This window comes from Agrobacterium sp. 33MFTa1.1 (assembly GCF_004328495.1).
Classification (GTDB): Bacteria; Pseudomonadota; Alphaproteobacteria; order Rhizobiales; family Rhizobiaceae; genus Agrobacterium; species Agrobacterium pusense.
This window is the reverse complement of record NZ_CP036358.1, coordinates 57,672-115,342: the sequence shown is the minus strand read 5'-3', so window position 1 is coordinate 115,342 and position 57,671 is coordinate 57,672. Positions and strand designations below refer to the sequence as shown.

The 57,671-nt window shown below is 59.0% G+C and carries 51 protein-coding genes, 3 tRNA genes and 1 riboswitch (2 of these 55 cut by a window edge); of the genes, 16 read left to right on the top strand and 38 right to left on the bottom strand.

Annotated elements, in window-relative coordinates; all coding sequences use genetic code 11:
• A protein-coding gene (locus EYD00_RS00560; protein ID WP_004439783.1) for a glycosyltransferase family 2 protein crosses the window boundary here: on the top strand, positions 1-219 show its 3' end. 1,719 nt of this gene lie to the left of the window's left edge; the window shows 219 of its 1,938 coding nt (coding positions 1,720-1,938); its start codon lies off the left edge, out of view; it ends in the stop codon at positions 217-219.
• A 182-nt stretch (positions 220-401) separates the two neighbouring features.
• Here EYD00_RS00560 and EYD00_RS00555 read toward each other — a convergent pair whose 3' ends face one another.
• The 4 genes from EYD00_RS00555 to EYD00_RS00540 form a co-directional block, all read right to left on the bottom strand.
• Positions 402-695, bottom strand: coding sequence for a hypothetical protein (locus EYD00_RS00555; RefSeq protein WP_004439782.1), 294 nt, complete (start codon positions 693-695; stop codon positions 402-404).
• A 52-nt stretch (positions 696-747) separates the two neighbouring features.
• Entirely contained in the window at positions 748-1,473 is a 726-nt protein-coding gene (gene aqpZ, locus EYD00_RS00550) for an aquaporin Z (RefSeq protein ID WP_004439781.1), read from the bottom strand.
• 138 nt (positions 1,474-1,611) lie between these two features.
• Positions 1,612-1,685 (bottom strand) — tRNA-Gly (locus EYD00_RS00545).
• A gap of 58 nt (positions 1,686-1,743) precedes the next feature.
• Complete coding sequence (locus EYD00_RS00540) at positions 1,744-2,841, bottom strand: 2'-deoxycytidine 5'-triphosphate deaminase (RefSeq protein WP_004439780.1); 1,098 nt, start codon at positions 2,839-2,841, stop codon at positions 1,744-1,746.
• Between the two features lie 73 nt (positions 2,842-2,914).
• A riboswitch (SAM riboswitch) is annotated at positions 2,915-2,993 on the top strand.
• Positions 2,994-3,036: 43 nt separating this feature from the next.
• Between EYD00_RS00540 and EYD00_RS00535 the strand changes: the two genes are divergently transcribed.
• On the top strand, positions 3,037-4,221 hold the full coding sequence (locus EYD00_RS00535; protein ID WP_004439779.1) for an O-succinylhomoserine sulfhydrylase: 1,185 nt from the start codon (positions 3,037-3,039) through the stop codon (positions 4,219-4,221).
• Between the two features lie 233 nt (positions 4,222-4,454).
• Positions 4,455-4,847 carry a Co2+/Mg2+ efflux facilitator ApaG/CorD gene (apaG, locus tag EYD00_RS00530; protein WP_004439778.1) on the top strand — a complete coding sequence of 131 codons (393 nt, stop codon included), beginning with the start codon at positions 4,455-4,457 and terminating at the stop codon, positions 4,845-4,847.
• Positions 4,848-4,892: 45 nt separating this feature from the next.
• On the opposite strand, the gene EYD00_RS00525 is transcribed toward apaG, so the two are convergent.
• The 3 genes from EYD00_RS00525 to EYD00_RS00515 form a co-directional block, all read right to left on the bottom strand.
• Positions 4,893-5,882, bottom strand: coding sequence for an Hsp33 family molecular chaperone (locus EYD00_RS00525; protein ID WP_034496084.1), 990 nt, complete (start codon positions 5,880-5,882; stop codon positions 4,893-4,895).
• Between the two features lie 237 nt (positions 5,883-6,119).
• A complete protein-coding gene (argF, locus tag EYD00_RS00520; RefSeq protein WP_004439776.1) occupies positions 6,120-7,037 on the bottom strand; it encodes an ornithine carbamoyltransferase in 918 nt (305 codons plus the stop codon).
• 57 nt (positions 7,038-7,094) lie between these two features.
• Positions 7,095-8,294 carry an aspartate aminotransferase family protein gene (locus EYD00_RS00515; protein WP_004439775.1) on the bottom strand — a complete coding sequence of 400 codons (1,200 nt, stop codon included), beginning with the start codon at positions 8,292-8,294 and terminating at the stop codon, positions 7,095-7,097.
• A gap of 430 nt (positions 8,295-8,724) precedes the next feature.
• On the opposite strand from EYD00_RS00515, the gene EYD00_RS00505 reads away from it, so the two are divergent.
• Positions 8,725-9,258 carry a GcrA family cell cycle regulator gene (locus EYD00_RS00505; RefSeq protein WP_004439774.1) on the top strand — a complete coding sequence of 178 codons (534 nt, stop codon included), beginning with the start codon at positions 8,725-8,727 and terminating at the stop codon, positions 9,256-9,258.
• A 289-nt stretch (positions 9,259-9,547) separates the two neighbouring features.
• On the opposite strand, the gene phoB is transcribed toward EYD00_RS00505, so the two are convergent.
• From phoB to phoR, 7 genes are all read right to left on the bottom strand, one after another.
• Positions 9,548-10,231, bottom strand: a complete 684-nt coding sequence (phoB, locus tag EYD00_RS00500) for a phosphate regulon transcriptional regulator PhoB (RefSeq protein WP_004439772.1) — start codon at positions 10,229-10,231, stop codon at positions 9,548-9,550.
• Positions 10,232-10,261: 30 nt separating this feature from the next.
• Entirely contained in the window at positions 10,262-10,987 is a 726-nt protein-coding gene (phoU, locus tag EYD00_RS00495; protein ID WP_004439770.1) for a phosphate signaling complex protein PhoU, read from the bottom strand.
• Positions 10,988-11,082: 95 nt separating this feature from the next.
• The gene (gene pstB, locus EYD00_RS00490) at positions 11,083-11,898 is read right to left on the bottom strand and encodes a phosphate ABC transporter ATP-binding protein PstB (protein WP_003519986.1); all 816 of its coding nucleotides are present in this window, start codon (positions 11,896-11,898) and stop codon (positions 11,083-11,085) included.
• 14 nt (positions 11,899-11,912) lie between these two features.
• Entirely contained in the window at positions 11,913-13,232 is a 1,320-nt protein-coding gene (pstA, locus tag EYD00_RS00485) for a phosphate ABC transporter permease PstA (RefSeq protein ID WP_004439767.1), read from the bottom strand.
• The gene (gene pstC / locus EYD00_RS00480) at positions 13,229-14,713 is read right to left on the bottom strand and encodes a phosphate ABC transporter permease subunit PstC (RefSeq protein WP_004439765.1); all 1,485 of its coding nucleotides are present in this window, start codon (positions 14,711-14,713) and stop codon (positions 13,229-13,231) included. The genes pstA and pstC overlap by 4 nt, the downstream gene beginning before the upstream one ends.
• Positions 14,714-14,985: 272 nt before the next feature.
• The gene (locus EYD00_RS00475) at positions 14,986-16,020 is read right to left on the bottom strand and encodes a substrate-binding domain-containing protein (RefSeq protein ID WP_004439763.1); all 1,035 of its coding nucleotides are present in this window, start codon (positions 16,018-16,020) and stop codon (positions 14,986-14,988) included.
• A gap of 194 nt (positions 16,021-16,214) precedes the next feature.
• Entirely contained in the window at positions 16,215-17,483 is a 1,269-nt protein-coding gene (phoR, locus tag EYD00_RS00470; protein WP_004439761.1) for a phosphate regulon sensor histidine kinase PhoR, read from the bottom strand.
• A gap of 230 nt (positions 17,484-17,713) precedes the next feature.
• On the opposite strand from phoR, the gene ppk2 reads away from it, so the two are divergent.
• A complete protein-coding gene (gene ppk2, locus EYD00_RS00465; protein WP_004439759.1) occupies positions 17,714-18,610 on the top strand; it encodes a polyphosphate kinase 2 in 897 nt (298 codons plus the stop codon).
• 33 nt (positions 18,611-18,643) lie between these two features.
• On the opposite strand, the gene EYD00_RS00460 is transcribed toward ppk2, so the two are convergent.
• Positions 18,644-19,789, bottom strand: a complete 1,146-nt coding sequence (locus EYD00_RS00460; RefSeq protein ID WP_004439757.1) for a hypothetical protein — start codon at positions 19,787-19,789, stop codon at positions 18,644-18,646.
• A 253-nt stretch (positions 19,790-20,042) separates the two neighbouring features.
• Between EYD00_RS00460 and EYD00_RS00455 the strand changes: the two genes are divergently transcribed.
• From EYD00_RS00455 to EYD00_RS00440, 4 genes are all read left to right on the top strand, one after another.
• A complete protein-coding gene (locus EYD00_RS00455) occupies positions 20,043-21,005 on the top strand; it encodes an NAD(P)H-dependent flavin oxidoreductase (protein ID WP_004439755.1) in 963 nt (320 codons plus the stop codon).
• A gap of 136 nt (positions 21,006-21,141) precedes the next feature.
• Positions 21,142-21,217, top strand: a tRNA-Thr gene (locus EYD00_RS00450).
• Between the two features lie 106 nt (positions 21,218-21,323).
• Positions 21,324-21,482, top strand: a complete 159-nt coding sequence (locus EYD00_RS00445) for a YqaE/Pmp3 family membrane protein (RefSeq protein WP_004439740.1) — start codon at positions 21,324-21,326, stop codon at positions 21,480-21,482.
• 317 nt (positions 21,483-21,799) lie between these two features.
• On the top strand, positions 21,800-22,042 hold the full coding sequence (locus EYD00_RS00440; protein WP_004439737.1) for a DUF982 domain-containing protein: 243 nt from the start codon (positions 21,800-21,802) through the stop codon (positions 22,040-22,042).
• 99 nt (positions 22,043-22,141) lie between these two features.
• Here the strand turns inward: EYD00_RS00440 and EYD00_RS00435 are convergent, their stop codons facing one another.
• The 6 genes from EYD00_RS00435 to EYD00_RS00410 form a co-directional block, all read right to left on the bottom strand.
• The gene (locus EYD00_RS00435; protein ID WP_004439734.1) at positions 22,142-22,534 is read right to left on the bottom strand and encodes a PRC-barrel domain-containing protein; all 393 of its coding nucleotides are present in this window, start codon (positions 22,532-22,534) and stop codon (positions 22,142-22,144) included.
• A 123-nt stretch (positions 22,535-22,657) separates the two neighbouring features.
• On the bottom strand, positions 22,658-23,539 hold the full coding sequence (locus tag EYD00_RS00430) for a helix-turn-helix domain-containing protein (RefSeq protein WP_034496088.1): 882 nt from the start codon (positions 23,537-23,539) through the stop codon (positions 22,658-22,660).
• A gap of 109 nt (positions 23,540-23,648) precedes the next feature.
• Positions 23,649-25,820, bottom strand: a complete 2,172-nt coding sequence (locus EYD00_RS00425; RefSeq protein ID WP_034496090.1) for a TonB-dependent siderophore receptor — start codon at positions 25,818-25,820, stop codon at positions 23,649-23,651.
• A 195-nt stretch (positions 25,821-26,015) separates the two neighbouring features.
• On the bottom strand, positions 26,016-27,692 hold the full coding sequence (locus tag EYD00_RS00420; protein WP_004439730.1) for an ABC transporter permease: 1,677 nt from the start codon (positions 27,690-27,692) through the stop codon (positions 26,016-26,018).
• 72 nt (positions 27,693-27,764) lie between these two features.
• Positions 27,765-28,781 carry a Fe(3+) ABC transporter substrate-binding protein gene (locus EYD00_RS00415; protein WP_004439728.1) on the bottom strand — a complete coding sequence of 339 codons (1,017 nt, stop codon included), beginning with the start codon at positions 28,779-28,781 and terminating at the stop codon, positions 27,765-27,767.
• Positions 28,782-28,934: 153 nt separating this feature from the next.
• Positions 28,935-29,981: an ABC transporter ATP-binding protein gene (locus EYD00_RS00410; RefSeq protein WP_004439724.1), complete on the bottom strand. Its 1,047-nt coding sequence runs from the start codon at positions 29,979-29,981 to the stop codon at positions 28,935-28,937.
• 354 nt (positions 29,982-30,335) lie between these two features.
• Between EYD00_RS00410 and EYD00_RS00405 the strand changes: the two genes are divergently transcribed.
• The 3 genes from EYD00_RS00405 (at position 30,336) to EYD00_RS00395 (ending at position 34,740) form a co-directional block, all read left to right on the top strand.
• A complete protein-coding gene (locus EYD00_RS00405) occupies positions 30,336-32,048 on the top strand; it encodes a long-chain fatty acid--CoA ligase (protein ID WP_004439720.1) in 1,713 nt (570 codons plus the stop codon).
• 110 nt (positions 32,049-32,158) lie between these two features.
• A complete protein-coding gene (pgi, locus tag EYD00_RS00400) occupies positions 32,159-33,784 on the top strand; it encodes a glucose-6-phosphate isomerase (protein ID WP_004439717.1) in 1,626 nt (541 codons plus the stop codon).
• An 86-nt stretch (positions 33,785-33,870) separates the two neighbouring features.
• Positions 33,871-34,740: an ornithine carbamoyltransferase gene (locus EYD00_RS00395; protein WP_004439716.1), complete on the top strand. Its 870-nt coding sequence runs from the start codon at positions 33,871-33,873 to the stop codon at positions 34,738-34,740.
• A 16-nt stretch (positions 34,741-34,756) separates the two neighbouring features.
• Here the strand turns inward: EYD00_RS00395 and EYD00_RS00390 are convergent, their stop codons facing one another.
• The 17 genes from EYD00_RS00390 to EYD00_RS00310 form a co-directional block, all read right to left on the bottom strand.
• Complete coding sequence (locus EYD00_RS00390) at positions 34,757-35,485, bottom strand: esterase family protein (protein ID WP_004439714.1); 729 nt, start codon at positions 35,483-35,485, stop codon at positions 34,757-34,759.
• Positions 35,482-36,447 carry an acetylxylan esterase gene (locus EYD00_RS00385; RefSeq protein ID WP_004439711.1) on the bottom strand — a complete coding sequence of 322 codons (966 nt, stop codon included), beginning with the start codon at positions 36,445-36,447 and terminating at the stop codon, positions 35,482-35,484. The genes EYD00_RS00390 and EYD00_RS00385 overlap by 4 nt, the downstream gene beginning before the upstream one ends.
• Positions 36,448-36,572: 125 nt before the next feature.
• A complete protein-coding gene (locus tag EYD00_RS00380; RefSeq protein WP_004439708.1) occupies positions 36,573-37,499 on the bottom strand; it encodes a carbohydrate kinase family protein in 927 nt (308 codons plus the stop codon).
• 98 nt (positions 37,500-37,597) lie between these two features.
• The gene (locus EYD00_RS00375; RefSeq protein ID WP_004439706.1) at positions 37,598-38,296 is read right to left on the bottom strand and encodes an orotate phosphoribosyltransferase; all 699 of its coding nucleotides are present in this window, start codon (positions 38,294-38,296) and stop codon (positions 37,598-37,600) included.
• 147 nt (positions 38,297-38,443) lie between these two features.
• Positions 38,444-39,481 (bottom strand): dihydroorotase, encoded by a 1,038-nt coding sequence (gene pyrC, locus EYD00_RS00370; RefSeq protein ID WP_004439702.1) that lies wholly within the window; start codon positions 39,479-39,481, stop codon positions 38,444-38,446.
• 112 nt (positions 39,482-39,593) lie between these two features.
• Positions 39,594-40,631, bottom strand: coding sequence for a 4-hydroxyproline epimerase (locus tag EYD00_RS00365; RefSeq protein ID WP_004439700.1), 1,038 nt, complete (start codon positions 40,629-40,631; stop codon positions 39,594-39,596).
• Positions 40,632-40,755: 124 nt separating this feature from the next.
• Entirely contained in the window at positions 40,756-42,078 is a 1,323-nt protein-coding gene (locus tag EYD00_RS00360; RefSeq protein ID WP_004439698.1) for an alpha/beta hydrolase, read from the bottom strand.
• A gap of 187 nt (positions 42,079-42,265) precedes the next feature.
• The gene (scpC, locus tag EYD00_RS00355) at positions 42,266-43,762 is read right to left on the bottom strand and encodes a succinyl-CoA:acetate CoA-transferase ScpC (protein ID WP_004439696.1); all 1,497 of its coding nucleotides are present in this window, start codon (positions 43,760-43,762) and stop codon (positions 42,266-42,268) included.
• A 293-nt stretch (positions 43,763-44,055) separates the two neighbouring features.
• Entirely contained in the window at positions 44,056-44,856 is an 801-nt protein-coding gene (locus tag EYD00_RS00350) for a phosphodiesterase (protein ID WP_004439694.1), read from the bottom strand.
• A gap of 63 nt (positions 44,857-44,919) precedes the next feature.
• Positions 44,920-46,212 (bottom strand): ABC transporter substrate-binding protein, encoded by a 1,293-nt coding sequence (locus tag EYD00_RS00345; protein ID WP_004439693.1) that lies wholly within the window; start codon positions 46,210-46,212, stop codon positions 44,920-44,922.
• Between the two features lie 42 nt (positions 46,213-46,254).
• Positions 46,255-47,076, bottom strand: coding sequence for a carbohydrate ABC transporter permease (locus tag EYD00_RS00340; protein WP_004439691.1), 822 nt, complete (start codon positions 47,074-47,076; stop codon positions 46,255-46,257).
• Positions 47,076-48,002 (bottom strand): carbohydrate ABC transporter permease, encoded by a 927-nt coding sequence (locus EYD00_RS00335; protein WP_004439689.1) that lies wholly within the window; start codon positions 48,000-48,002, stop codon positions 47,076-47,078. The genes EYD00_RS00340 and EYD00_RS00335 overlap by 1 nt, the downstream gene beginning before the upstream one ends.
• Complete coding sequence (locus EYD00_RS00330; protein WP_004439687.1) at positions 47,999-49,144, bottom strand: ABC transporter ATP-binding protein; 1,146 nt, start codon at positions 49,142-49,144, stop codon at positions 47,999-48,001. The genes EYD00_RS00335 and EYD00_RS00330 overlap by 4 nt, the downstream gene beginning before the upstream one ends.
• A 200-nt stretch (positions 49,145-49,344) precedes the next feature.
• Positions 49,345-50,157: a class I SAM-dependent methyltransferase gene (locus EYD00_RS00325; protein WP_034496094.1), complete on the bottom strand. Its 813-nt coding sequence runs from the start codon at positions 50,155-50,157 to the stop codon at positions 49,345-49,347.
• Between the two features lie 184 nt (positions 50,158-50,341).
• Positions 50,342-50,418: transfer RNA gene (locus tag EYD00_RS00320), tRNA-Arg, on the bottom strand.
• Positions 50,419-50,635: 217 nt separating this feature from the next.
• Positions 50,636-52,054: an ATP-binding protein gene (locus tag EYD00_RS00315; RefSeq protein WP_006698926.1), complete on the bottom strand. Its 1,419-nt coding sequence runs from the start codon at positions 52,052-52,054 to the stop codon at positions 50,636-50,638.
• A gap of 244 nt (positions 52,055-52,298) precedes the next feature.
• Complete coding sequence (locus EYD00_RS00310; protein ID WP_004439682.1) at positions 52,299-54,353, bottom strand: methyl-accepting chemotaxis protein; 2,055 nt, start codon at positions 54,351-54,353, stop codon at positions 52,299-52,301.
• Between the two features lie 351 nt (positions 54,354-54,704).
• Here EYD00_RS00310 and rpmH point away from each other — a divergent pair, with 351 nt between their 5' ends.
• The 4 genes in view from rpmH to yihA are tightly spaced (at most 35 nt apart) and all read left to right on the top strand, a layout consistent with a single transcriptional unit that may run on beyond the window.
• Positions 54,705-54,842 (top strand): 50S ribosomal protein L34, encoded by a 138-nt coding sequence (gene rpmH / locus EYD00_RS00305; protein WP_003493611.1) that lies wholly within the window; start codon positions 54,705-54,707, stop codon positions 54,840-54,842.
• A gap of 35 nt (positions 54,843-54,877) precedes the next feature.
• Positions 54,878-55,261: a ribonuclease P protein component gene (rnpA, locus tag EYD00_RS00300; RefSeq protein ID WP_004439680.1), complete on the top strand. Its 384-nt coding sequence runs from the start codon at positions 54,878-54,880 to the stop codon at positions 55,259-55,261.
• Positions 55,261-57,063 carry a membrane protein insertase YidC gene (yidC, locus tag EYD00_RS00295; RefSeq protein WP_004439678.1) on the top strand — a complete coding sequence of 601 codons (1,803 nt, stop codon included), beginning with the start codon at positions 55,261-55,263 and terminating at the stop codon, positions 57,061-57,063. The genes rnpA and yidC overlap by 1 nt, the downstream gene beginning before the upstream one ends.
• A protein-coding gene (gene yihA / locus EYD00_RS00290) for a ribosome biogenesis GTP-binding protein YihA/YsxC (protein ID WP_004439676.1) crosses the window boundary here: on the top strand, positions 57,060-57,671 show its 5' portion. Its footprint extends 42 nt past the window's final position; only the first 612 of its 654 coding nucleotides appear in the window; it begins with the start codon at positions 57,060-57,062; its stop codon lies off the right edge, out of view. The genes yidC and yihA overlap by 4 nt, the downstream gene beginning before the upstream one ends.

Below are 57,671 nucleotides of genomic sequence, written 5' to 3'. Positions count from 1 at the left end.
ACGCTGAACATCGCCGGCAGTTACGCCATATTCGTGCTGATGGGCAGGAACAGGATGATCGATTACGAGAGGAGGCAGGTGGGAAAACGCTGGCTGGCAATTCCGCTTTATTGGCTGATATTGTCTCTGGCGGCCTGGCGTGCCGTGCTTGAGTTAAAAACCAAGCCTTTCGTCTGGAACAAGACGCCTCACGTACCAAGCGTTAGCAACACTACCTGAAACGGTTGCCGCTTCGATCCTTTACCTGGTCGCAGAAGGCGGCTTCCATTTTCTGCCGGTATCGTCGCGATTTGCAAAACCGAAGCCGGCCTTACGCAACTCGCCCACCAATGCGCATATAATCGACGTCTGCCGGAGCGCTTCGTCCGGCAGACGTCCCGTTTCATTTCAAGCGTGGTCGATTATCGTGCAACAAGCTTGTTCTTGATCAGGCCGACGATGACCTGGACGATCAAACCGCCGACACCGCCGCCAACGAGCTGGCCAGCAAGGACGCCGATATCCACACCGCCAGCCGCCGCGTCTCCCGCCGCCCCAAGCAGCGATCCGAGCACGGTTCCACCGCCAATACCGCCAATGGCGCCGGCAATCAGGTTGCCGAGCGCGCCAAGGTCAGAGTCCTTCAGTATCTTTCCACCGGCTGTCCCACCAGCCGCACCGCCGATGATCTGGGCCAATATCGAAGCAAGATCCATGTCATCCTCCTCACTTGTTTTCCCGACCATTCGGAAAAACAAAGCCTCCTAATCACGTCTGTGCGGGCTGGATGGAGCCGGCATGGCCGACCTTCTCTTCCTCACCGAAAATTTTCCAGATTACAGCGCCAATCGCCCCACCGACGATCGGGGCAAGCCAGAACAGCCACAGCTGCTGCAGAGCCCATCCACCGACAAACAGGGCCTGCCCCGTGGAGCGGGCCGGGTTGACCGACGTGTTGGTGACCGGAATGGAGATCAGATGAATGAGAGTAAGCGCAAGACCGATGGCGATCGGCGCGAAACCGACCGGCACCCTGCCATGCGTCGACCCCAGAATGATGATCAGGAAAAACGCCGTCAGAATAACCTCGATCAGCAACGCCGACAGGAGCGAATGTCCCCCCGGCGAATGCTCCCCATAGCCATTGGCAGCAAAACCACCAATGTCAGCCCCCGCCTTGCCGGTGACGATCACGTAAAGAGCCGCCGCGGCAACGACCGCCCCCAAGACCTGCGCAACGATATAGGGCACTAGGTTTGCTGCCGGAAATTTACCGGCAACGGACAGGCCGACCGAAACAGCTGGATTGAAATGCCCGCCGGAAATACCGCCAACCGCGTAGGCCATGGTCAGAACCGTCAGACCGAAGGCGAACGCGACACCCAGGAAGCCAATGCCGAGTTCAGGAAAAGCAGCAGCAAAAACCGCGCTGCCACAGCCACCAAAGACCAGCCAGAAGGTTCCCAAAAATTCAGAGAGAAGTTTGCGACTCATAACATTTCCCCATCATGTTACGACTGGATCAACTATTACGTGCAATTTAATCGTAGTCAAGCAAAATCACATAGTCCCGCTGCCACCGACGTGGCAGCAGACAGGGGCCAATATTTTTGGCGAGGGGATCAAGGAGACTGGAGCGGGTGAAGGGAATCGAACCCTCGTATTCAGCTTGGGAAGCTGCTGCTCTACCATTGAGCTACACCCGCACCCACAAACAAGACATCGGATAGTTCGCGGCGGGTGTCAAGCGCCCGCCGCAGCTCATTATGCGGCGCGAAAGTGCTTGGAGAGCTTCAGCCCCTGCGCCTGATAGTTGGAGCCGAGACCGGTGCCATAAAGGCCTTCCGGTTTTTCCAGCATATGCTCGTAAACAAGCCGTCCGACGATCTGGCCGTGTTCCAGGATGAAGGGCACCTCGTGGCTGCGGACCTCAAGAACGGCGCGGCTGCCGGTGCCGCCGGCCTGCGCATGGCCGAAGCCGGGATCGAAGAACCCGGCGTAATGTACGCGGAACTCGCCCACCAGCGGGTCGAAGGGGGTCATTTCGGCCGCATAGAGCGGCGGCACGTGGACGGCTTCGCGCGAAACGAGAATATAGAACTCGTCCGGGTCGAGGATCAGTTCGGCGCGGCCGCGCGCATAGAGCGGTTCCCAGAAATCGAGAACATCGTGCTGGGCCTTCTTGTCGACATCCACCACCGCCGTATGGTGTTTGCCGCGATAACCGATCAGCCCGTTTTCGCCAAATCCCTTGAGGTCGATCGAGAGTGCGATACCACCGCCCGTCACGTTCGGGCTTTCGCTGGCGACCAGCGTTTCCGTCTCGTGCAGTTTCAGAAGCTCGCTTTCACTCAGGAGCGAATGGCCAATGCGGAAACGGATCTGCGACAGGCGCGAGCCACGGCGAACCACCACGGGGAAGGTGCGCGGGCTGATTTCCAGATAGAGCGGACCTGTGTATCCCGCCGGTATCTTGTCGAATTCCTGCGCATTGTCGGTCATGACGCGGGTGAAGATATCGAGGCGACCGGTCGAACTCTTAGGATTGGCCGAGGCCGACATGTCCGCCGGCAGCGCAAGGCTTTCCATCAGCGGAACGATATAGACACAGCCGGTTTCCAGCACCGCGCCCTGGCTGAGATCCACCTCGTGAAGGCTGAGACGATTGAGCTTGTCGATGACCTTGGTTCCGGGGCCGGGCATGAAACTTGCACGAACACGATAGGCCCTGGAGCCAAGCCTGAGGTCGAGGCTGGCGGGCTGCACCTGATCGACATCGAGATCGGCCTCGCTTTTCAGCTTGCCGCCTGCAAACAGCGCGCGGATTGCGCCATCCGCCAAAATGCCCGTGGTTCTCATCATGGTCGTCATTCCTTTTTACGGCGACAAAACCAAAAGGAAAGCATTGACGCAAGCCGGTAACGGCAGTATGGCAAGCTTATCCCGTGGTGATTTGGCCGGTCGGCTTGCAGCCACGTTAAACAAGTGGCTAAAAAGACCGGGTGCTAGGAACCGGTCTGCTTTTGCGGCCGGTTTTTTTGTTTTGAAGGTGATCACATGAGCAATAAATGGCGCCCGGCAACCCAGCTCGTTCACGGCGGTACGCTACGCTCCCCTTACGGTGAGACGTCGGAAGCGATTTATCTGACCCAAGGCTTCGTCTACGAAAACTCTGAAGCAGCCGAAGCGCGCTTCAAGGGTGAAACCGACGGCTTTATCTACGCCCGATACGCCAGCCCGACCAATGACATGTTCGAAAAGCGCATGTGCCTGCTGGAAGGCGCTGAAGACGCCCGCGCACTTGCTTCGGGCATGGCCGCCGTCACCGCCGCCATCATGTGTCAGCTGCGCGCCGGCGACCATATCGTTGCCGCCCGTGCGCTCTTCGGCTCCTGCCGCTGGGTGGTTGAAACGCTCGCGCCGAAATATGGCATCGAATGCACGCTGATCGACGGACGTGATCTCGGCAACTGGGAAAAGGCAATCCAGCCAAACACCAAGCTGTTTTTCCTCGAAAGCCCGACCAATCCGACACTCGAAGTGGTGGATATCGCCGGCGTGGCGAAGCTTGCCAACCAGATCGGTGCGAAAGTGGTCGTTGACAATGTCTTCGCCACACCGCTTTTCCAGAAGCCGCTCGAACTCGGCGCCCATATCGTCGTTTATTCGGCCACCAAACATATTGACGGCCAGGGTCGCTGCCTCGGCGGCGTGATCCTTTCCGACAAGAAATGGATTGAGGAAGAGCTGCAGGATTATTTCCGCCACACCGGCCCGGCCATGTCGCCGTTCAATGCCTGGACGCTTCTGAAGGGCATCGAGACGCTGCCGCTGCGCGTGAAGCAGCAGACGGCCAATGCCTCGAAGATCGCGGATTTCCTGGCCGACAGCGGCAAGGTCGCCAAGGTCATCTATCCCGGGCGCGCCGATCACCCGCAGGCCGACGTCATTGTACGGCAGATGTCCGGTGGTTCGACGCTGGTGGCTTTCGAATTGAAGGGCGGCAAGGAGGCGGCCTTCAAGCTGCAGAACGCGCTTGAGATCGTGAAGATTTCCAACAATCTGGGCGACGCCAAGAGCCTCATCACCCATCCCGGCACCACGACGCACAAGAACCTCACAGACGAGGCACGGGCGGAACTCGGTATCTCCGGCGGCACTTTGCGCCTTTCCTGCGGCATCGAGGATACCGACGATCTGCTGGAAGATCTGGCAAAGGGTCTGGCAGCCGTTTCGGCCTGACATTCATATTCAATAATCGACATGGCCCCGCGGGAACGCCGGGCCATGTCGCGTTTGATGGCCTCGAAAGCCAGTATCAGGCAACCATTATTTACCTTTTCCGTTATCCCTAACGGTAAAAAACAGCGCAAGGGGAGACAGCTCCTGCCCCTCAAGTCATTCATTTTCTTGACGATAGCCAGAGCCTATAGTGTAGGATAAGCGGGCAGGGAAAATATCGAGGTGTGGCGCGTATGTATCGTGCTCTGACAAGGGATATCGAGGTGACGGTTGATCCGTATTATCTCGAAGAACAATCCGACCCGGATGACGACCGCTACGTCTGGGGCTACAAGGTCGTGATCGCGAATAACTCGGATGTTCCCGTTACTCTCATCAATCGCTATTGGCATATCACTGACCAGAATGGACAGGTGGACGAAGTCTACGGACCGGGTGTCGTGGGAGAACAACCGCATCTCAAGCCCGGCGACACCTACGAATATTCCTCCGGCTGCCCGTTGGACACGCCGTCCGGCCTTATGTTCGGACATTACGAGATGGAAACGGAAAGCGGAGAAGTGTTCAACGTCACCATACCCGCTTTTTCGCTGGATTCTCCGGGGCTGATGCGGGTCTTAAACTGACCCGCAGGCCATGAAAAACCGCGCCTTTGCAGGCGCGACCCTTATTCAGGCGTTTTCAAATTCGCTAACATCGTAGCGATAAGTGGTCGAGCAGAACTCACAGGTCACGGCAATCGCGCCATCTTCCTCGCTTGCCTTGATCTCTTCGGCGGTAAAGCCCGAGAGCACGCCCTTGATCTTATCCCGCGAGCAGCTGCAGCGATCGAAAATGGACTGCGGATCATAGATGCGCACGCCGCTTTCATGGAACAGCCTGAAGAGGAGTCGTTCCACCGGCACCTGCGGATCCGTCAGTTCGTCCGTATCCACGGTGTTCAAAAGCGTCACGGCTTCCGTCCAGGCATCGTCCTCCTGCACATCGTGACCGCCTTCATCGCCGTCGCCGCCGTGCAGGTCACGCATACGCAGCCGCTCGGGCGCCTGCGGCAGGAACTGGGCGATAACGCCGCCCGCACGCCAGCCATGACGCGGCTTGCCTTCCCCGTCGCGATCGAAGAATTCGGCCACACCGAGGCGCACACGGGTTGGAAGCTGCTCCGACTGACGGAAATAAACCCCGGCAATGTCTTCCAGCGACGAGCCATCGAGTGGCACGATGCCCTGATAGGGTTGCATGCCCGCGCCCTGATCGATCGTGAAGGCCAGAATACCGTTGCCCAACAATTGTTCCGGCGAAGTCGCCCCTGCCGCAAGGGCCTCCGCCAGCCGCTCCTCATCAAAACGGGCATAAGCGCGCATGCTTTCCGGCGCGGTGAAATCCGCCACCAGCAGGTCCACCGGACCGTCGCCCTTGGTCTGTACCGTCAGCTTGCCGGAAAACTTGAGCGATGTGCCGATCAACGCCGTCAGAACGGTCGCTTCCGCCAGCAGGCGGGCGACCGCAGCCGGGTAATCGTGGCGCTCGAGAATGGCATTCAGCAGCGGACCCACCTGCACGCCGCGGCCGCGCACATCCAGACCTTCGACCTGAAAGGGCACGACCTTGTCGTCGCCAGCAAAATCGAGATCGTCCAGTTCAACCGTTACATCTGCCATGTCATACTCCCTGGCGCAGCCGTGGCGCCGCTACCGTCCAAAAGTCCGGCTTTCGAAATGTGCTTTTTCCGCTTGTCGCACAGAGACCCGGGAAGAGAAACCGCTTCCGGGGAAAAACGTGCAAATCGTGACGAGGGCCCGCCAGAAAACCGACGAGCCTCTTCGAAGTCCAACAGATGGTAATCGCTGCCGAGAAGTTCAAGCACCCGCCCGACGTTGATCAAACGGGTGATATTTTCAGATGACGCCCATGCACCAGGCGATGATGGATTTCTGCGCGTGGAGGCGGTTTTCCGCCTCGTCGAAGACCACCGATTGCGGGCCGTCGATCACCGCATCCGTCACCTCTTCGCCGCGGTGAGCCGGCAGGCAATGCATGAACAGCGCGTCTTTTTCCGCCTTGGCCATCAGGGCTTCATTGACCTGATAGGGCTGGAAGATGTTGTGGCCGCGCGCCTTGTGTTCCTGATTCATGGAGACCCAGGTATCGGTGACGACGCAATCAGCGCCCGCCACCGCCTTGTCGGCATCGTGGCACAACATGATCTCGCCGCCATTGTTGCGGGCCCAGTTCAGGAACTTGTCATGCGGTTCGGAGCCCATCGGCACTGCCATCGTCATGCGGTAGCCGAAACGGGCCGAGCCCTCCACGAAAGAATGCAGGACATTATTGCCGTCCCCTGTCCACGCAATCGTCTTGCCTTTGACCGGACCGCGATGTTCTTCGAAAGTCATGATGTCAGCCATGATCTGGCATGGATGCGTGTCATCCGTCAGGGCGTTGATGACAGGCACTGTCGCATGTTCGGCAAGCTCGAGCAGGCGCGAATGATCTGTCGTGCGGATCATGATGGCGTCAACGTAACGCGACAGCACCTTTGCCGTATCACCGATCGTTTCTGCGCGGCCGAGCTGCATTTCCGTACCAGAGAGGAATAGCGTCTCGCCGCCAAGCTGGCGCATCCCCACATCGAAGGAGACGCGGGTCCGCGTGGATGGCTTTTCGAAGATCATGGCCAGCATCTTGCCGGCAAGCGGTTTTTCTGCCGTTCCAGCCTTGGTGGCCGCCTTGCGTTCGCGGGCATCGTCGAGAATTACCCGCAGGTCCTGCGAGCTGACGGCCGACAGGTCGAGAAAATGTTTAGGTGAAGCCATTTCAAACTGTCCCATGCTTGCGAGCCCCAGGAAAGAGGCCCGCCCTTCAGTGTTTCCTCAGGCGATTTTTGCCTGTTTCGCTGTGAGAGAAGCGGCGGCCGCTTCCACGCGTGCCAGCCCCTCACGGGCTTCTTCCGCCGTGGTGACGAGCGGCGGCAGGAGACGAATGACATTATCGCCCGCTGGTACGCCCAGCAGATGCTCGGCGCGCATGGCCTGCAAGAGCTCGCCCGAGGGCACCTTGGCCTTGATGCCGAGAAGCAGGCCTTCGCCACGGATTTCCTCGATAACGTCAGGATAACGGTCCTTCAGCGAAGCAAGGCCCTGGCGGAAAACCAGCGCGACGTCACGAACCTTTTCCAGAAAGCCGTCAGAGAGGACGACATCAAGCACGGCATTACCGACTGCCATGGCCAGCGGATTGCCGCCATAGGTGGTGCCATGCACGCCCGCCGTCATACCGGAAGCGGCATCAGCCGTTGCAAGGCATGCGCCCAGCGGAAAACCACCGCCGATGCCCTTGGCAACCGCCATGATATCGGGGGCGACACCAGTGTGTTCATAGGCAAAGAGCTTACCCGTGCGGCCAACGCCCGTCTGCACCTCATCGAAAATCAGCAGCAGACCGTGTTCGTCGCAAAGCGACCGCAGTAACTGAAGGAATTCCTTGCTGGGTGCGCGAATACCGCCCTCACCCTGAATGGGCTCGATCAGAAGCGCTGCCGTCTCGGCCGTGATGGCGGCTTTCAGCGCATCGACATCACCGAAAGGTACCTGGTCAAAGCCTTCGACCTTGGGACCGAAACCTTCGAGATATTTCTGCTGGCCGCCGGCTGCGATCGTTGCAAGCGTACGACCATGGAAGGCGCCTTCGAAGGTGATAATCCGGAACTTTTCCGGGTGGCCCTTGGAATAATGATAACGACGCGCGGTCTTGATTGCACATTCCAGTGCTTCCGCGCCGGAGTTGGTGAAGAAGACCTTGTCTGCGAACGTTTCCTCCGTCAGGCGCTTGGCAAGCTTTTCCTGGCCCGGAACTTCATAGAGGTTCGAGACATGCCAGACCTTTTCGGCCTGCGTCTTGATCGCGTCGACAAGATGTGGGTGGGCATGGCCCAGCGAATTGACGGCAACGCCGGCCGCAAAATCGAGATATCGCTCGCCGCTTTCGGTGTACAGCCAGACGCCCTCGCCTCGCTCGAAGCGGAGGGGGGCTCTTGCAAATGTATCGAACAATGGCGCGGCGGCTTCGGCCATGGCTGTATCACTCCTTGCGCGGATGCGCTGTCAGACGGTTGTCAATAGGCTTCGAGGGTTATCCCTCGCCTGAAAATCAAAAATGCCGCCTCGCGGCGGCAGGGGCACTATTGTCACTTCGCTTGCCGATGTCAACAAAAGTCCGTATTTCCTAGGCTTCTCAAGCCCTAGTAGGTGGCAGGTCGCAAGGCCCAAGGTGTTGCCTTTCTGACTCAACTCGCCAGCAAGTTGGGGAAAACCGGAAAATCGATTCGAGATGATTCCCGCGACTCTTGCCACGGAGTCTGCGTGGCACTAGGTTAATCGCTAATTACTAGACTGCATTGCGGCGGAACTAGTCACCAAAAATCAGGCAGAAACCACGCTCGCGGCATGCCCGCGAGACGGAGAAGGATTCTGTCGAAATACACGCGAAAAGCGGAGAAGCGGCATGAACTGGACAGACGAGCGGGTCGAGAAACTCAAGAAATTGTGGGCCGAAGGACTGAGCGCCAGCCAGATAGCAGCTCAGCTGGGCGGCGTCAGCCGCAATGCCGTGATCGGCAAGGTCCATCGTCTTAATCTGCCCGGACGCGTCAAGGCTGGCGGCCCGGTGACGTCGGCGCGTTCTGCGCCCAAGCGGACTGCTGCACCTGCCCCGCGCACGGCGAATTTCGCTGGCCGCGTCAACGCTGCACCTGCTCGGATCCTGACCCGCTCCAACGCGGCGACCGCTCTTCAGGAAGAGGTCGGCATCGAAACCGCTGAAATTCTCGATTACGTTCCGTCCAGAAACGTCGTTACTCCGATCTCCCGCCGGCTGACGCTGACGGAACTGACGGAGCGCACCTGCAAGTGGCCGGTCGGCGACCCCCTGAAAGACGATTTCCATTTCTGCGGCTGTGAAGCGCTGGAATCGTCACCTTATTGCAAATTCCATGCGAAACTCGCCTACCAACCGGTCAGCGAGCGCCGCAAGGCTTGAGTGTTGCGGCACACATTTGACACTCAAAAACTACGGGCCTTCGGGCCCGTTTTTTGTGACAAAATACCGCGCTTCCCGGGCAGCGACAGCAGAACACCAAGGCTTACTCATCGTCGTCGGGTTTCGCCCCTCAATCCGAATTTCGGTGGACTCTCAACCGTTCGTCAAAGAAATGAAAATATCGTGCTTGCGGAAGGTTCAAAATGAAAAGGCCCGACACCATTCCGGTTTCGGGCCTTTCGATTCTGGCGGAACGTCATGCTGAGGGGAACCCTCAGTTCGGTTCCGATCAGGCTTCCATCGAATATCCGGCACCGCGCACGGTGCGGATGACATCCTGCATATGGGAAAAGTTGAGCGCCTTGCGGAGACGTCCGACATGCACGTCAACCGTCCGCTCATCCACATAGATATCGTGACCCCAGACGCCGTCCAGCAATTGCGAACGGGAGAACACGCGGCCCGGAGAGGTCATCAGGAATTCCAGCAGGCGGAACTCCGTCGGACCGAGACGCACCTCGCGGCTTTTGCGGTGAACGCGATGCGTCTCGCGATCCAGCTCGATATCGCCGCACTTCAGCACCGAAGACAGAACCTCCGGACGGGCCCGGCGCAGCATGGCCTTGACGCGGGCCATCAGTTCCGGCGTGGAAAACGGCTTGACCACATAATCGTCCGCGCCGGTGGCGAGTCCGCGAACCCGTTCGCTTTCCTCGCCGCGCGCCGTCAGCATGATGATGGGAAGGCGCTCGGTTTCCGGCCGCATCCTGAGCCTACGGCACAGCTCGATACCGGAAACGCCGGGAAGCATCCAATCCAGGATGAGCAGATCCGGAACACGTTCCTGCAGCCTGATCTCTGCCTCGTCTCCACGGGGTATGGTGTCGACGTCATATCCCTCAGCCTCGAGATTGTAACGAAGCAGGACGCTCAGCGCTTCCTCATCTTCCACAACTGCAATCTTGGGCACCATATGCTAACTCCGCAAGCCGCTGCTTGTCTGTTACTCGGTCACCGAACCGAGCGTGTTGGAACTGTCGTCCTTCGGACGCTCGCCCTCCGGCTGGCTGCCGGTGGTCATGTAATAGATCGTCTCGGCGATGTTGGTGGCATGGTCACCGATGCGCTCGATATTCTTGGCGCAGAACAGAAGATGCGTGCAGGTGGTGATGTTGCGCGGATCTTCCATCATGTAGGTCAGAAGCTCGCGGAAGAGCGAGGTATACATGGCGTCGATTTCCTCGTCGCGCTCGCGAATGGCATTGGCCTTTTCTGCGGAACGTGTCGAATAGACGTCAAGGACTTCCTTCAGCTGTACCAGCGCCAGCTCCGACAGGTGCTCTATGCCGCGGGCGAGTTTGCGCGGCACGCCCGTTCCGGCGACCGCGATGACGCGTTTTGCGGTGTTCTTGCCGAGGTCGCCAACGCGTTCGAGGTCGGCGGCGATCCGCAGGGTGCCGATGATTTCGCGAAGGTCTGCCGCCATCGGCTGGCGCTTGGCGATGGTGACGATGGCCTTGTCGCCGATCTCCCGCTCGGAATGATCGAGGATAGCGTCATCGGAAATGACCTTCTGGGCAAGCGCGGCGTCGGAATTGACGAGCGCACGCACGGCGTCAGCACACATCTGCTCGGCGAGACCGCCCATCTCGGCGATGCGTCGCGTCAGGAACTTCAGTTCGTCATCATAAGCAGACAGAATATGCGAATGGGTCGTTGTCTGGTTCACGGTCTATTCCTCCGGCTTGGCCTTGCATGCGACCGCCCGAAGCGGGGCCGCAGCGGCACCAGTCTTGTTGGGTTGCGATAAAGCGCCGGCCGCGATCAGCCGAAGCGGCCCATGATGTAATCCTGCGTGCGCTGGTCATCCGGATTGGTGAACATCTTGTCGGTTTCATTTTCCTCGACAAGGTGACCGAGATGGAACATGGCCGTACGCTGGGAAACACGTGCCGCCTGCTGCATGGAGTGCGTGACGATAACAATCGTGTAATTGGTGCGCAGTTCGTGGATCAGTTCCTCGACCTTGGCAGTGGCGATCGGATCCAGCGCCGAGCAGGGTTCGTCCATCAGGATCACTTCCGGGCTGACGGCAACGGCGCGTGCAATGCACAGGCGCTGCTGCTGACCGCCGGAAAGACCGGTGCCGGATTCGTGCAGACGATCCTTAACCTCGTTCCAGAGACCCGCCTTCTGAAGGCTCTGCTCAACGATCTGGTCCATATCCGCCTTGTTGCGGGCGAGACCGTGAATGCGTGGACCGTAGGAAATGTTTTCGTAGATCGACTTCGGAAAAGGGTTTGGCTTCTGGAACACCATGCCGACGCGGGCGCGCAACTCCACGACGTCAATCGCCTGATCATAGATATCGTCGGTGTCGAGCGTGATCTTGCCCGTTACCCGGCAACCGTCGATCGTGTCGTTCATACGGTTCAGGGTACGCAGGAAGGTGGATTTACCGCAGCCGGACGGGCCGATAAGCGCGGTTACCGTATTTTCGCGAACGTTGAGGTTCACGTCGTAAAGCGCGCGTTTTTCGCCGTAATAAACCGAAACGTCCTTGCCGATCATCTTGTATGAGACTTCATTCATTTTCTTGTCCAGCGCCTTTTCAACTGCTGCTTCCGACAACATGTTCATTGCTCAATCTCCCTTTACCAGCGCCGTTCGAAGCGGCGACGCAACAGGATTGCGCCAACATTCATGACGATGAGGAACAAAAGCAGGATGATGATAGCGCCTGAAGTCCTTTCGACAAAGGCGCGCTCCGCTTCATTCGCCCACATGTAAATCTGCACCGGCAGGGCCGTGGACGGGTCCATCGGCGTTGTCGGGTAATTTGCTACGAATGCCACCATGCCGATCAGCAGCAGCGGCGCAGTTTCGCCCAGCGCGTGTGCGAGGCCGATGATGGTGCCGGTGAGGATGCCGGGCATGGCGAGCGGCAGCACGTGGTGGAAGATCGTCTGCATCTTGGACGCGCCGAGGCCCAGGGCGGCGGCGCGGATTGACGGCGGCACGGCTTTCAGGGCAGCGCGGGTCGCAATGATGATCGTCGGCAGGGTCATCAGCGTCAGGACGAGGCCGCCGACCAGCGAGGCCGAGCGCGGAAAGCCCATGAAGTTGATGAAGACGGAGAGGCCGAGCAGACCATAAACGATCGAGGGAACAGCCGCGAGATTGTTGATGTTCACCTCGATGAGATCAGTCAGACGGTTCTTCGGAGCAAACTCCTCAAGGTAGATCGAAGCTGCAACACCGATCGGCAGCGACAGCACCAGCACGATCAGCATCATGTAGAAGGAGCCGATCAGCGCCACGCCGACACCCGCCGCTTCCGGACGGCTCGAGGCGCCGTTGATGAAGATGCCGGTATTGAAATGCTTGCCAAGCTGCCCGCTTTCGGCGAGTTGGTTCATCCAGCCGAGCTGCTGGTTCGAGATACGGCGATTGGCTTCATCCGCCGTCAGATCGACCTGGCCCTTGAAGGCGCTGTCGACGTCGCCCGAGGCCAGCAGCGTCACCGTGCGGGTGGTGCCGATAACGGCGGGGTCGGCAACGACGATATCGCGAAGCTGCGTACGTACGCTATCGGAGATCAGAAGGTTGACGGCGCGAAGACCGGTGCGGTCCGTTGGCGCGACGCCCAGAACCTTGGCAACCGCATCACGGGCAAGAACGGGATAATTGGCCGTCATAAGCTTGGTCGGATTGGTGGCACGCTCGTTCTTGGGATCGATGATCTGTTCGGAGAACTCCACCGGAACGGTGATCATCGTCTGCTGGAACGCGGTGTAACCCTTGGAGACAACCGAGAAAAGCAGAAGGAAGAGAAAGATGAGGCCGAAGGAAATCGCTGCCATGCCATAAGCACGGAAACGGCGTTCGGCGGCATAACGGCGCTTGATGCCGATATCACGACGCGTCGCCTTGACGGCGTTCGCACCAGCTGCGGGAGAGGCGATGTCGGTCATTCATATTGCTCCCGGTATTTGCGCACGATGTAAAGCGCGTAGATATTCAGGCAAAGCGTGATGGCGAAAAGCGTGATGCCAAGCGCAAAGGCAACCAGCGTCTGCGGCGAGGTGAATTCAAGGTCGCCCGTCAACTGGCTGACGATCTTGACCGTCACCGTGGTCATGGGCTCGAAGGGATTAAGCTGCAGTCGGGCAGCGACACCTGCCGCCAGAACCACGATCATGGTTTCGCCGATGGCGCGCGACGCCGTCATCAGCACGGCGCCGACGATGCCGGGAAGAGCAGCCGGAAGAATGACCCTCTTGATGGTTTCGGAGCGCGTGGCGCCAAGTCCGAGCGAACCATCGCGCAGCGAACGCGGCACGGCGGTGATGATGTCATCCGACAGCGACGACACATAGGGGATCAACATGATACCCATGACGAAGCCGGCGGTGATGACACTCTGCGCCTGGATGAAGTTGGCGTAGTTACCCGTCGCCAGCCCGTTGATCTGCGCAGAAATGTCTCTGAGGAAAGGACCGACCGTCGTCAGCGCGAAAAAGCCGTAGACGATGGTGGGGATGCCGGCGAGCACCTCGAGCAGCGGTTTTGCCACCGAGCGCAGGCGGGGTGAAGCATATTCCGACATATAGATCGCCGAAAACAGTCCGACGGGAACGGCAACCAGCATGGCGACGAAGCCGATATAAAGTGTGCCGGCAAGCAGCGGGATCAGGCCGAACTGTCCCGATGAATCGGTCGCACCGGCAGCCGCAAAACGCGGATCCCACACCGTGCCGAAGAAGAACTGGTGAGCCGGAACCATGTTGAAGAACTGGATCGCTTCCGTCAGCATCGACAGAACGATGCCGATCGTTGTCAGGATAGCGATGGAAGATGCGACAAGAAGAGCGCCGAGAATGACCTTTTCGACCTTGTTGCGTGCCCGGAAGCGCGGTGCAATCGCCCGCAGCGCATAGGTGGCGCCGCCAAGCGCGGCCAGCAGCACGACAGCGATCATCGCAAGACGGCTCGTGGCGGTCATGGTGTTCAGCGTTTGGGCGGCGTCAACCATGAACCGTTCCGGATCACCGGCAATCGCCACGCCCTTGGATGCAAGCAGAGGCCTCACCGCGCTTGTGTCCGCATCGACCTGCGCCGTTTCTTCCGGTGTCAGCCGCTGAAGGCCGCGGGCGATGGAGGTTACCATGCCGTAGGTCAGGCTCTGCTGCGCCTCGGATTGCGCCCGGATGTCTTCCGGGAAATCGCCGCGGACCGCTGACGTCACGATGAGCGGGCTGATAATCAGCCAGACGCTGAGAATGAACGCCGCGGGCAGTACCGCCCAGACGACCGCGTATGAACCGTGATAACCGGCTCGGGAATGCATGCTGGAAGGACGCCCACCAGACAGGGCAACGGCACGGCGGCTGCCGAGCAGATAACTGCCGATGCCGATCAGCGCCAGTATCAGCAAAAGGATCGATGTGTTCATTAGAGTTCCCTCGGCGTGCCGCAGGAGCACGGTGCGATATAGGGCAAATCAAAAAGTCATCAAAACGAGACCGCTGGACCATCCCGGAATGCCTGCCAAGTGACTGTATCAAAGTCCGGCAAGCGTCAAGGTTGATACATCCTATCCATCTGTAATCCATAGACAATCATGTGGACGACGATGAATAGGAACTGTCAACCGGAGACATTCGCCCAAGCGGAGAGGCACCGGATGGTATGAGGGGCGCGGCAGGCCGCACCCCTCCTTCTTCATTACATCGTGGAACCGGCCGAGAACTTGGCACGGATTTCTTCGCGCTCTGCGTCCGGAGCGGCAACCAGGCCGTAATTTGCGAGCGGGGAATCCGGGCCGATCATTTCGTCGGAAACGAAGAACTCGACATATTCCTTAAGGCCCGGGATAACGCCCAGGTGAGCCTTCTTCACGTAGAAGAACAGCGGGCGGGAAACCGGGTACTTGCCGCTGGCAACGGTTTCAGTGGACGGAACAACGCCCGAAACGGTTGCGACCTTCAGGCGGTCGGCGTTGTTTTCATAGAAAGCGAGGCCGAAGACGCCGAGGCCTGTCTTGTTGGCGTCGATGCGAGCGAGCGTCTCGGTGTAGTCGCCGTCGATGTCGACTGCAGCGCCGTCCTTACGGACTGCTACGCACTTGGCAGCAGCCTGCTTGGCGTCGGTGATCAGCGTCTTGATGACGTCGGTCGCTTTGGCTTCCTTGCAGCCGTCAGCCATGATCTTCTCTTCGAAGACTTCGCGGGTGCCGTGCTTGGAACCCGGGATGTAAGCGGCGATCGCTACATCCGGCAGTTCCTTGTTGATTTCCGACCACTTCTTATAGGGGTTGGCAACGAGCTTGCCGTCCTTGACGATTTCAGCGGCGAGAGCGAGGTAAAGGTCCTTCGGCTCAAGCTTGATGTCCTTGTTGGAAGAATCCATTGCGAAGACGATACCGTCGTAACCGATCTTCACTTCCTGAACGTCGGTAACGCCAGCAGCCTTACAGGCGGCCAGTTCGTCGCTCTTGATCTTGCGCGATGCGTTGGCGACGTCGATGGTGCCTTCGCCCACGCCCGAGCAGAACGCCTTCAGACCGCCACCCGTGCCGCCCGACTCGACGACCGGAGCCTTGAAGTTCGGGAAGGTTTCGGCAAAAGTCTCGGCAACGATCTTGGCATAAGGCAGAACCGTGGAGGAACCGGCAACCTGGATCTGGTCGCGAGCAGCGGCGGCGCCAGCGAAGGCGACAGAAGCCACCAGAGCTGCTGCGGAAAATTTAACGAAGTTCATTTGTCTCTCCCGTCGTGGGCTTGTTTGTGGACGCAGCCGATAGCGGCACTCGCTCTTAGCATGCGCTCGGCGACCTCTTCTTAACCACCGTAGCCCCATCCTTTTATGTCACTTCAATGAAAGATTTGTGACAAGCTAAATAATTGATTTAAAAGGCAAATTTACGTGATATTTTGTATGTACGGGTGTTTATGTCAGAATCTGACGGTAAAATCCGTGCCGCTGCCCAGTTCAGATTTAATGATGAGCCGAGCGCGGTGGCGGGTGAGAATGTGCTTGACGATGGCAAGACCAAGCCCCGTTCCCTTTTTGGAGCGGCTGTCGGCGACGCTGACTCGATAAAACCGTTCCGTCAGCCGCGGCACATGTTCGGCCGGTATGCCCGGCCCCCGGTCGACGACGCTCACCTCTACCGGCTTGCCGGGCTCAGCCCGCAGCCAGACATCAACAATCTTGCCTTCCTGGCCGTATTTGCATGCATTTTCCACGAGGTTCTGGAATACCTGCACCAGTTCGTCGCGATCTCCCTGCACCTCCGCAGGACCATCCGGCAGATGCAGGGTGATATCGACATCGAGTTCGTTGGCAAGCGGCAGAAGCGTATCGCGCACATGGCCTATGACGGGAACGAGATCGACCTTCTGATCCGGCGCGATATTGGCGCGCAGCTCCAGCCTCGAAAGGGACATGAGGTCATCCACGAGCCTGCTCATGCGGGTTGCCTGATCGAGCATGATGGCGAGGAAACGCTCCTGCGCCTTGGGATCGTTGCGTGCCGGCCCCTGCATGGTTTCGATGAAACCGCGCAGGGAAGCCAGCGGAGTGCGCAGTTCATGGCTGGCATTGGCGACGAAATCGCTGCGCATGCGGTCGATGCGGCGAAGTTCCGAGACATCGCGGAATGACAGGATGTAGAAAAGCGGGCCCGCCCCCTCGCCCATATCCGCACGGGCGATACGGACGATGAAGACCCGTTCTGAGGGGAAACGCTCGGAATGTTCGACCTGATTGGGCTCCCCGGTGGTGATGGTTTCGCGAATGACATCCAGCAGGCCCGGCGAGCGCAGCCTTGCGGAAATATGCGCCCCGGCGGGAAGCTGACCAAACGCCCGTTCGGCCGCGCCGTTCTGAAACAGCACGCTGGCATTCTTGTCGAGAATGAAAACGGGCGTATCCAGCACGGCAAGACCTGCCCTGACGCCGGAAATGACACTTTCAGCCGGAACATCAGGCTCATCCACCTGTCCGGCCGCATTTTTGGCCTTTTCGGAAAAGGCCGGTTTTTCGCGAACGGCCAGAATGGCGATGACCGCACAGAGCCAGAGGACGGCCGGCATATAGGGCGTGTGCAACTCGGAAACTGCCACGATGGCGAGCATGCTGACGACGAGCACGGGCAGCCAGTTCCGGCCAAGCTTCTTTGCCAAAAGCCTTAATCCACCATCGCCTTCCATGACTGCCATTTCAGCCTGCTTTCCACTCTCGCTCGACAGCGCATCGAAATCTCATAGGCCAGCTTCATGACAGAGATTCATCACCGCATATTTTCCACAGCGTATATGTGCAAATTCCACGCTGCAATCGTCACACCGCCACAGCTTTCTCAAGCAACCCTCTTTCGCTTGAATTCTGCCGGGCGATGTGAACTCATTGGCGGCGAGTTGCCTTTACACAACAACAGCCGGAGGAAACCATGGCCGATGAAACGAAGAAGCGGACAGTCGAGATTACCGTTGGCGGAAAGCTGCGCAGCTTTGACATCGACGATCCGGTTCTTCCCGACTGGGTGGAGGAAAACAAGCTCTCGGCCGGCAATTTTCCCTATGACAAAAAAATGAAGCGCGAGGAATACGATGCCGCGCTGGAGGCGCTGCAGATCGAGCTTGTGAAGGTCCAGTTTTGGCTCCAGGCCACAGGCAAGCGGGTCATGGCAGTTTTCGAGGGCCGCGATGCGGCCGGCAAGGGCGGCGCCATCTTCGCGATCCGCTCTTATCTCAACCCACGCTATGCCCGCGTCGTGGCGCTGACCAAGCCGACGGAAACCGAGCGTGGGCAATGGTATTTCCAGCGCTATATCTCGCATTTTCCCACGGCAGGCGAACTAGTTCTGTTCGATCGCTCCTGGTACAATCGGGCCGGAGTGGAACCGGTGATGGGTTTCTGCACCCCCGAGGAACATAAGCGCTTCCTCAAGGAAACGCCGCGCCTGGAAAAGATGCTCGCCCACGAGGACATCCACTTTTTCAAGTTCTGGCTCGATATCGGACGGGAAACGCAGATCGACCGTTTCCACGATCGCCGCCATAGCCCGCTGAAGTGCTGGAAACTTTCGGACATGGACATAGCCGCGCTGACGAAGTGGGACGACTACACGCAAAAGCGCGACGAGATGCTGGAAAAGACCCATACCGATGTCGCGCCCTGGACGGTGGTACGCGCCAATGACAAGCGCCGGGCCCGGGTCAATCTCATCCGCCACATTCTCAATTCGCTGGACTACGAAGGCAAGGACGAGAAGGCGATCGGCGAGATCGACAATAAGATATTGGGGGCGGGGCCGAATTTTCTCGGAAAAGCCGAAGAGAAATGAGGAGAGCCGCCTTTGGCGGCTGCTCGTACCCTTTTATTGACCCGGCAGGATGCGCACGGAATAAAGGTTGACCGGGCGGCCGCTGCCATCGATATCGCTGTTGATGAAAATCCTGCCCGGCGCGTTGGGGGCCAGCGAACGCTCGAATGTCGCGTTCAGCAGCATGTCGGCGCGCTCGGCCGTGGCCGTAAAGCGGTGGCGCGAACAATCGCCCAAGGTAGCGAAATCGCATGCGACGGACACCTGCGTCTGCCGGTCACTGGAAGATTGCAGGGTAATGGATATGGTCGAGGATTTACCGGCCATGTCCCGCATCACTTCGACTGGAACCTCGATGCTGACGGCGCCATCCTGCGCCACGCTTCTCGACGTCACCCGAATTGCCTTGCCGGCGGGCGTTGCGATATTTTCGACATTGGCGCGTGGGCCTGCCGAAACTCCGGAATTACCGCGCTCGGCGTTAAAAACCTCGACCCAGTCGTCGGAAAAACCACGCCCGGCCGATAGGCTCGGGGCGGGTTCGGCGCCATTAAAGTCCTCTGCCTGCACCTGCGCCGGCGGATTGGGCACGCTGGTATCCCGCTGTTCCGGAGAGAGCAGGACACCCGAGGAATAGGCCCACCAGGCGCCGAAACCGACGAAGGCCAGAAGCGTGACATAGATGAAAAGCCGGGCAAAAAGCCCGCGGCGCTTGCGGCGACCAACAGCACCTTCGGGGCGGAAGGCAAGCGATGCGTCAGCCGCGCTGGAACCTCTCCTCGATGGTTTTCCGCCGCGCCGGCCTGGTCGGGGGGATTCCGGGGCCGTGGCGGCACCGGGTCGCGCATCGCGCGTTTCACCGCGCAGTTCCGGCTCGACAGCCACTTCATCCCGATGGGGCGGCTGCGAAACGGGATAGACGGAATCATCATCCTGCGCCGCGCTTTCCTGCACGGGCGGTCGCAATTGCTGCTCCACCCTGTCCAGAAGCCGGTTGCGTTCCTCGTTCTCGATGAGGTGGATCAGGCTTTCAAGCCGCTGGCGCTGCTGGGCAACAATCTGCGGGTCGTCGATGCCCTGCTTGCGCAGGCCCGCTTCCAGCGCCTGACGGGACGATTGATAAATACGTGCACGAACTTCGGCGTTCGATCTGTCCGATTTTTCCAGAGCATTTCTGATTGCCGTTTCCAGTCCGCTCACGACCGATCCTTGTTCTAATGCGCTTTGCAAAATATGCGGCGCTGCGCCATGGGTTCACGATTCGGTAACGGCTATGCCGCCCCTCCGCAAGCATCGTTTGTGATAAAGACCGGATTGTCTTGGGGAAAATCGATCTATTGTGGCGCTACGAACGCAGGTTCGGCGACGCCTCGCGGTACTGTTTTCGCTTCCAATCCGACACCGAACACGATAATGACTTACGTGCGCGTAAACGTAATCTGGGGGAGGAGCCATGCTACCGTCCGTGCTGAAAGACAATCTGCGTCTTCCGGTCATAGCGTCACCATTATTCATCATTTCGCACCCGCAACTGACGCTGGCGCAATGCAAGGCGGGCGTCATCGGCGCTTTCCCGGCGCTGAATGCGCGGCCGGAAAGCCAACTCGATGAGTGGCTGGCGATGATCACCGAAGAGCTTGACGCGCACAACCGGGCCAACCCGGATCGTCCGGCGGCGCCTTTCGCGGTCAATCAGATCGTGCATATGTCCAACCGGCGACTGGAACATGATCTCGGCCTTTGCGTGAAATATAAGGTCCCGGTGGTTATTTCCTCGCTCGGTGCCGTGCCGGAAGTCAATGCGGCCGTGCATTCCTATGGCGGCATCGTCCTGCACGATGTCATCAACGATCGCCATGCAAGGTCGGCCATCCGCAAGGGCGCGGATGGGCTGATCGCCGTCGCGACGGGCGCCGGCGGCCATGCGGGCACACTTTCTCCCTTCGCCCTCGTGCAGGAAATCCGCGAGTGGTTCGATGGCCCGCTGCTGCTTGCCGGCGCCATCGCCAATGGCGGCTCCATCCTCGCGGCACAGGCGATGGGCGCGGACATGGCCTATATCGGCTCCCCTTTCATCGCCACGCAGGAGGCCCGCGCATCCGACGCCTACAAGCAGGCAATCGTCGATGCGCATGCCAAAGACATCGTCTATTCGAACTATTTCACCGGTGTTCACGGCAATTATCTGAAAAGTTCGATCGTCGCCTCCGGCCTCGACCCCGACAAGCTGCCGGAAGCGGATCCCTCAAAGATGGATTTCGAATCGGCTTCCGGCGGCGCAAAAGCCTGGAAGGACATATGGGGCGCGGGCCAGGGTATTGGCGCGGTCAAGGCGGTGGAGCCGGTAGCGGCTCTGGTTGATCGGCTGGTCCAGGAATACGAGGTTGCGAGGGGCCGCATCTGCGCCGGAGCCTGATACGCCCCTTAAACATTGGACAGGCAAAGCTTTTTGCGGAAATTTCAAAAGCCACGCATTCAAGGCTTGAAATCCGTCGGCATTGCCTGTATCAGCCCGCCATGAAGCTGATCCGTGACAGACGGATCACAACCGGGCCGCTTTAGCTCAGTCGGTAGAGCACATCATTCGTAATGATGGGGTCACGTGTTCGAGTCACGTAAGCGGCACCATTTTCAAACAAAAATCTCTCAAAAAGCACGTCCGTGCTTAAGTGAAACCAAACCGCCCCACACACGTTCTCCGGCTGGTCAACAGTCAACCGGAAGGCCTGTCATCGTGGACGTCATTCGTATTCTCATCGCCATCATCCTGCCGCCGGTTGGTGTATTTCTCCAGGTCGGACTGGGGCTACACTTCTGGCTCAACATTCTTCTGACGCTGTGCGGTTATGTGCCCGGCATCATCCACGCGATCTGGGTGATCGTGCGGAGGTGACGTTCCGCATCGCGTGACGATGGAATGTCCGCAATTTTTTAGCACGTGATTAAATTATCATGTGCTTCTGGAACCGCATCTTCTCCTTCACGTTATGGTGATGACATAGACAAGGAGAAAATCATGAACCAGATCATCTACATCGTCGGCCTCGTCGTTATCGTCCTGGCGATCCTTTCGTTTTTCGGCTTCCGCTGATCACCGTTGTCAATTCCATTGCTTGCGCTTATCCTAGGCGGCAGTGACACAGGACAGCGTTCATGGGTTGCTCCGCTGTCGGGTTTGTTTCGGGATCGCGTTGCTCTGGGAGGTGCACGATGAAGAACGAGAGATGGACAGAGCCTGTTGAGGTCAATCTGGATGCGAACGGCAAGAGTGTCGTCGCCGGCCCATTCGAAGCACTGAGATTGTTGACCGAAGGCTGGCCAAATCGGCGCGGATTGAGTTTCGTGAGAGCCAGAAGTGCCTGCCGCGCTGCACTAGACGGGCGAAAATCGCCGGAGGAAGCGCGTAAGTGCTTCACAGATGCGGTTTCCGACATGCAGAAGAACCCACATTAATACAGAAAAAACGGCTCCTTCAGGAGCCGTTTTCGTCAAGCGTTTCCGGCTGAAGATGAGCCGAAAACGCCACAATGCCCGTTGGCAAGATTATTCGCCTTACATCCAGTAAGGGGCGACGCCGTAATAGTCGTAGACCTTACGATCCCTTGCGTTCAGCAATTCGTCATCATCGAGATTGGCGAAATGCGGGGCATTTTCGATCTGTTCCTTTGTCAGGTCGATGCGGTAGCCGTCGAGCTCTTCGTCGTAATGCAGCTTTTCCCACGGCAGCGGATAATAATCGTCGCCGATGCCGAGAAAACCGCCGAAGCTCAACACCGCATAGGCAACGCGGCCGCCGCGCTTCTCAAGAATGATGCGCTGGATCGAGCCGATATGCTTGCCGTCGGCGCCGTAAACGCGGGTGCCTTCCACCTTGTCGCTGGCGATGAGGCTGGGCGTGTCCTTCACATAGGGGTCCTGGCCGGCGCGGGGTTCCTGATGCAACATGATAGTTTCCTCCTTGATTTCCTCAATGGGTCACGTCTGTAAACCCGTCGCCGGAGAAATCGTTCCGGGGCGTTTCAGATGCCGTCAGGGAATTTTTTGGAGAAAGAACGGAACAAAAGGCAGTTACTGGCGGCTCCTCTGCCAGACCGAGGGGGACACCCCGACCATCTTTCGAAAGACGCGGGAGAAGTGCGCCTGATCGGAAAATCCGGCTGCGATGGCAATGTCGGTAAGCGCCATCTCGGTTCGCATCATCAGATCCTTGACCCGATCAATACGCGCCTGCATCTGCCACTGGTGCGGCGGGACGCCGGTGGAGGCCTTGAAGGCATGGCTGAAATGGGATTGCGACAGGTTTGTAAGTTCCGCAAGTTCCTCAAGCCGGATCGACCGAAGGCAATGTTCGCGGATATAATCCGTCGCCGCCCTTAATTGCCAGGCGGCGAGCTTGCTGCGCTTTTTGACCGGCTCCCGCCTCACTTTCAGAAAATCCGTCAGCAGCGCCAGCACGAGGCTCTCGCCATAGAGATCGTGCAGCGGATCGGGATTGTCGCATTCGGCTGCGATCAACCGCGCCAGCGCCAGCAGGCGCCCATCCTCGAACATCAGATGCGGGTCGAGCAAACCGTGCGGATCGAAACCCTGCACCAACCGAGCCCCCAGCAGTCCAGCGTCGAAGTGCAGATCGAGGTGGCGGAGGAAGGAAACGTTGCTCAACTCCGCATGCACATCCAGATCGGCAGGAACGAAGGAAATACGGTTCACCTCGGAGGCGGTATACTTGTCGCGGCGGCAGCCGTTCATGACGAACCTGCCATCATCCTTTCCATCCATCTCCAGCAGAAAAACAAACCGCGGGTCCTTGCCGACATAACGTCCACCTGCTTTCGGTGCACAACGCACGTCCCAGAGGTCGGCAACGATGCCGTTCCAGACCCTTGAGCGCGGGCCGCCTATAACGGCAAAACCGTCGATCTCATTTTCCATCCGCACGCGGAAAGCCATGGCTTCTCGATCCCGCAGGGCGCGCCATGGCGCCACTATAACATGATAAACTTATTCATGTTTATAGTGGCAAACCAATTTTCCCGCAACTATGGCCTTTGACCAGGCCTTACCACTTCCTGGAAAGCTTGAAGGTGATGGTGCGGCTGTCGCCCCAGCCGCAGACGGAGATACCGGCGCAGCCCTTGACGTATTCCTTGTCGAAGACATTGGCGACGTTGATGGATGCGGTCCAGTCGTCCTTCTGGTAACGGACCGCGGCATCGAAAACAGCGGCGTCAGGAACGCGCAATGTATTCGCCGCATCCGCCCAGGACTTGCCCTGATAGCGCACACCGCCGCCGATGCTCAGTCCGTCAAGTGTATCCGTGGTGAAAGCATAGTCCAGCCACAGCGAAGCGGTATGGGCGGGCACGATCCATGGCGATTTGCCAATGAGATTTGGATTGGCATCGCGGGTAATGTCGATATCGGTGTAGGAATAGGAGGCAAGTGCCTTCCAGTTTTCATTGAGATTGGCTTTGGCCTCCAGCTCGAAGCCGGTGGATTCGACCTGTCCGAACTGGCCGCTGGTGGTCACCCCACCCGCCGTATAGGACACGATAGCATTATCCTTGACCAGCTTGAAGACCGAGGCGGTGATGCTGCCATCGAAGAACGTCGGCTCGTATTTGATGCCGGCTTCGAACTGGTGGCCTTCTTCCGGCACGGCGGGTGTGCCGTCTGCAAGCGTATCGATAAGCGGATTAAAGAAGGTGGCGGCGGAGACGTAGGGCGTCAGGCCATTGTCGAATTCGTAGGCAAGGCCGGCGCGGCCGCTCAGCGCGTCGTCACTGGAGCGGCGGGACAGGCCCGTCGGCAATCTGTTGTTCAGCTCCGTATCGACATAGTCGTAACGGCCATTCAGCGTCACAAGCCAGCCATCTCCGAACCGCAGCTGGTCCTGCGCATAAATGCCGATCTGCTGTTGTGTCACGATGTTATCGGCATAAACGAAATTCGTTCCCTGCGCCGAACCGTAAACCGGATTGAGCGCGCCGATCGCATTCGACCCGCAGCAGGCCTGCACCTGATCCAGCCGGTAATATTTATAGTCCAGACCAAAGAGCAGTGAATGGCTGACGGCGCCGGTATCGAACTGGCCTTCCAGTCGGTTATCCACACCGAAGCTATCGACCTTCGACACGCCGTCGTAACCGAAGCGGGTCAGCATATAGTCCTTGGTGATCGGATCGAGTCTCGGCTGGCCGTTGGCATCGGCATTTGCCCAGCCGCCGGGATAGGGCCCGGTCTCGTGCTTGTACAGATGCCCATAACGGGCGTTCTGACTGATCTTCCAGCCATTGTCGAATTCATGGCTGACCTCGTAGCCCACCATCGATTGATAGACGCGGCCGTTATCAAGGTCCGGCTCACCATAAAAGGCTTCACGGTTGAGCTTGCCGAAGGGCGCGTCGGCCACGGTGCCGACATAAGGCAGGAAACCGTTGCCCACATGCACCTGGTCAAGCGCCGAAAAATACCCATAGAGCGTGGCGCTTGTCTGCGCATCCGGCTCGAAAGTGACTTGCGGCATGATGAAGCCGCGCAAATCCTCGGAGTAATTCGTATAGTTGTCGCCGCCCGAGACCTTGCCGGTGACGCGGTATTTCCATACGCCCTCATCATCCACCTTGTCGCCGAGATCGAAACCGAAGAAAGCGTTGCCGAAATTATTGATGCCGATTTCCGTTTCGCGAACGGGTTCCTCCTGGGTGCGCTTGCGGATCATCTCAACGATGCCACCGGGATTGGCGCCGCCGTAGAGCACCGACGCAGGCCCCTTCAGGACTTCAACCCGCTCCAGACCATAGGCATCCATCTGGAAACCGCCGAAACCGTAACTGAACAGGTTCAGCCCATCCAAAAACACCCCAGTCTGGGTGGCCTGAAAACCGCGAATGTAAAACCAGTCCGTATCCGGATCCGTGCCAAAGGGCTCCGCCGTCACGCCTGGAGTATACCGCAGCACCTCGTCGATCTTCGTCACCGCGCCGCGGTCGTTCATTTCCTGACGGCCGACGACCGATACGGATTGCGGAATATCTCTGGTTTCCGTCTCGGTTTTTGAACCCGTCGCGCTTTTCTTCGCGACGTAGCCCCGGACGGGACCGGTTGCGTTTTCCGTGCCCTGCCCGTCAACGGTAATCTGCTGAAGGACGGTTGTGTCCTGCGCGTGCACCATCGCGGGCGCCTGCAAAACTACGGCAGCCGTTCCCAAAGCCAGATGGCGCAAAAACATCCCATGCAAATTTTTCAAGATATGCCCCGAAAACATCGCGACCGTATTGATATCCCAAGGGTCGCAGCACCTCAATTAAGCTGAGTATTTACATCAGGATTAAGGCGCGATGCTTGTCGTTTTCTGGGTGGATTTGAAGCTTATTGGCCTCTCGCACAATTTTGCGCCCGCAATTTATCCGGCGGAGCTTCGATGTCAGCTCTTGCGCCGGCCGATCCTTGCAAGTTGCATGACCGGAAGCATGCCAATGACGACGATTGCCAAGGCTGCGATGGCCGCCTCCTCGTAGGTGCCACGCGCCGCTTCGCCATAAAGATGGGTAGCAAAGGTTTCGAAATTGAGCGGCCGCAACAGGAGCGTAGCGGGAAGCTCCTTGACGCAATCCACGAAGATCAGCAGTGCCGCAGCCGCAAGTGAGGCCTTGGAAAGCGGAAGATGGACGTGTCGGAATGTCTGCGTCGCGGATCGCCCGAGCGTTCGCGAGGCGTGATCGAAGGACTGCGGGATGCGGCTGAGGCCAGCATCCACCCCACCGGCGGCAATGGTAAGGAAACGTGCGGAATAGGCGTAGATCAGCGCGGCGCCACTGCCGATGAAGATGAGGCCTGTCGATAGGCCGAACCAGTCGCGCATGGTCTCGTCGACAAAGCGGTCAAAGCCGCCGAGCGCGATCAGGACGCCGATGGCGATGACCGTTCCGGGGGCAGCATATCCCACCGTCGAAAGACGATAGGACCAGAGCGACAGGCGGCCCGGCGCAAGGCGCATGGCGTAAGCGACGACAAGGCCGAGGATGAGGGTGATCACCGTCGCCACCCCGGCAAAGACGATGGTGTTCAGGGCCTCATCGGCAAAACGGGGGGACAAACCGTTGAAACGAAACCGTTTCCATGCCTCGGTGACGAGATAGCTGGCTGGCGCCATAAAACCGATCAGGACCGGCAAGCTGCCCAACAAGAAAGCGGCCCAACCCTTCAGGCCATTGAGCCGCAGCGGCTCCAGTTGCCTGCTTTTCTGCGCAGAGACCGCGTAGCGCTGCTTGCGTCGCGCCCAGCGCTCAAGCGCCACGAGGGCGACAACGATGAACAGCATGGAAAGCGCAATCTGCGCCGCACCCGGCAGGTCGGATTTCGTGACCCAGGTGGTGTAGACGGAGACGGTGAGTGTGCGGACGCCAAGAAATTCGGACGCGCCGATATCGTTCAGCGCTTCCATCAAGGCAAGGCTGACGCCGACCGCAATCGCCGGGCGCGCCAGCGGCACCGCTACCTTGAAGAAAGCCGCACGTCTGGAGACTCCGAGCGTGCGCGCCGCTTCCAGCAGGTTGCCTGCCTGCGTGAGGAACATGGCGCGCACGGGAATATAGACATAGGGAAACAGCACGAAGCCGAGAAGGACGATGCATCCGGTCATGGACCTTATGTCCGGAAGACGGAATTCACGCGGGCTGGAATAGCCGAGCAGCCAGCGGATCGCGCCCTGCACAGGCCCGATGGGATGCAGAATATCCAGATAGGCGTAAGCGACGATATAGGTGGGCATGGCCAGCGGCAGCAGCAGCGCCCATTCCAATATTTTGCGGCCGGGAAAATCATAGGCGGTGACCAGCCAGGCGGCACAGGTTCCGACGATACCTGCCAGCAGCCCGACACCGGCAAGAAGGATCGCCGTATCCGGAAGCGCCGTCCAGAGCACGGTTGAGCCCAGATGCGACCAAAGGCCATCAGAACCCTGCAACGCCTGCGAGACAAGCGCCAGAACCGGAACCATGGCGCCGCAAACCGCCAGCACTGAAAGGCACAGCCACCAGAAGGAGGATGAAAATCTGGCTCGGGCACGAGGTGACAATGGCTGGGTGGCGTCTGGGTTCATGTGCTTCTGGAAAATACGCGGAAAGGCGCCCGCAATTGCGAACGCCTTTCACATGTTATCGCTGATTGGCCTTTACTTGTCGAAACCGACCTTGTCGACCAGCTCGCTCGCCTGCTTGCGATGCGATACGATTTCCGTCAGCGGCTTGTTATCGATCTTCAGCGTGCCGAACGAAGCGACGATCTCGTTGAGAGCCGCGCCCTGCTTGACCGGATATTCGTAGTTGGCCTCGGCATAGATCTTCTGAGCTTCGTCGGAAACGAGATATTCCAGAAGCTTGACGGCTTCCGCCTTGTTCGGCGCATTCTTCGCCACGGCTGCGCCGCTGATATTGACCTGCGTGCCGCCATTCTTGAAGGTCGGCAGAACCACCTTGATGGCGTCGCCCCACTTCACCTGCTCCTCGCCGCCCTTGCCCGAGCGCATCAGGCCGACATAATAGGAGTTGGCGATACCGATATCGCAAATGCCGCCGAGGATGTCCTTGGCGACATCGCGGTCACCGCCGCCTGCCTTGCGGGCGAGGTTTTCCTTGACGCCGGCAAGCCACTTCTCGGTGTCTTCAGCGCCATAATGGGCGATGTAGTCGGCAAACAGCGCCGTATTATAGGGATGCTGGCCGGCGCGAATGCAGACCTTGCCCTTCCACTTCGCATCAGCGAGATCTTCATAATTGAAGGAAGCGAGATCAAGGTCCTTGGCTGCATACAGAACGCGGGCTCGCATGGAAAGCGCGAACCAGTGACCCTTGGCATCGCGCAGTTCAGCGGGGATGGCCTTGCTCAGGGTCTCGGATTCGACCGCCTGCGTTACGCCCTTTTCAGCGAGATCGACAAGATTGCCGGCGTCCACCGTCATCAGAACGTCAGCCGGCGAACTCGCGCCTTCGCTCAGCACACGCTCCGCAAGGCCGTCCTTCAAAAACACGGTATTGACCTTCACGCCGCTCGAAGCGGTGAAGGAGTCCAGGAGGGGCTGAATGAGGCCCGGCTCGCGGGTGGTATAGATATTGAGTTCAGCGGCATTGGCTGCGCCGGCTGCAAAGGCAACCGTGCTAGCAAGCAGGGCGAACCCGGTAAATTTCTTCATGTTTTGTCTCCCTCTCCGATAACGGCAATAGGGGGAGCAGACATCATACATGATGATACAAATCAAGTTTTATTTCGCCATTTTCCGCCGCCTTTTGATCACCAAGAGTTGAAAACGGGGAGAAAACGAACATGCAAATGCGCTCATTCAACTTTAGGTAAATATCAGCACGCCCTTCGGATCAATTCCGAAGCGTATCGCCCGCGTCTTGGCGGCTGTACGCTGCATTGTTCTGACGCGAAGATCAGCTGGTAATCCGGGCACGGCGATGCCGAGCTGTTCGATCTCCCCCAGGAAGACCCGGCTCGATATTTCGCCAGCGATACCTTCTTTCGCGGCGTCTTCGATAATCGAAATCGCATTGGGCCGAACATAGGCAACCGCCGCGAGGCCATCGGGCAGATCGGAGGCATCCCCCAGCAGGCCAAGCGGCGTTTCCACGCGACCCTGCCTTACCCGTCCTTCAATCTTGTTGAAGGCGCAGAAAAAATCAGCGGCATAGCGGGTCTTGGGATGGTCGTGGATTTCGTAACCCGTGCCGCTTTGCACGATCCGTCCGCGCTGCATCAGAACCACGCGATCGCCCGCCGAAAGCGCTTCTTCGGGATCGTGAGTAACCATGATTGCCGTCGTACCCAGCTGGCGTAGAAGACCTAGCGTCTCTTCGCGCACATCGTCACGCAATCCCCTGTCCAGATTGGAAAAAGGCTCGTCCATCAGCAGAAGGCCAGGCTGCGGGGCGAGTGCACGGGCAAGCGCGACGCGCTGCTGCTCACCGCCCGACAGCGTATGGGGATAACGTTTCGCAAGTTCCTTGAGATGCACATGTTCGATCATCTCCGCAGTGCGCGCCCGGGCCTGCGCTTTCGGCAGCGAGCGGAGGCCGAACATGACGTTCTGCTCGACGGTAAGATGTGGGAAGAGCGCATAATCCTGAAATACGAAACCGATATTGCGCTTTTCGGGCTCGATGAAAGCTCCAGACCCGGCCACGACAGCGCCGTTCAGGGAAACGCTGCCTTTATCGGGTGTCTCCACGCCTGCGATGATACGCAGCAAGGTTGATTTTCCGCAGCCGGAACGCCCTACAAGACAAATGATCTCACCGCTTTCGACGGACAGATCGATGTCGGACAATACATCCGTATCGCCGAATTTCTTGCCCACCGATTTCAGTTCTAGCGCTGCGCTGCCTGCCATTTCCAATCCTGCCTTGCTTTGCGAATTATGTTGATCGCTCAAATCAGGATTAAAGTCAAAAAAGACCGGGAAAATGCGTTTTCCATCACGAGTTGGCGAGATGTGCGGCAGCAATATTGACGTTTACGTTAGAGTTAAATAGGTTTCGCCGACAAGATGGACGTCAAGGGATTACGCGTCTATCATTCGTCACCGGGGAGCGGGAGGAGCAGTCGATCCGGTGACGTCACAAGTGGTTCCCTCACGCCGGCAGATGCCGGCAGGTGCGGGAGCCTCGTGAACATCAGGCAGCCGAAAGCGCTGTTCACGCGTTCCACAGAATGCGCGGCGCGAAGAGACTCTGGGAGGAGCAGCATGAGTGAATTGTCCCTGGGACACCCGCAGAACGCCGTCATTGGGAAGCGCTGGCTGTCTTCCTATCCGCCGGGCGTTCCTTCCGAAATTCCCGTATCGACCAATGCCTCCCTCGTCGATCTTCTCGAAAAGAGCTGTGTGCAGTTTGCCGACCGGAAGGCCTTTTCCAGCATGGGAAAGTCGCTGACCTACCGGGAACTGGACGCTGAAACCCGAGCCGTCGCCGCCTGGCTGCAGTCCAGAGGACTGGAAAAGGGCGACCGGGTTGCCGTGATGATGCCGAACATCCTGCAAAATCCGGTTGCGGTCTATGGAATCCTGCGGGCAGGCATGGTGGTGGTCAATGTCAATCCGCTTTACACACCGCGCGAGCTGGAACATCAGCTGAAGGATTCCGGCGCGAAGGCGCTTTTCGTGCTGGAGAACTTTGCACATGTGGCGCAGCAGGCGGTGCCGAAAACCGCGGTGCGGCACGTGGTCGTCGCGGCGATGGGCGATCTTCTCGGCCTCAAGGGACATATCGTCAATCTGGTGGTCCGCAAGGTCAAGAAACTGGTGCCCGCCTATACCATTCCCGGCTCCATCAGCTTCAAGGCGATGCTGAAGGAAGGTCAGGGATTTTCGCTGAAGCCGGTCAGCCTCACGGCGCAGGACATTGCTTTCCTTCAATATACCGGGGGCACGACGGGTGTATCCAAGGGTGCGGTTCTCACGCATGCCAACCTTCTGGCCAACAAGCTTCAGATCAGCCTGTGGCTGGACGCCGCCTTCAACGGCCAGAAGGATCGCCCTGAAGTTCTCAACTTCATCTGCGCGCTGCCGCTCTGCCACATCTTCGCCTTGACGGTGAATTCGCTGATGGGCATTGCGCTTGGCGGCCACAATCTGCTGATTGCCAATCCGCGCGATATTCCCGGTTTTGTGAAAGAATTGTCGCATTATCAGCCGCATATTTTCCCCGGCATCAATACGCTTTTCAACGCGCTGATGAACAACGAGGATTTCCGCAAGCTCGATCTGTCGTCGCTCATTCTGGTTCTCGGCGGCGGCATGGCGGTGCAAAGGCCTGTCGCGGAACGCTGGCTTTCCATCGTCGGCTGCCCCATTGCGGAGGGTTACGGCCTCTCCGAGACATCGCCGGTTGCCACCGTCAACCGCCTCGATTCCACGGAGTTCAGCGGAACCATCGGCCTGCCGATCTCTTCCACCGAAATCGATATTCGCGACGAGGACGGCAACAGCCTGCCCACCGGAGAGGTCGGAGAAATCTGCATTCGTGGGCCGCAGGTGATGGCGGGTTATTGGCAGCGGCCGGACGAGACGGCAAAGGCGATGACATCAGACGGCTTCTTCCGTTCCGGCGACATGGGCTTCATGGATGAACGCGGTTATACCAAGATCGTCGACCGCAAGAAGGACATGATCCTCGTCTCCGGTTTCAACGTCTATCCGAACGAGGTGGAGGAAGTGGCCGCCAGCCATCCAGGCGTCCTGGAATGCGCCGCCATCGGCGTTCCGGACGAGCACTCCGGCGAAACCGTCAAGCTTTTTGTGGTCAAGAAGGACCAGTCGCTCACGGAAGCGGAACTCAAGGCTTTCTGCGCCAAGAACCTGACAAACTACAAGCGGCCGAAGATCATCGAGTTCCGTACCGAGCTGCCGAAATCGAATGTCGGCAAGATCCTGCGGCGCGAATTGCGCAATCTGAACTGAACGAATTCGAGCCGGGTGACCGGCTCTTTTCTTTTATCGAAGCCGCCTTGATTTGGCCGCCTGAAAAAGAATAGTTTCCTCATCCTTCCACGGAAGCCGAGGAGCACGAGATGCAGGCCACCATCGAAAAACTGAAAGCAACGGCGAGCAGCACAGCCGCAACCGATCTTCGCGCCGCCTTTGCGGCCGATGACAAGAGATTCAGCCGTTTCAGCGCCAAGTTCGATGACCTGCTGATGGATTATTCCAAGTGCGCCGTGAATGAAGAGATCGTCACGCTTCTCGAACAGCTTGCACAAGAAGGCGGCGTCGAGGCCAAGCGCGAGGAGATGTTCTCCGGCAAGGCGATCAATTTCACCGAAGACCGTGCCGTCCTGCATACCGCGTTGCGCAATCGCGCCAACACGCCGGTTCTCGTTGACGGCAAGGACGTGATGCCCGATGTGAACGCGGTTCTGTCTGCCATGGGCAAGTTTGCCGATGCCATCCGTTCCGGTTCGCTGAAGGGCGCGACCGGTAAAAAGATTACCGATGTCATCAATATCGGCATTGGCGGTTCCGACCTCGGCCCGGTCATGGCAACGCTGGCGCTGGCACCTTTCCATGACGGCCCGCGGGCGCATTTCGTCTCGAACATTGATGGCGCGCATATTGCCGATACGCTGAAGCTCATCGACCCCGAGACGTCGCTCTTCATCGTGGCGTCGAAGACCTTCACCACCATCGAGACGATGACGAACGCCGCCACGGCGCGCCGCTTCATCGCCGAAAAGCTGGGTGAAGACGCCGTCAAGCATCACTTTGCCGCGGTTTCCACAGCGCTGGACAAGGTTACCGCCTTCGGCATCGAAAGCGACCGCATCTTCGGTTTCTGGGACTGGGTTGGCGGCCGTTACTCGATCTGGTCTGCCATCGGGCTGCCGCTGATGATCGCCATCGGTCAGGATAATTTCGGCAAGTTCCTGGATGGCGCCCACGCCATGGATCGCCACTTCCGCGAGGCGCCGGTCCGTGAAAATCTGCCGATGTTGCTCGGCCTGATCGGTTTTTATCACCGCAACGTACTGAATTACCCGACGCGGGCGATCCTGCCCTATGACCAGCGGCTCTCGCGTTTCCCGGCTTATCTGCAGCAGCTGGACATGGAATCAAACGGCAAGGGTGTGACCATCGACGGCACGCCGGTCGAAGGCCAGTCCGGCCCGGTCGTCTGGGGCGAGCCCGGCACGAATGGTCAGCACGCCTTCTATCAGCTGATCCACCAGGGCACGAGCGTCATCCCGGCGGAATTCATGATCGCAGCCAACGGTTTCGAGCCCGAACTGCGCCACCAGCACCAGCTTCTCATCGCCAATTGCCTGGCGCAGTCGGAAGCGCTGATGAAGGGGCGGACGCTGGCTGAGGCAAAAGCCCAGCTCACCTCCAAGGGCGTGGACGACAGACATGCGGATTTCATTGCGCCGCACCGTGTCTTCACCGGCAATCGTCCGTCCATCACCTTCGTCTACGACAAGCTGACGCCATTCGCGCTTGGCCGCCTGATCGCGCTTTACGAACATCGCGTCTTCGTCGAAGGCGTGCTGTTCCGCATCAACTCCTTCGACCAATGGGGCGTGGAGCTTGGCAAGGAACTGGCGACCGGCCTGCTTCCGGTCGTAGAAGGAAAGGAAAGCGCCGCTGGCCATGACAGCTCTACGCAGGGCCTAGTGAAGGCGCTGGCGGGTCTGGCGGGGTAAATCCAGGCACTGCAATTTACGAAAGCCGGAGGGCGACTTCCGGCTTTTTTCAATGCAGCGTGATCGAATGTCATTTGGAGGTGCATATGTCGTTCCGGCCGGGCAGGGACTTTCTGGAGTTTCACAACCTGAGTGCGGACGCGATCTTCTCGATCATCGACCGCGCGTGCGCTCTGGCCGAGGACTGGTTACAAGGCACGATGCCACAGACGCTCAAGGGAAAACGTGCCGGGCTGATCGTTGACGACACCGGCTGGCGCAATACCGCCGCCTTTGATCTCGGTATCCAGGCGATGGGCGGCACCTGCGTTACCGTTCCGATCAACTTTAACGGCCGAGAAGAGATTGCCGATCTGGCTGGTTATCTCGACAATTGGTTCGATCTTTTGATTATCCGCACGAAGGAACTCTCGACACTTCGGGCACTTGCAGCCGACATGCGCGCACCTGTCATCAACGCGCGGACAAAATTCAATCATCCATGTGAAACGCTTGGTGATTTAGCCTATGTGAAAAGCCTGAGGGGCCAGACAGCCGGCCTCAAAATCGTCGGTGTGGCACCGGACGCCAATATTTTACGCTCTTGGGTCGAAGCCTCGATTTCACTGCCCATTCAGGTCACGCAGGTTTACCCGGATCAATGGCACGTCACGGATGCCGCGCTCATCAATCCGAACTTCCGGGCAAGCACGGACATGGATGAGCTACTGGATGCGGATGTGGTCATTACCGATTCCTGGCCGTCCGACGCCAATCATCATCTGGCCGATTATCGTATATCCGCGTCCCTTCTCGACAGGATGCGGCCTGATGTGATTTTTTTGCCCTGTCCGCCAGTCTCGCGTGGCCAAGAGGTGACCGCGGACGCAATGGCCCATCCGGCCTGTCAGAGCCGGTCGGCAAAAGCTTTTCTTCTACATGCCCAGAATGCCCTGATGGAATTTCTTCTCGCCTGAGGCACGGGCTCCAGCCTCAAATATAAAGCGCCGCCATCTTGCGCCACGCACCCGCCCGATGCGCGCGGCCTTCCCATACATGCATCTGGTGCCCCACCTGCTTGCCCGAAAGCACGCGGCTTAAGTGGTGATTGTTGTCCAGAAAGGGGTCTGCATCGCCAATGGTGAAGACCATGTCGATGCGGCGCAGGTGATCGAGCCGCCATGGGCAGTTTAACCCGGGAAGAAAGTGGCTCGGCATGTGGAAATAGACGTCATCGTCATAATAGCCGTCGAATAGATCACCGAAAGACTCCACCTCCATCGTCAGGTCATAGCGGCCGGAAAAAGCGACGAGCTTGGTGAAGAGATGCGGGTGACGGAAGACGAGGCTGGCGGCCTGAAAGGCACCGAGGCTGCAGCCCTGCACGATGGTGCTGCCGCGCGGATTTTTCTCCGCCATCAGCGGCAGCACTTCGCCCAGAATATAGGCCTCGAGTGCGGCGTGACGTCGGAGACGGTCGGCGGGGTGATTGTGGCCCGCGTAGAAACTTTCCCGTGCCAGACCCTCGATACAATAAAGCTGGAGGTGGCCGGCCTCCAGCTTGTGGGAAAGACTTTCGACGACGCCCAACTCCTCATATTCGAAGAAGCGCCCGTCGCGTGTCGGGAACATCAGCACCTTCGCGCCGGCATGACCGAATATCAGGAGCTCCATGTCGCGATGGAGCCTGTGACTATACCAGCGGAGATATTCGCGTTTCATGGCACCTTGAAAAACCGTCTGACCTTGTCCTTATGGACCGCATCTTGCGATGCGCTGTCAGGGTAATCGAAATGCCCGGCGTCGAGGATGAAGATTTCATTAAATTTTGACGGCGGCAAAGCGTTGGCCACCGCGAACTGGCAGGGCGGCGCCACGGCTGGATCAAAAAGCGCAGGCGCAATCAGCATGGGCACGCTTATGCGGGCGGCCGCGCAGGCCGCATCGAAGAGGCGCAACGTTTCAAGCACATGGGCGTGCGTCTTCGCATAGGTCTGGACGGCGTCCGCGCTGCCGACCGTTGGCAGCGTCAGCCAGAACGGTCGGTGGCCGAAGGTCGGCACGACGAGATGGCCGCGGTCGATACGCTTATCATAAGGGATCGCAAGAGCGCCGATACCACCCCCGAAGCTGATGCCGCTATAACCCACCTGCCCTTCCAGCCAGGGATAAAGGCTGACAAGCGTCGAGACCGCGATCCAAAGGTCATCGACACAGCCTCCGATAATATAATCGTCTTTCCGCTCGATATTATAGAGAACGTGAAGGGCCGGATCGGATGAAATCGGCGGACAGGCACTCAGCGACAGTCCACGAAAGCAGGGAAACAGCACGGCTGTCTCTTCCACCGGCACATCGAAATCAGGCTCGCCGCGCCCGCCATAACCGTGGCCGACGATCAGGCCGCGGCGGACCTGTCCTTCGCGCGGCAACAGCAGCCATCCACCGATACGGAAACCGTCGGTGGAGGTGTAGGTCAGATCGAGGACCTGCCAACGGGGATCGCTCAGCTTGCTCCGGCGCAGCACCGGGCGCGGATCAGTGGCGAGCGCGCGGCGATAGCGCTTCTCCCAGAAGTCATCGAAACCGGGTGGCGCTTCCGGGGGCGTGATGGCAAGCAACTGCTCGCGTTGCATGCCGTAGGTCGGGTCGAAATCAAAGGGATGGGCTGTTGAAACACTCATGCGACGCTTGTTTCTCGAAAAAACAGCAGACACAAGCTTGATAATACCGAAATAACGGTTTTTCACGATTTTGGCGGCGTGATGCGTGTTGAACCATCTTTTCAAAATGGTTCAACCCTAACCCATCACAAGCCGATTTCGTGCGCAAAAGGCGGATTGGCGCCAGCGCGCGAAACGGTGACTGCCGCCGCCTTTGCACCGAGCGCAAGCGCCTTTCTGATCTGCTCTTCCGTCAGTGACGCCACCTGCGCCTTGGTCAGCAGGCCCTGCATTTTTAGCGAAGCCAGAATGCCGGCATCAAAGGTGTCGCCCGCACCGACGGTGTCCACCACCTCCACGCGTTCAGAAGCAACTTCGACCTTCAGGCCGGTCGTATAGCCAACGGCGCCTTTCGCACCGCGGGTGACGACGACCAGCTTTGCGCCGTGGTGCAGCCAGTGGCGGGCGAGTGTATCCTCATCCCCTTCCAGACCGAACCAGGCAAGGTCCTCATCCGAGAACTTGACGATATCGGACATGGCGGCCATGCGGCGGATGCGGGCCATATGCGACTGCTTGTCCTTGATGAAGCCGGGGCGGATATTGGGATCGAGCGAGATGACACGGCTTTCTTGCTCGCGCGTCATCAGCGCTTCATAGGTGCTGCCGCAGGGTTCGGGGATGAGGCTGATGGCTCCGAAATGCAGCGCTTCGCAATCGGCGCCCAGCGCCGGAAGCTCGGCTTCGGTAATCATCCGGCCGGCGGTGTTCTCGTCATAAAAGGCATAGGTCGCATGACCGTCGACCAGCTTCACGAAGGCGATGGTGGTCGGGCGCGAAAGAGTGGCGCAATAGCTGAAATCCACGTTGCTGGCGCGCAGGGTCTCCCGCAGGATATCGCCCATCATGTCATCGGAAAGACCGGTGAAAAAGGCGGAGGGAACGCCGAGACGTCCCAGCGCGATAGCCGTGTTGAAGACCGCACCGCCTGCATAAGGGGCAAAACCCGCCTCTCCCAGCGTTGTCTGCCGGGGCAGCATGTCGATCAGGGCTTCACCACAACACAGGATCATTACGGTCCTCCTCAAAACAGCAAATCAAATGGACTTAAATCGATTTAGACGAAGATGGATCGGAAGACCAGCCACAAGCTGGCCACCCGCATCCGAAATCAAGATTGCGGCAATTCGCTGACACCGCCGCGCTTTGCAGACCAGGGCAGCGGGTTATCGAGGAAGGCTTCAACCTCGGAGAGGGTCTTTTCGTCGAACAGTTTTTCAGCCCGGGCAACGGCCAGAACATCGCGCCAGGTCGTCAGGTAATGCAGCTTAACATTGCCGTTGGCAAAGCGTGCTTCCGCCTCCTGGAAGATGCCGTAATAGAAGAGTGCGATGCCGTGATCGACGATGCCGCCCGCCGCACGGATGGCGTCGATAAAGGTAAACATCGAACCGCCTGCGGTCGTCAGATCCTCGATGACGAGAACGCGGGCACCCTCGGGCATATGTCCTTCGATCTGGGCATTGCGGCCATGGCCTTTCGGCTTCTTTCGGCAATAGATCATCGGAAGGCCGAGACGCTCGGCAAGGAAAGCGGCGAAGGGAATGCCCGCAGTTTCGCCGCCGGCCACACAGTCAAACTTCTCGAAACCGGCCTCGCGCAGGACAGCCGCCGCCGCAAAATCCATGGCTGCGGAGCGAATGCGCGGGAAGGAGATGAGCTTGCGCATGTCGATATAGACAGGGCTCTTCATGCCTGACGCGAAGGTGTATGGGCTTTCGGAATTAAAATGGACCGCCTTGATTTCCCACAACATTTTGGCAACCAGTTCGGCAACGACGGCGCGATCGGTGAATGTGAAGTGGTTCATAGGCGTTCTCCTTTTAGGTCTTGGTTTCTCGCTCCGAAAACCCGGATCGGTGTTCGGAAAGCACGCGTCTTTGTTCGGTATTTCGTGCGCCAGCCGAGGTGCCGGCGGACCATAACAAAACCGCCGGCAGTGCCGGCGGTCATAAAATCAGTTTACATCCCAATGAAGCGGGAACATCGGATCGAATACGGTCACCGGCCCGGCGCCCGTTTCGATCTTGGCGGGGAATGACACTGGCTCGTCGCGCTTGACCAGCGTGATCGTCTCCTCATTCGGCGCCAGACCATACCAGGCCGGGCCGTTGAGCGAAGCGAAAGCTTCCAGCTTGTCGAGAGCGTTTTCGTCCTCGAAGACATGGGCAAGGCAGCTCATCGTATTGATGGACGTGTAAATGCCCGCGCAACCGCAGGCGCATTCCTTCAGCGGGTCCACGTGCGGCGCGGAATCCGTGCCAAGGAAAAAGCGCGCATCGCCAGAGGTCGCGGCAGCCCGCAGCGCAAGCCTGTGCTCCTCGCGCTTGGCGACGGGCAGACAGTAATAATGTGGCTTGATGCCGCCAACCAGAATGGCGTTGCGGTTGATGATGAGATGATGCGTGGTGATCGAGCCGGCCAGATTGGCCTTGGAAGACTTGATATAGTCAACGCCATCACGGGTGGTGATGTGCTCCATCGTCACCTTCAGCTCCGGCAGGCGCTGGCGCAGCGGTTCCAGAACCGTCTCGATGAAGACCTTCTCGCGGTCAAAAATATCAACTTCCGGCGTTGTTACTTCTCCATGCACGCAGAGGGGCAGGCCGATCTTCGCCATGCGCTCCAGAACAGGCATGGCCTTGTTAAAATCGCGCACACCGCCGTGGGAATTGGTTGTGGCACCGGCGGGATAAAGCTTTACGGCGGTAATCAGGCCGCTTTTCTTGCCCTCTTCCACGTCGTCGGCCTGCGTGTCCTCGGTCAGATAGAGCGTCATCAAGGGCTCAAAGCTGTCGCCCGCGGGAATGGCCTTGACGATGCGATCGCGATAGGCGCGGGCATCTGCGGTGGTGACAACCGGCGGCACCAGGTTCGGCATGATGATGGCGCGGGCGAAATGACGGCTCGTATCCCCGATCACCCCTTCCAGCATGGCGCCATCACGAAGATGCAGGTGCCAGTCATCAGGGCGGCGCAGGGTGAGCGACTTCATCGGGATACCTCGGAGCATGATGGAATTGCGCCCGCTTAGCATCTTTTGTCGCGGGAAAACAGCCGCCCGACACGATCAGGCAGCCGTAAATGTCATTTTTTTGAAGCGCGCTTCAGATGTTGCCCGCTTCCGGACCCCAAACGTCGGTCATGGCAAAACCATCGGCCAATGGGTCGAAAGGATCGAGGCCGACCTGATGGAGACCAAAGGTGAAACCACGACCCGCGATAGTGGGAATGACGGCCGGACGGCCCGCCACCTCGGTGACGGCGGAAAGGCCGACATCAAATTCCGAACCGATGATCGAGCGGGATTTATACTCGTCGCCCACCTTCACCTTGCCGCGCGCATAAAGCGTGGCGAGATTGGCGGAATTGCCCGTGCCGCAGGGCGAACGATCCGCCCGGCCGGGCCACATGGTGGTGCAGGTGCGGATGGAGCCATCGGAGTCCACATCGCGGAACATCACATAGGCCACGCCCGATATGGCGGGGATTTCGGGATGCACAACGGTCATTTCGCGGTTCACCAAATCCTTAAGGATCATGCCCGCAGAGACCAGCTTTGCGGCATTGGCTTTTTCGATCGTTAGACCAATCTGACGCACATCCACCAGCGCATAAAAAATGCCGCCATAGGAGATGTCCATCGTCACCTTGCCCCATTGGGGTGTGTCGATGCTGACATCAAGCGCATGCACGAAAGACGGCACCATGGTCAACTTGACCTTTTCGCAGCGCCCGTCACGGCAGGTGGCCGTTGCCTTCACCAGACCGGCCGCCGTTTCCAGAATGATGACGGTTTCCGGTTCGTGCATCTCCACCATGCCGCTTTCCAGAAGCGCAGTCGTCGCGCATATGGAATTCGATCCGGAGCTGGCATGCGCCTGGTCCGGCTGAAGGATGACGAAGGCGGCGTGCGCATCCGGATGCTTCGGCGGCAGCAGAAGATTGACCGAGCCCATGGGCGTGCCGCGCGGCTCCAGCGTCAGGAAGCGACGAAGCGCCTCTCCCTTTGGGTCGGTATTCATCCAGTGAAGCTGTTCAGCCACCGTATTGCCGGGAATTTTCGGCGCGCCGCCGGTGACGACACGGCCGATTTCGCCTTCGCAATGAACATCGAGAAGCTGAAGGGTGCGTTTCCAACGCATGGGGTCTTACTCCGAAAAGGGTTGTCGACCGACCATACAGATAAAAATACAAGCTGTATACAAATCTGCGACGCTCTGTGACAAAAAGCGCCTAGCGTTCCCGCTGCCCCTAACGCATCGCAGTTTAGCGATTGCGGCATTCCGCCCGGTTTCGATTGGCAGCGGCATCGCAATTGATCCTTGACGACTGAAGCGCCTGATCGTCCACCACGGAGCCGGCCGTATCACCCACCGATCCCACGGTATTTTCCACCGAGCGGCCAAGCCGCTCCACCTGCCTGCCGTAGTTTTCCCGCGTGCGGGGATCGAACACAGCAATTGGCGCGCTGACCACAACGCTCGCTGCTGTTCCCACCGTCTGCGCGGCACCGATGCTGACGGCGCCCAAGGCTTCGCCCAGGCCGACATCAGAATCCGTCACGGTCTGGCCCGCGATGAGGCGGTCGCCGATCAGACGCACGACCTCCGGGCTTTCGGCAAACTTGCCGTGGTTCAGGCGGTCACCCGATTGCAGCTTCGTCAAATCGAGAACCGTGATACCGGCCTTTTCCAGCTGGCTGCTGTAGGGCTCAACGGAAGGATCGATCTGGCCAAGACGGTCAACATTGCCGGAAATGCGGCGCGACAGGCTGAGCGCGCGGTCATCCTGCGAAACGAAGAGCGTGAATTTCGGTGGTGTCTTGCCGAGGCTCGCGAACTGGCGGCTGAAGACATCCACGTCGAGATCAGGTGCTGCCAGAATGACGTTGCCGATCTTCGGATCGACGCGGCCATTGCGGATGGCCATCTGCCGCAACGCCTCCACTGCAAGCCAGGTGCCCATGGAGTGCGCCATGACCGTGACTTCACGGATGGATTTGTCTTTCGCCAGCCGCGTCAGCATCTCTTCCAGCGCGTCACGGGAATAGTTGGTGCTTTCCTTGTCGTAATTATAGTCGAAGATGCTGGCGCGTGACGGCCAGGTGAAGACGACGGGCACGACATCGGTTCTGGAATCATGGACGATCTGGGCAAATCGATAGACGGATTCCTCGTAGCGGTTGTTGAAACCATGCACGAAGACCAGCACGCGGCGGTCCTTTTCAATATGCCGGCCGATCCAGCTTCGCGTCTCGGCTTCGGAGCGGATGGGCTCGACCGCAACGGTAGTGAAATCCTTCAGCGGATTGGGCGGCAGCTTCTTCGGCCACTGCACCTGCCCGACCTTGCGGTTGGCGTCTGGCGGTATCGAGACGGTGACCGCGTCGACCTTCAGCCCCGTACCCCGCTCGCCGCCGAAAAGAACCGCAGGATTGTCAGACGGCGCGCGTGTCGTCGCGACAAGGAGATTCACCGGCGTCGTACCGGCCACTGTTTGTCCCGTTGGCGTCATCACTCCGATCGGCCGCCCACCGCAACCGGCAAGCAGGGCAACAATCGCGATCATGGCGACGAAGCGAATGGGCATTACATCACTCTCCTGCAACCCTGAGGCAGCCGGGTCGCTGCCGAGAGAGAGGATTTTCTACCGGAGGCGGAACTGACGCGCCAGCAACCACAGCGAAGTGGCGGATGATTTCCATCCCGGTGTGTCCAAACGGACCCAATTTCGCGTGGGCGCGTCCGATACCTCAGGCTGGATTCCTGATCCGCCGCTATTTCTGCGGCAGCATGGTGCCCCTTTCACGCAGGGCGCCATGCCACGAAAGCGCTTCTTCGATGAGATGCGGCGTGTGCCCTCCCCGCGAGACTGCCCGCTGGAAATAGTCCGTTAGCGCATCACGATAGGCCGGATGCACGCAGTTCTCGATGATGACCGCTGCGCGTTCACGAGGCGCAAGGCCACGAAGGTCGGCAAGGCCCGTCTCGGTCACGAGGATATCGACATCATGTTCGGTGTGATCGACATGGCTGACCATGGGAACGACGCTCGATATGGCGCCGCCTTTGGCGATAGACTTGGTGACAAAGATGGACATATAGGCGTTCCGGGCAAAATCCCCCGAGCCGCCGATGCCGTTCATCATATGCGTTCCCCCGACATGGGTCGAATTGACGTTTCCGTAAATATCGAATTCCAGCGCCGTGTTGATGCCGATGATACCGAGGCGACGGATAACTTCGGGATGATTGCTGACCTCCTGCGGGCGCAGAATGAGCCTGCTTTTATATTCGGCCAGACGCGGCATGACCCGCTCATTCATGGCGGAGGACAAGGTGATCGACGAACCCGACGCGAAAGTCAGCTTGCCCGCATCGAAAAGTTCGAATGTGGAGTCCTGCAGTACCTCCGAATACATTTTGAGATCGTGAAACGGCGTATCAATGAAACCGTGCATCACAGCATTGGCGATCGTGCCGATGCCGGCCTGAAGCGGCTGAAGTTCGTGGGTCATACGGCCTTGACGCACCTCGTTCAGCAGGAATTCAGTGAGGTGGCCGGCAATGGCCCTGGTTTCATCATCCGGCGGCAGCACTGTCGAGAAGCTGTCGCTCTTGTCACTCAGGACAATAGCGGCGATCTTTTCCGGCGGCACCGGAATGAAGGGTAGTCCGACACGGCTATCCGTCGCCACCACCGGGATGGGCATGCGGGTTGGACGTTTTGCGGGAATGAAGATGTCGTGCAGCCCCTCCAGCACCTCGGGCTGGGACAGGTTGATCTCGACGATCACCTTATCGGCCAGGATGGCGAAACTCGCGGAATTGCCAACGGAGGTGGTGGGCACGATGCCACCTTCAGCCGTGATCGCCACGGCTTCAACGATGGCGATATCGACGCCGTGAATCTGACCGCCGCGCAATTGCTCGACGGTCTCGGAGAGATGCTGGTCAATGAACATGACCTTGCCGTCATTGATCGCCTTTCGCAAAGCCGGATCGGACTGGAACGGCATGCGACGCGCCAGCATGCCCGCCTCGACCATGGTCTTGTCGAGATCATTGCCCAGCGATGCCCCCGTCATCAGGGTGATTTTCATGGGATGCAGCTTGGCATGCTCCGCCAGCGCCAGCGGCACCGCCTTGGCCTCGCCGGCACGCGTGAAGCCACTCATGCCCACAGTCATGCCATCCCGAATGAGACTGGCGGCCTCTTCGGCACTGACGATCCGGTTCAAAAGGGACGCGTTGCGAATACGCTTTTCAAGCATGCACTTCTCCATGATCTGCAATCACGATGGCACGGCATTCGGTCGCCCATCTCGCGGCGACTATGGCGTGCAGTTTCATCGATCAAACTGACATAGATCAAGGGCAAGAAGGGAACCATCACTTCTGCGTATCAAATCCCGTTCAGCGACAGTAAGTGACGCATCGTCGCGACAGGCTGGCAGGCCCTCACACCATACCGGCCCTGCGATCGGCAGGAGACTTCCGTTACGCCGTGATCGGCGAGGAGTGACGAGCCCACTTCGCGTCATCGCAGTGAGGAAAAAGCATCTCGTCAGGGGCCTTCGCAGACAGGCGCCCGCCCAAGCACGACCTGCCCCACTTCTACATCATAGGCACGCAGGCCGAACGCGCCGAGGCTTATGACCCGGTAACAGGGATTGCCGCCCGTCCACAGGGGATCGACAACGTCGATATCGGTGATAAAGCGATGCGCGCAGGCCTGACCGGAACTATAAGCGATGCCTTCGGCCGTCGTGCCTGCCATTGGCACATGGATATGGCCAAAGATGATGTGACGCACACCGGCCGGGTGAGCGGCGAGCCGGCGCATGACAGCTCCGTCATCGTGCATGCCGATATGTTCAAAATGGCGGATGCCACAATCCATCGGCGGGTGGTGAATGAAAACCGTCACGGGCAACTCGCCCGCGCTTTCCAGCGCGCTCTCCAGCCATGCCAGACGATCCTCACCATACATGCCGCCTATGACATCGGCTTCATGGCTGTCCAGAAACAGTAAACGACCAAAATCGGTGTCGATGAAGGACTGGATGTAACCGTTATCGTCGCGAGGCTGTTCGGGAAAGGCGGCCACGAATTCCGGGCGGCGATCGTGATTGCCGAGCATCAGCCGCACCGGCATGGAGACCGACGCGAGGATGCCGCGCAGCAGCTCATAGGCTTCCGGCTCACCGTAATTGCAAAGATCGCCCGTCATGACAAGAAGATCGGCGTCGGCGTGTTTTTCAACGATATCGGCGATTGCCGCGCGCAGCTGCTTTTCCGGGTCGACGCCATTTATGGCGACGCCGGGCAGCAGAAGATGGGTATCGGTGATCTGGATAATCTTCATTTGGGGCTTCCTGCGCAAAATGGCTGCGGGAACGGATTTCCCGCAGCCTCTCGATGGTGCTGATTATTTCAGCAGGGCGTTGGTCTGCTCGACGATCTGCTTGAGACCGGCTTCCGGCGTCACCTCACCGCGCATGACGGTGCCGATGATATCGCGCTGGGTGCGCCAGATGCGGACGGAATCGCCACCGGGGTAACCGGCCCAGGGCAGAGAACGGTCAGCCTGAAGCGAAGCGGTTTTCACATTCGGGTTCTCGACGTAATAAGGAGCGAGGAAGTCCGGGCCGGTTGCCAGCTTGTTGGTCGGCAGGTAACCGGTGATGCGAACGATGGTGTTCTGCGCTTCCGGACCGGTGATCCACTTCAGGTATTTCCAGGCAGCATCCTGCTTGGCCTTGTCCTGCGTCAGGATAACGGCAGAGTTACCGCCGGTCGGAACGCCGCCCTTTTCCTTGTTGTCCAGCGGGAAGGTCGCCGTCTTCAGCTTGAAGCGATCGCCGACCAGACCCTGGATTGTCTGAACGTGAGCGGGCGTTGAGAAGATGAAGCCGGTGAGGCCTGCACCGAACTGCTGGCGGGACTGGTCCCAATCGAGCAGGTTCTGGCCACCTTCGGTGACGAACTGGCGGGTCATCTTCAGGGCGTTGAGGCCGATCTCGTTGTCGAAGGCAACGGTCTTGGTCTTCTCGTCGACGAGCTTGCCGCCCTGTTCGACAATGAGCGCCTGCCACAGCCAGTCATCCGGCCAGCCGTTGATGTCGTAGCTCATGCCAGCGAACTTGGGGTCGAGAGCCTTGATCTTCTTGGCAAGAGCGATGAGCTCCGCAAAGGTCGTCGGCATCTTGTCCGGGTCGCCGCCGGCCTTGGTGACGAGGTCCGAGTTGATGTAGATGATCGGCGAGGAAGCGTTGACCGGCAGACCATACTGCTTGCCGTCGATCTGGCCGAGTGCCGCCATCTTCGGGCTGTAGTTCTTGTCGAGGAAAGCCTGGCCGCCTTCAGCCTGAATGAACGGGCCGAGATCGGTGATCTGGTTGCGCGGTGCGAGCGTGTGCACCAGTTCCGCCGTCAGATTGTAGCCCGAGAAATAAACGTCGGGCAGATTACCGGTAACGGCAGAGCGCAGAACCTGCTGCTGGCCTTCGTTATAACCGGCAGCCGGAGCGAGGAAGTTTATCTTCACGTCCGGGTTCTTCTTCATGAATTCATCGGCCAGCGGCTGATGGAATTTCGTGAAGCCCGGCAGGTTGTAGAGAACATTGAGCGTGATTTCGTTGGCGAAAACCGGCTGAGCGAGGCCCGCAAAAGCCATGCCAAGGGCCAGACCGCCCATCACAGCGCGTCGGTTTAGTTTCATGTCAGTCTCCAGAGAGGTTGGGAGGAGGAAGTCTGAACGGCGTCACTTGACGCCGGTCATGGTAATACCGGCGATGAAATGCCGCCGTGCCAGGAGGAAGCACAGCACCATCGGCGCGGTAATCAGTGTCGCGCCCGCCATCAGCGCACCGTAATTTGCGCCGGATTCAACATCGGCGAAAAACATCATGCCAAGCGGCGGTGGCGCGAGATTGGTGTCAGAGATAACGATCATCGGCCAATAAAGGTCGTTCCAGTGGGCGACGAGCGAAAAGACCGAGAAGGCGGCGAGTGAAGGCAGCGAACCACGCAGCACAAGCCCCCAGCAGATCTCCATTTCAGAGAAGCCGTCCATGCGTGCCGCTTCGATGATTTCATCCGGATAGCTGCGGAAGGACTGATTGAACAGGAAGATGGCGAAGACGGAGAGAAAGAAGGGCATCATCATCGCGAAATAGGTGTTCAGCAGCTCCGTCTTTGCCAGACCGACGAAAAGCGGCAGCGCAAGGGCCTGGATGGGAACGCAGAGCGCGGCGACGACCAGGCCAAGAAGCAGCTTGCGGCCCGGGAACCGCAGTTTCGCCAGAGCGTAGGCCGCCGGCACAGATGTCAGTATCTGGACGACGAGAATACCGACGCAGACGATGACGCCATTGAGCATGAAGCGTGCCATGGGCACTTGCCCGGCTGCACGGGTGTAATTATCGGCCGCGTCGAATTTCTCCGGGATCGGCCAGAGCGAAACGTTGAATATTTCCGCCGGCGAACGGATTGACGTCAGCACCATCCAGTAGAACGGCAGGAGCATCAGGAAAGCGCCGAGCGCCAACACAAGATGCGGAAGATATTTGCGGAGTGCGGCCATCAATAATGCACCTTCCGGTCCATATGCAGCGTCTGGCCGATCGAAAGCACCAGTACGATTGCGAGGAAGATCACCGTCAGCGCGGCGGCATAACCGGTGTTGGAATACTCAAAACCTTCGAGATAGAGATCGAACAGCAACGTCTCCGATCCGAAACGGCCCTTGGTCAGCACTGCCACCGTCTCGAACACCTTAAAGGCCGAGATGGAGGTGGTGACCACAACGAACATGGTCGTCGGTCCGAGCATCGGCCATGTCACCGTCAGGAAGCGGTCCACCGGGTTCTTCGCGCCATCGAGACGCGCCGCCTCGTGCAAATCCTTCGAAATGGCGGTGAGACCGGCAAGGAACAGCACCATGTTGAAGCCGAGTATTTGCCAGACGCCCATCAGCGCCATGGTAGGGATAAGGAGAACGGGGTTGGAGAGGAAAGCGACGGGCTCGAAGCCCATCCACTTGATCGCCGCATTCACCGGGCCGAGCGATGGATGGAGCAGGAATTGCCAAACGGTCGCCATGGCCACCAGCGTTGCGGTGACCGGAAGGAAGTAAGCTACTTCCCAGAAGGCGCGGCTGCGCTTGCGATTATAGACAAGCAAGGCTACGCCGAGCGCCAGAAACACGCCGAAGGGAATGACGATGGCAGCGTAGATGGCCGTATTCGTCAAGGCACGCAGGAAAACCGGATCCTGAAACGCCTTGACGAAATTTCCCAGTCCCACAAAGCGCGTGGACAGCGCGCCAAGCTGATAATCCGTGACGGAAAAACCGGCGAGAACGAGCATCGGCACGATATAGATCGCCAGAAGCAGCAAGCTTGCGGGTGCCGCAAAGATCAGGCCGCGCCGGATCATCCGCCGGTCAGCCTTTGAAAGCCGCGGGCGAGCGCTGGCAGGCGCCGCGCCAGAAAAATCAACCGCCGTCATGCCGGCACCTGCTCGCGAACGGTCACCTTGCGGCGGAGACCATCGGCGGCGAAAAGATGCGCGCGCTCCGGCACAAAACCGAGGGTCATGACGCCATCCGCATCAGCGCCAAGCGTTTCGCCGGCACCCTGTCGCAGGGTTACGGCCACCGTCTCATCACTTAAAAGACGGCAACTCACGAAGCGGTCTGCGCCATGGGTTTCGCTGCGGACCACACGCACGGCCAAACCTTCCGCGCCGGGACGCAGATCCTCTGCGCGAAGACCAAGCGTTGCGGGACCGGCGTCGCGGCCCGCGGCTTCGAGACCAAGATCCCGGGCGAAAGCCGTCACCTTGCCGCTGGCGGCGATTTCGACCGGCAGCAGATTGATGGAGGGCGTGCCGATGAAGCGCGCGACGGTGAGCGTGGCGGGCTTGCGGTAGAGTTCATCCGGCGCGCCAAGCTGCTCGATACGACCTTCAGACATCAACGCGATACGATCGGACATCGTCATGGCTTCGATCTGGTCATGGGTGACATAGATGAAAGTTGCGCCGAGCCGCCGGTGCAGGCCGGCCAGCTCTTCGCGCATGTGGGCGCGAAGCTTCGCATCAAGATTGGAGAGCGGTTCGTCCATGAGGAAGGCGGCCGGCGAACGGACCAGTGCCCGGGCAAGCGCAACACGCTGACGCTGGCCGCCGGAAAGCTGCGCCGGCTTGCGATCCAGCAGATGCGCGATCTGCAGCGTCTCGGCCGCCTGCTCGACGGCTGCTTCGATCTCTCTCACCGTTTCGGCCGGGGCCGCAAACCGCCCGATCAGCGGTAGCCGCGCGGCAAAGGGCAAACGGCGCATCCTAAGCGGCGTCGCGATGTTCTGGCGCACGCTCATATGCGGATAAAGGGCGTAGGACTGGAACACCATCGCGAGATTACGGTCGCTCGGATCGATCTCGGTCACATCCTGTCCGCCGATGGACACCGAACCGCGATCCGGCGTTTCGAGCCCTGCTATGATGCGCAGCAGCGTGGACTTGCCACAGCCCGACATGCCAACCAGGGACAAAAACTCTCCGGGGCGGATGGAAAGATCGATCTCTTTCAGAACATCGTCGGCGCCGAAGCCTTTGCCGATGCCCGAAAGTTCAAGTGATTGTGGCGTCATTCTGCGCTCCTTTTCTGAAGCGCATATGCTTATATTGTATGACAATATGACGAAGGTTTGAGGAAAGTTCGATGACACGCGAAAGCCCGGAAATATCGGACAATCGGAAACCGCGATGAATGGGCCTTTACTCAAAACCACTAATATTGATGGGTATTTCCGCGCTTGTCCGTGAACCGAAAATCGCTGGGGGCGCAGACTTATAATGCGGCGAGAATCACATGCGCCTGAATTTTGCCGGTAACCTCACCGCTGCCATGGCGGGCTTCAATGGCTGCGGTGACGTAATCTGTCGCAGCATCCAGTGTTCCGGGGGCCCTTGCCTCGATTTCCGTGCGCAGAACCGTTCCCTGGCAATAAGCGACCGCCGGAACACGGGGCGAAGCGGCCCGACTTTGCGCCGCCACCGTCTCGGTCGTCACCCGGGAAAACCCCGCGTCCTCCAGTTCGCGACGGATCGCGGCCACATCATGATAACCATGCGGGGCGCGTGCCAGGAAGCGGGGTGGATCATCGGGAAACAGGCGCGCCAACGCGTTTGTCACTTCATCTGCGAAGTGGTTTTCCCCTATGCGATCCCAGACATTGAATAAATAATGCCCGCCGGGCTTCAGCACCCGCTTTGCCTCACGATAGGCCGACGGCCGATCACCGAAGAACATTGCGCCGAACTGACAGAAGACAAGATCAAAGACAGCGCTTGCAAAAGGCAGGAGCTGGGCATCGGCCTGTTGCCATTTTATGCGGTGATCCGGTGCCTGCTGCGACGCGGCGAAGTCGAGCATAGGCTGATTGAGATCGGTCACCACATAGCTGGCGGCAGGCAATAGTCGGGACGTGAGTTCGCGCGTGACGGCGCCGGTTCCTGCAGCGACCTCCAGAATATCAACCGGCATCAAGGCCGCCGCCCGCCGCGCCAGATCAGTGGCGAAAGGTGCGAAAATCAACGGCACCATATAGCGGTCGTAATTTTCCGGAATCGACCCCGCAAATACCTTATCCGCTTCCAGCATGGCTTTCACCCCGAGCCATCTCACGATCGGATGATTTTAACATATATTCGGGATGTGTGGAATTCGTTCGGTCCTGCCGCGTGCCAGAGGGGCCGAGGAATCTGGCGGAACGGACTTGCTCATCCAAGCCGCATACGAGGCTAGAAATATCGCGTGTTTCAATGCTTGTTTTTAAGAAAGGAAATGGCGCACCCGAAGAGATTCGAACTCCTGACCCCCAGATTCGTAGTCTGGTGCTCTATCCAGCTGAGCTACGGGTGCGTGCCGTTCCGGTCGTTTCCGGTGGCGTGGCGATCCTCTAAAACGTCCTCATTCCGATTGCAAGCGATTTTGCTTCGAAATTGTCATTTTTCCGCAGCAATTCAATTATCGCATTGAAAATAAACGACATTCCTAAACGTGCGTTTTCGAGAGCGCATGAGCCGCATATCATCCAGCGGGTATGAAGGCTGCGCTGGACTATCCGGCTGGGGGTCTTTCAGGCGGTTCTGGCCGCCTGCACCGTCGTGGCGCGATCGGCGATTTCGATGCGGAACTGCGTGCCGGGGCCCGGCTTCTCGACAAGCGCGATGGTGCCGCCGTGGGCCAGCACCAGTTCGCGGGCGATGACCAGGCCGAGCCCGGTGCCGCCGGAACGGGCCGAGCCCCTGAAGGCGGAAAACAGGTTCTCCTTGGCCTTCCGCGGCATACCCGGACCGTTATCGTCGATCACGATGCTGACGACGCTGCCGGCCCTCTGGCCCGAGATGGAAAGATACCTCGGCGCGGCATTGGCGGCATCGGATTGCAGGGCCTGGACGGCATTGCGACACAGATTGTGGATTACCCGGAATAGCTGCTCCGAATCCGCATCCACCGTCAGCTCCGCGGGCACGCTGTCGCGGAATTCAATACCGCTGTCCGGCTCCAGCGCCAGGATATCGCGCACGTCCCGCACCAGAAGGCTCAACTGCACCATCTTGCGTTTCGGCGCACCTTCCGTCGCCTGGCCATAGGCCAGAACTTCGCCGGTATAGGCAACGGCACGGTCGATGGTACGCAGCAGTTTCGGCGCGAAGCTTCGCACCATCGGGTCCTTTGCATCCACCAGACGGTCAGACATCAACTGCGCGGACGAGAGGATGTTGCGCATGTCGTGGTTTATCTTCGAGACGGCGAGGCCGAGATCCACGAGGTTTTTCTGTTGCCGCAGCGTTTTCTGCAGTTCCGTCTGCATATCGGCGAGATGACGCCCGGCAACGGCCAGCTCGTCCGTTCCCTCCTCCGGCACGAAAATCCGCTCCGGGTTGCCAGGATCTTCCGAAAAATTCTGCATGCCGAGCGTCAGCCGGCGTATCGGCCGTATCATGATGCGGTTGATGGAGATGAAAATGAGGCCGGCGGTGATCAGCGACAGAACGATGGAAATGAGGAACACATTGCGGGCATAGGCCAGCATGGCAGCCCTGAGCTTGTTCTCGCCCAGCACCAGTTCGATGATGGTGTCGCTGTCGCCAACGACATCGAAAACGCGGATGACGCGGTTACCGCCGAACAGCAGGGTGGAAAAGGCATCCCGTACTGCGGCCACCTGCGACACATCGGAAAGATCATATTGCTCATCGACGCCGGGCGGCGTTTCCGCAGCCGCCAGCAGCCGCGACGTACCGTCCTTGCGCAGGGCTATCAGTTTTGCCCCTGTCGCCATCAGGGTATCGTTCTGCACACTTCGCGGCAATTCGGCCTGCAGTCCGTCAATCACCGCGCCGGCCGCGGCAGCCGTATTCAGACGATCCCGCAACCAGGACAGGCGCATATTGGCGACGGAAGGCACGAAGATGAGCACTTCCGCGATCATGACAAAAATGACCGTGAGCAACAGCAGCCGCCCGGAAAGACCGGCAGTCAATCCCGGCATGCCGTGCGCCGGATTATCTTCCGTGCGGTCCAAGCTGTCTACGCCTTTAGAAAACACCGGGCCCTGATCCTGTATGCGCGCCGCCGCTTCGGTTGAACGGCTCGGTTTATATGCACCAACGATAATAGGACCTAACGGATTTTTTTCCAATGCGCTGCGACGCAAGGTTTTCATCGCAATAAAACAAACGCCGCCACAAGGCGGCGTCTGAAGCAAAAGGCGGCTTAGTTATCAGGCAACCCCGTCAGAATTCCTGCCAGTCCCCCTGCGCCGGCGCTGCGGCTGGCTGAACGCTAAGTGCCCGGCTGACGCTGTTCATCAATTTGCGCGCCGGAGAAGCCACCGCCGTCGTTCTGTCTGACACTGCAACGGGCCGCATGGGCTGCGCGGCGCGGGCCGGACGCGACGCGGTCTCGGCGCGAAGGTTCCGCTGAACACCATCCGCGCCGACATTGAAGCGGGTCACCAGCGTGACAAGATGGTCCGCCTCGCTGCTGAGCTTATGGGTTGCGGCCGAGGTTTCCTCCACCATGGCGGCATTACGCTGTGTAACCTGATCCATCTGGTTAATGGCGGTATTCACCTCGTGCAGGCCTGTGGACTGTTCCTTCGCCGCGGTAGCTATGGAGTGGATATGCTCGTTGATCGCCAGGACGCGCGTTTCTATCTCGCTCAAAGCGCTGCCGGTTCTCTGGACCAGCGATACCCCGCGCCCGACTTCCTCACCGGACTTGGTGATCAGCGCCTTGATGTCCTTGGCCGCCGTTGCCGAGCGCTGTGCGAGCTCGCGCACTTCCTGAGCGACGACTGCAAAACCCTTGCCTGCCTCGCCGGCCCTGGCCGCTTCCACGCCCGCATTCAGAGCAAGGAGATTGGTCTGGAAGGCGATTTCATCGATGACATTGATGATCTGGCTGATTTCCCGCGACGCATGCTCTATACGGTCCATCGCCGAAACGGCATCGCGTACGACATTGGCGGATTCTTCGGTCTTCTGCTTGGTTTCAGCCACCATGGCACTGGCTTCCTGGGCGCGGTCGGTGGAATTTCGGACGACGGCAGTGATCTCGTCCAGAGCGGCGGATGTTTCCTCGAGCGCCGCGGCCTGCTGTTCCGTTCGCCTGGAAAGATCATCGGCGGCCGAGCGCAATTCGCCGGCATTACCGCTGATACCCTCCGTGCTGCTGCGCACTTCGCGCATTGTTTCCCGCAGCTTGGCCAGCGTCTGGTTGACGTTCGACTGGAGTTCGGCGAACACGCCGCGGAACTCGCCATCCATCTTCTCCGTCAGATCGCCCCGCGCAAGACCTTCGATGACGCGGCTGGTCTCGGAGACACCATTGTCCACCCCGATGAGCAGGGCGTTGATCGTGGCTGCGAAACGGTTGAGGTTGTCGTCGCCATAATCCTTGTTGATACGGCGGCTGAAATCCCCTGCGGCGGCGGCATCGACGACAACGGCCATGCCGGCCTGCAGGTCGTCACTCTTGGCCCGCATGGCGGATTCCTGAGCGTTCATGCGGCGCACTTCGCGGCCATTGGTCTTGAAGACCTCGACGGCCGCGGCCATTTCGCCGATCTCGTCCTTGCGCCCAAGGTAGGGAACTGCCGCATCCAGATTTCCGTCGGCCACCTCGCTCATGACTTGGGACACCCGGCGGATCGGCGCACTCAGTTGACGCGTTCCGATATAGAGGCCGAAAGCAGCCCCCGCCCCCACGCCGGCGACAGTCACCGCGACAATCACCCAGAATATGGCAGTGCTGAAAGCGTCGACCCCCGCCTTGACGACTTCAAGCTCGGCAATGTCGTTTTTCACGATACTGTCGATCTCCGCCTGATAGGCCTTGCGATTGGCGCGGTTTGCTTCGTTGTTGCCCTGCTGGCTCGCCGCCTGCGGCCCGCTTTCCTTAGCCAGCCGGACGGTCTCCAGGCGGAAAGTCCGGAATTCCTTCGAGCGGCCGGCAAGCTTGTCGAAACCAGCCTTCTGTTCCGCCGGCACGAGCGGTGCCCAGCTGGTAATGAGCTTGTCCATGGCGTCGAGGTTCTTGACCATGCCGTCGGCAAAGGGTGCGGCCGCAGCAATGTCCGCCGCTGCATAGATGCCACGCGCCTCCATGACGACTGCCGTTACCAGACGGTTGAGCGCTTCGCCCTTGTAAGCCCGTTCGGCCGCTTGCTCGAAATGGTGCGACCGAACCCAGAATTCGTTGATCGCATAGATGGACAGCCCGCCGATGGTACAGGCAACAAGGCTCATCAGCCCGACAAGTAGATTGATACGACCGCGAATTCTCAATTTCGTTCCCCCAACAAAAACCAGCTGCGCTATGAAAATGGGAAGCTGGCATAACTTTTCGCGTCACAAGATTTATCAATGCGGCCTTAAGAAAGAATTTCAGATTTTATCGATTGCGGATGGGAATCGGCCCTCATCTGTCGTCGACAAGAGAAATCGCGGTGCGTTTTCCGCAAAAGGTGAAGGGCGAAAACCCCTTCGGCAATTGACTTTGCTTGGCCTATGCCCTTATAAGCCGCGCACGCTCGGCCATTGAAAGCTCGCCCAGGCGGGTTTAGCCGTGCAAAAAACGAAACGCTCTTGCAAATAATTGCAAATTCAAGAAGGGCCGCACACCGCGGTATTAAATAAATGTCGAAGCGTACCTACCAACCGTCCAAGCTTGTTCGCAAGCGTCGTCATGGTTTCCGTGCCCGCATGGCTACTGCCGGCGGCCGCAAGGTTCTCGCAGCCCGCCGTGCGCGCGGCCGCGCTCGTCTGTCGGCTTAATTGCCGATCTGTGGCCCGATGAAAGTCGTGGGCACATGAGCGAGACTAAGAAAAGCCCCGGCCGGCTTAAAAACCGGTCGGAGTTTCTTGCCGTTCAGGCAGGTGAAAAACGGCGGGGAAGCACCTTTCTTCTGGAAGTACTTGATCGGAAATCCCCGGAAACCGAGCCTCGCGTCGGTTTCACCGTAACAAAAAGACAAGGCAACGCGGTCGAGCGAAATCGCATGCGCCGCCGTCTGAAGGAAGCCGTCAGGCTTTCTGCCGGGGTCGCAATGAAGCCCGGTCATGACTATGTGATTGTCGCCCGCAGGGATGTGCTTGATACGGCCTTCCCGAAACTTCAGTCTCTCCTTGCCGAGCGCATTGAAGGAACGGCGAAACCGAAACGGTCCCAGGAGACCCGCTCCAGGAAAGAATGATGGAAAAGAACCGCAATTACTTCATCGCGATAGCCCTTTCGGTTGTCATCGTCCTCGCCTGGCAATTCCTTTACATGAATCCGCGTATCGAGCAGCAGCGCCGCGCCGAAGAGGCCCGCCAGGCGCAGCAGCAGACCACGCAGCAACAGCAGCCGGCGCCGGGCGCCGCACCAGGTGCTGCCGTTGAAGGCGCACCGCCCGCCTCCTCACCGCAGACTGCCGCAACGGCAACCCGCGAAGAGTCGATTGCAAGAACCCAGCGTGTGGCCATCGACACCAACGCCATCGCCGGCTCGATCAATCTCACCGGCGCCCGCTTTGACGACATCCGGCTCAAGGACTACCATGAGACCGTCGATGACTCGAGCCCGATCATCACGCTGTTCTCGCCCGCTGACACCAAGGACGGTTACTTCACCGAGCTCGGTTACGTTGCAGCGCAGGAAGTCGGCGGCGTTCCCGGTCCGACCACCGTCTGGACGCTCGCAAGCGGCGACAAGCTGACGGAAAACACGCCCGTCACCCTCACCTACACCAATGCCAAGGGTGTGATTTTCTCCCGTACGGTTTCGATCGACGAGCATTACATGATCTCGGTCGCCGACAAGGTTGAGAACCCCGGCCAAGCGGCCATCTCCTTCGCCACCTATGGCCGCGTGACGCGTAACAACAAGCCCGCAGTTCCTCCGGTCTTCGTCATCCATGAAGGTTTTCTCGGCGTTTCGGGCAAAGACGGCAGCCTGACGGAAGAAAAGTACAAGGACGTCGAAGAAGCACCGGTAACGGTTGCCAAGGCGACCGGCGGCTGGCTCGGCATCACTGACAAATATTGGGCTGCGGCCATCGTTCCGCCCCAGACGACGCCATTCGAAACCCGTTATTCGCACATCACCGGCAATCAGCCGAGCTATCAGGCAGATTTCAAGAGTGACCCGATGACGGTCGAGCCCGGCCAGTCGATCGAGCTGAAGAGCCTTGTTTTCGCTGGCGCCAAGGAAGTGCCGCTGGTTGACCGATACGAGACGACCTACGCAATTCCGAAGTTCGACCTTCTGATCGACTGGGGCTGGTTCTACTTCATCACCAAGCCGATGTTCAAAATGATGGATTTCTTCTTCCGTTATTTTGGTAACTTCGGCGTAGCGATCCTGCTCACCACCATCGTCGTTAAGGCCCTCTTCTTCCCGCTCGCCAGCAAGCAATATGCTTCCATGGCGAACATGAAGCGCGTGCAGCCGAAGATGGAAGAGCTGAAGGCCAAGCATGGCGATGACCGCATGGCCATGCAGCAGGCGATGATGCAGCTCTACAAGGAAGAAAAGATCAATCCTGTTGCCGGCTGCTGGCCGATGCTGCTGCAGATCCCGGTCTTCTTCGCGCTCTACAAGGTCATCTACGTCACCATCGAAATGCGGCACGCGCCGTTCTTCGGCTGGATCCACGACCTTTCCGCGCCGGATCCGACATCGCTGTTCAACCTCTTCGGCCTTCTGCCTTACGATGTGCCGCACTTCCTGATGATCGGTGTCTGGCCGCTTGTCATGGGCATCACCATGTTCCTGCAGATGCGCATGAACCCGACGCCGCCCGATCCGACGCAGGCGATGATCTTCAACTGGATGCCGCTGATCTTCACCTTCATGCTGGCCTCCTTCCCGGCCGGTCTGGTCATCTACTGGGCATGGAACAATACGCTCTCCATCACCCAGCAGGCGGTCATCATGAAGCGCCAGGGCGCCAAGATTGAGCTGTTCGATAACATCAAAGGGCTGTTCAAGCGAAAGCCGGTGCAATCGAAATGAGTGAAACCGGCGCGGCAACCGAAAAGCCACTATTCGGACGACCCTGGATTTTCATTCGCGGCGTCCCCGCGATGAAATTCCTGCCGCCTGAAGGGCCGCCGGAAATTGCCTTCGCCGGTCGTTCGAATGTCGGCAAGTCCTCGCTCATCAATGCGCTGGTGGGCCACAAAGGGCTTGCCCGCACCTCCAACACGCCGGGACGCACCCAGGAACTGAATTATTTCGTTCCCGATGGTTACTCCGGTGCTGAGGGCGATCTTCCGCCGATGGCGTTGGTCGACATGCCCGGTTACGGTTATGCGCAGGCCCCCAAGGATCAGGTCGATGCCTGGACGAAGCTCGTCTTCGATTACCTCCGCGGCCGTGCGACGCTGAAGCGCGTCTACGTGCTGATCGATTCCCGCCACGGCGTGAAAAAGAATGACGAGGAGGTTCTGACCCTCCTCGACAAGGCGGCCGTGTCCTACCAGATCGTGCTGACGAAGACGGACAAGATCAAGGATGCCGGCGTGCCGCGGCTGATTGGCGAAACGCTTGAGAAAATCCGCAAGCGCCCTGCCGCCTATCCGGAAGTTCTCGCCACATCCTCGGAAAAATCAGTCGGGCTG

Coding starts and splice junctions, on each gene's coding strand:
- EYD00_RS00555 (WP_004439782.1), bottom strand. CDS start 695: ATGGATCTTGCTTCGATATTGGCCCAGATCATCGGCGGTGCGGCTGGT.
- aqpZ (WP_004439781.1), bottom strand. CDS start 1,473: ATGAGTCGCAAACTTCTCTCTGAATTTTTGGGAACCTTCTGGCTGGTC.
- EYD00_RS00540 (WP_004439780.1), bottom strand. CDS start 2,841: ATGATGAGAACCACGGGCATTTTGGCGGATGGCGCAATCCGCGCGCTG.
- EYD00_RS00535 (WP_004439779.1), top strand. CDS start 3,037: ATGAGCAATAAATGGCGCCCGGCAACCCAGCTCGTTCACGGCGGTACG.
- apaG (WP_004439778.1), top strand. CDS start 4,455: ATGTATCGTGCTCTGACAAGGGATATCGAGGTGACGGTTGATCCGTAT.
- EYD00_RS00525 (WP_034496084.1), bottom strand. CDS start 5,882: ATGGCAGATGTAACGGTTGAACTGGACGATCTCGATTTTGCTGGCGAC.
- argF (WP_004439776.1), bottom strand. CDS start 7,037: ATGGCTTCACCTAAACATTTTCTCGACCTGTCGGCCGTCAGCTCGCAG.
- EYD00_RS00515 (WP_004439775.1), bottom strand. CDS start 8,294: ATGGCCGAAGCCGCCGCGCCATTGTTCGATACATTTGCAAGAGCCCCC.
- EYD00_RS00505 (WP_004439774.1), top strand. CDS start 8,725: ATGAACTGGACAGACGAGCGGGTCGAGAAACTCAAGAAATTGTGGGCC.
- phoB (WP_004439772.1), bottom strand. CDS start 10,231: ATGGTGCCCAAGATTGCAGTTGTGGAAGATGAGGAAGCGCTGAGCGTC.
- pstB (WP_003519986.1), bottom strand. CDS start 11,898: ATGAACATGTTGTCGGAAGCAGCAGTTGAAAAGGCGCTGGACAAGAAA.
- pstA (WP_004439767.1), bottom strand. CDS start 13,232: ATGACCGACATCGCCTCTCCCGCAGCTGGTGCGAACGCCGTCAAGGCG.
- pstC (WP_004439765.1), bottom strand. CDS start 14,713: ATGAACACATCGATCCTTTTGCTGATACTGGCGCTGATCGGCATCGGC.
- EYD00_RS00475 (WP_004439763.1), bottom strand. CDS start 16,020: ATGAACTTCGTTAAATTTTCCGCAGCAGCTCTGGTGGCTTCTGTCGCC.
- phoR (WP_004439761.1), bottom strand. CDS start 17,483: ATGGCAGTCATGGAAGGCGATGGTGGATTAAGGCTTTTGGCAAAGAAG.
- ppk2 (WP_004439759.1), top strand. CDS start 17,714: ATGGCCGATGAAACGAAGAAGCGGACAGTCGAGATTACCGTTGGCGGA.
- EYD00_RS00455 (WP_004439755.1), top strand. CDS start 20,043: ATGCTACCGTCCGTGCTGAAAGACAATCTGCGTCTTCCGGTCATAGCG.
- EYD00_RS00440 (WP_004439737.1), top strand. CDS start 21,800: ATGAAGAACGAGAGATGGACAGAGCCTGTTGAGGTCAATCTGGATGCG.
- EYD00_RS00435 (WP_004439734.1), bottom strand. CDS start 22,534: ATGTTGCATCAGGAACCCCGCGCCGGCCAGGACCCCTATGTGAAGGAC.
- EYD00_RS00430 (WP_034496088.1), bottom strand. CDS start 23,539: ATGGCTTTCCGCGTGCGGATGGAAAATGAGATCGACGGTTTTGCCGTT.
- EYD00_RS00425 (WP_034496090.1), bottom strand. CDS start 25,820: ATGTTTTTGCGCCATCTGGCTTTGGGAACGGCTGCCGTAGTTTTGCAG.
- EYD00_RS00420 (WP_004439730.1), bottom strand. CDS start 27,692: ATGAACCCAGACGCCACCCAGCCATTGTCACCTCGTGCCCGAGCCAGA.
- EYD00_RS00415 (WP_004439728.1), bottom strand. CDS start 28,781: ATGAAGAAATTTACCGGGTTCGCCCTGCTTGCTAGCACGGTTGCCTTT.
- EYD00_RS00410 (WP_004439724.1), bottom strand. CDS start 29,981: ATGGCAGGCAGCGCAGCGCTAGAACTGAAATCGGTGGGCAAGAAATTC.
- EYD00_RS00405 (WP_004439720.1), top strand. CDS start 30,336: ATGAGTGAATTGTCCCTGGGACACCCGCAGAACGCCGTCATTGGGAAG.
- pgi (WP_004439717.1), top strand. CDS start 32,159: ATGCAGGCCACCATCGAAAAACTGAAAGCAACGGCGAGCAGCACAGCC.
- EYD00_RS00395 (WP_004439716.1), top strand. CDS start 33,871: ATGTCGTTCCGGCCGGGCAGGGACTTTCTGGAGTTTCACAACCTGAGT.
- EYD00_RS00390 (WP_004439714.1), bottom strand. CDS start 35,485: ATGAAACGCGAATATCTCCGCTGGTATAGTCACAGGCTCCATCGCGAC.
- EYD00_RS00385 (WP_004439711.1), bottom strand. CDS start 36,447: ATGAGTGTTTCAACAGCCCATCCCTTTGATTTCGACCCGACCTACGGC.
- EYD00_RS00380 (WP_004439708.1), bottom strand. CDS start 37,499: ATGATCCTGTGTTGTGGTGAAGCCCTGATCGACATGCTGCCCCGGCAG.
- EYD00_RS00375 (WP_004439706.1), bottom strand. CDS start 38,296: ATGAACCACTTCACATTCACCGATCGCGCCGTCGTTGCCGAACTGGTT.
- pyrC (WP_004439702.1), bottom strand. CDS start 39,481: ATGAAGTCGCTCACCCTGCGCCGCCCTGATGACTGGCACCTGCATCTT.
- EYD00_RS00365 (WP_004439700.1), bottom strand. CDS start 40,631: ATGCGTTGGAAACGCACCCTTCAGCTTCTCGATGTTCATTGCGAAGGC.
- EYD00_RS00360 (WP_004439698.1), bottom strand. CDS start 42,078: ATGCCCATTCGCTTCGTCGCCATGATCGCGATTGTTGCCCTGCTTGCC.
- scpC (WP_004439696.1), bottom strand. CDS start 43,762: ATGCTTGAAAAGCGTATTCGCAACGCGTCCCTTTTGAACCGGATCGTC.
- EYD00_RS00350 (WP_004439694.1), bottom strand. CDS start 44,856: ATGAAGATTATCCAGATCACCGATACCCATCTTCTGCTGCCCGGCGTC.
- EYD00_RS00345 (WP_004439693.1), bottom strand. CDS start 46,212: ATGAAACTAAACCGACGCGCTGTGATGGGCGGTCTGGCCCTTGGCATG.
- EYD00_RS00340 (WP_004439691.1), bottom strand. CDS start 47,076: ATGGCCGCACTCCGCAAATATCTTCCGCATCTTGTGTTGGCGCTCGGC.
- EYD00_RS00335 (WP_004439689.1), bottom strand. CDS start 48,002: ATGACGGCGGTTGATTTTTCTGGCGCGGCGCCTGCCAGCGCTCGCCCG.
- EYD00_RS00330 (WP_004439687.1), bottom strand. CDS start 49,144: ATGACGCCACAATCACTTGAACTTTCGGGCATCGGCAAAGGCTTCGGC.
- EYD00_RS00325 (WP_034496094.1), bottom strand. CDS start 50,157: ATGCTGGAAGCGGATAAGGTATTTGCGGGGTCGATTCCGGAAAATTAC.
- EYD00_RS00315 (WP_006698926.1), bottom strand. CDS start 52,054: ATGCCGGGATTGACTGCCGGTCTTTCCGGGCGGCTGCTGTTGCTCACG.
- rpmH (WP_003493611.1), top strand. CDS start 54,705: ATGTCGAAGCGTACCTACCAACCGTCCAAGCTTGTTCGCAAGCGTCGT.
- rnpA (WP_004439680.1), top strand. CDS start 54,878: ATGAGCGAGACTAAGAAAAGCCCCGGCCGGCTTAAAAACCGGTCGGAG.
- yidC (WP_004439678.1), top strand. CDS start 55,261: ATGGAAAAGAACCGCAATTACTTCATCGCGATAGCCCTTTCGGTTGTC.